The 56483-nt window shown below is 65.2% G+C and carries 54 protein-coding genes (2 of these 54 only partly in view); 34 read left to right on the top strand and 20 right to left on the bottom strand.

The window, feature by feature from the left end:
• Positions 1-429, bottom strand: the start of a protein-coding gene (locus G3W89_RS22640; protein WP_162576275.1) for a LysR family transcriptional regulator. The gene continues 486 nt to the left of window position 1, outside the view; only the first 429 of its 915 coding nucleotides appear in the window; its start codon is at positions 427-429; its stop codon lies off the left edge, out of view.
• Between the two features lie 42 nt (positions 430-471).
• A complete protein-coding gene (ppc, locus tag G3W89_RS22635) occupies positions 472-3396 on the bottom strand; it encodes a phosphoenolpyruvate carboxylase (RefSeq protein WP_162576274.1) in 2925 nt (974 codons plus the stop codon).
• 96 nt (positions 3397-3492) lie between these two features.
• On the opposite strand from ppc, the gene hemC reads away from it, so the two are divergent.
• The 7 genes from hemC (at position 3493) to G3W89_RS22600 (ending at position 11618) form a co-directional block, all read left to right on the top strand.
• On the top strand, positions 3493-4398 hold the full coding sequence (gene hemC, locus G3W89_RS22630) for a hydroxymethylbilane synthase (protein WP_162576273.1): 906 nt from the start codon (positions 3493-3495) through the stop codon (positions 4396-4398).
• A gap of 5 nt (positions 4399-4403) precedes the next feature.
• Complete coding sequence (locus G3W89_RS22625) at positions 4404-5177, top strand: uroporphyrinogen-III synthase (RefSeq protein WP_162576272.1); 774 nt, start codon at positions 4404-4406, stop codon at positions 5175-5177.
• Positions 5174-6250, top strand: coding sequence for a uroporphyrinogen-III C-methyltransferase (locus G3W89_RS22620; protein ID WP_162576271.1), 1077 nt, complete (start codon positions 5174-5176; stop codon positions 6248-6250). Before G3W89_RS22625 ends, G3W89_RS22620 begins: the two co-directional genes overlap by 4 nt.
• A 9-nt stretch (positions 6251-6259) precedes the next feature.
• Positions 6260-7543 carry a heme biosynthesis HemY N-terminal domain-containing protein gene (locus tag G3W89_RS22615; RefSeq protein ID WP_162576270.1) on the top strand — a complete coding sequence of 428 codons (1284 nt, stop codon included), beginning with the start codon at positions 6260-6262 and terminating at the stop codon, positions 7541-7543.
• 336 nt (positions 7544-7879) lie between these two features.
• Positions 7880-8926, top strand: coding sequence for a polysaccharide biosynthesis/export family protein (locus G3W89_RS22610; protein ID WP_162576269.1), 1047 nt, complete (start codon positions 7880-7882; stop codon positions 8924-8926).
• Between the two features lie 5 nt (positions 8927-8931).
• Positions 8932-9369 (top strand): low molecular weight protein-tyrosine-phosphatase, encoded by a 438-nt coding sequence (locus G3W89_RS22605; protein WP_162577609.1) that lies wholly within the window; start codon positions 8932-8934, stop codon positions 9367-9369.
• Positions 9369-11618, top strand: a complete 2250-nt coding sequence (locus tag G3W89_RS22600; protein WP_162576268.1) for a polysaccharide biosynthesis tyrosine autokinase — start codon at positions 9369-9371, stop codon at positions 11616-11618. Before G3W89_RS22605 ends, G3W89_RS22600 begins: the two co-directional genes overlap by 1 nt.
• 72 nt (positions 11619-11690) lie before the next feature.
• Here G3W89_RS22600 and G3W89_RS22595 read toward each other — a convergent pair whose 3' ends face one another.
• The 8 genes from G3W89_RS22595 to G3W89_RS22560 form a co-directional block, all read right to left on the bottom strand.
• Positions 11691-12917, bottom strand: coding sequence for a glycosyltransferase WbuB (locus G3W89_RS22595; protein ID WP_162576267.1), 1227 nt, complete (start codon positions 12915-12917; stop codon positions 11691-11693).
• Between the two features lie 40 nt (positions 12918-12957).
• Positions 12958-14121, bottom strand: coding sequence for a glycosyltransferase (locus tag G3W89_RS22590; protein ID WP_162576266.1), 1164 nt, complete (start codon positions 14119-14121; stop codon positions 12958-12960).
• Positions 14118-15467: a hypothetical protein gene (locus tag G3W89_RS22585; protein ID WP_162576265.1), complete on the bottom strand. Its 1350-nt coding sequence runs from the start codon at positions 15465-15467 to the stop codon at positions 14118-14120. Before G3W89_RS22585 ends, G3W89_RS22590 begins: the two co-directional genes overlap by 4 nt.
• Positions 15468-15525: 58 nt before the next feature.
• The gene (locus G3W89_RS22580; RefSeq protein ID WP_162576264.1) at positions 15526-16497 is read right to left on the bottom strand and encodes a hypothetical protein; all 972 of its coding nucleotides are present in this window, start codon (positions 16495-16497) and stop codon (positions 15526-15528) included.
• A gap of 21 nt (positions 16498-16518) precedes the next feature.
• Entirely contained in the window at positions 16519-17487 is a 969-nt protein-coding gene (fcl, locus tag G3W89_RS22575) for a GDP-L-fucose synthase (RefSeq protein ID WP_162576263.1), read from the bottom strand.
• 56 nt (positions 17488-17543) lie between these two features.
• Entirely contained in the window at positions 17544-18974 is a 1431-nt protein-coding gene (locus tag G3W89_RS22570) for a mannose-1-phosphate guanylyltransferase/mannose-6-phosphate isomerase (RefSeq protein ID WP_162576262.1), read from the bottom strand.
• A 2-nt stretch (positions 18975-18976) separates the two neighbouring features.
• The gene (locus G3W89_RS22565; RefSeq protein ID WP_232076693.1) at positions 18977-19612 is read right to left on the bottom strand and encodes a sugar transferase; all 636 of its coding nucleotides are present in this window, start codon (positions 19610-19612) and stop codon (positions 18977-18979) included.
• 612 nt (positions 19613-20224) lie between these two features.
• Positions 20225-23191 carry a ribonuclease E/G gene (locus G3W89_RS22560; protein WP_162576260.1) on the bottom strand — a complete coding sequence of 989 codons (2967 nt, stop codon included), beginning with the start codon at positions 23189-23191 and terminating at the stop codon, positions 20225-20227.
• A gap of 540 nt (positions 23192-23731) precedes the next feature.
• Here G3W89_RS22560 and G3W89_RS22555 point away from each other — a divergent pair.
• Genes G3W89_RS22555 through G3W89_RS22540 form a run of 4 tightly spaced genes read left to right on the top strand, consistent with a single transcriptional unit; the run spans position 23732 to position 26848 of the window.
• Positions 23732-24787 (top strand): RluA family pseudouridine synthase, encoded by a 1056-nt coding sequence (locus G3W89_RS22555; protein ID WP_162576259.1) that lies wholly within the window; start codon positions 23732-23734, stop codon positions 24785-24787.
• Positions 24780-25448, top strand: coding sequence for an HAD-IIIA family hydrolase (locus G3W89_RS22550; RefSeq protein ID WP_162576258.1), 669 nt, complete (start codon positions 24780-24782; stop codon positions 25446-25448). Before G3W89_RS22555 ends, G3W89_RS22550 begins: the two co-directional genes overlap by 8 nt.
• A gap of 10 nt (positions 25449-25458) precedes the next feature.
• On the top strand, positions 25459-25824 hold the full coding sequence (locus G3W89_RS22545) for a Rieske (2Fe-2S) protein (RefSeq protein ID WP_162576257.1): 366 nt from the start codon (positions 25459-25461) through the stop codon (positions 25822-25824).
• A gap of 1 nt (position 25825) precedes the next feature.
• Positions 25826-26848, top strand: a complete 1023-nt coding sequence (locus G3W89_RS22540; protein WP_162576256.1) for a S49 family peptidase — start codon at positions 25826-25828, stop codon at positions 26846-26848.
• Here G3W89_RS22540 and G3W89_RS22535 read toward each other — a convergent pair whose 3' ends face one another.
• From G3W89_RS22535 to G3W89_RS22525, 3 genes are read right to left on the bottom strand one after another with little or no spacing between them, the layout of a single operon-like run.
• Complete coding sequence (locus G3W89_RS22535) at positions 26849-27985, bottom strand: MFS transporter (protein WP_162577608.1); 1137 nt, start codon at positions 27983-27985, stop codon at positions 26849-26851.
• A gap of 17 nt (positions 27986-28002) precedes the next feature.
• Positions 28003-28764 (bottom strand): SAM-dependent methyltransferase, encoded by a 762-nt coding sequence (locus tag G3W89_RS22530; protein ID WP_162576255.1) that lies wholly within the window; start codon positions 28762-28764, stop codon positions 28003-28005.
• Positions 28761-29342 (bottom strand): Maf family nucleotide pyrophosphatase, encoded by a 582-nt coding sequence (locus G3W89_RS22525; protein WP_162576254.1) that lies wholly within the window; start codon positions 29340-29342, stop codon positions 28761-28763. The genes G3W89_RS22530 and G3W89_RS22525 overlap by 4 nt, the downstream gene beginning before the upstream one ends.
• A 38-nt stretch (positions 29343-29380) precedes the next feature.
• Between G3W89_RS22525 and G3W89_RS22520 the strand changes: the two genes are divergently transcribed.
• The 22 genes from G3W89_RS22520 to nagZ all read left to right on the top strand — a co-directional run bounded on the left by G3W89_RS22520 (position 29381) and on the right by nagZ (position 48748).
• The gene (locus tag G3W89_RS22520; RefSeq protein ID WP_162576253.1) at positions 29381-29929 is read left to right on the top strand and encodes a YceD family protein; all 549 of its coding nucleotides are present in this window, start codon (positions 29381-29383) and stop codon (positions 29927-29929) included.
• A 158-nt stretch (positions 29930-30087) separates the two neighbouring features.
• Positions 30088-30270 (top strand): 50S ribosomal protein L32, encoded by a 183-nt coding sequence (gene rpmF / locus G3W89_RS22515; RefSeq protein ID WP_006297202.1) that lies wholly within the window; start codon positions 30088-30090, stop codon positions 30268-30270.
• Between the two features lie 62 nt (positions 30271-30332).
• Positions 30333-31424, top strand: a complete 1092-nt coding sequence (gene plsX, locus G3W89_RS22510) for a phosphate acyltransferase PlsX (protein ID WP_162576252.1) — start codon at positions 30333-30335, stop codon at positions 31422-31424.
• Complete coding sequence (locus tag G3W89_RS22505; protein WP_162576251.1) at positions 31424-32401, top strand: beta-ketoacyl-ACP synthase III; 978 nt, start codon at positions 31424-31426, stop codon at positions 32399-32401. Before plsX ends, G3W89_RS22505 begins: the two co-directional genes overlap by 1 nt.
• Before the next feature lie 49 nt (positions 32402-32450).
• A complete protein-coding gene (gene fabD / locus G3W89_RS22500) occupies positions 32451-33404 on the top strand; it encodes an ACP S-malonyltransferase (RefSeq protein ID WP_162576250.1) in 954 nt (317 codons plus the stop codon).
• A gap of 26 nt (positions 33405-33430) precedes the next feature.
• Positions 33431-34174 (top strand): 3-oxoacyl-ACP reductase FabG, encoded by a 744-nt coding sequence (gene fabG / locus G3W89_RS22495; protein ID WP_162576249.1) that lies wholly within the window; start codon positions 33431-33433, stop codon positions 34172-34174.
• A gap of 98 nt (positions 34175-34272) precedes the next feature.
• Positions 34273-34512 (top strand): acyl carrier protein, encoded by a 240-nt coding sequence (gene acpP / locus G3W89_RS22490; RefSeq protein WP_007830471.1) that lies wholly within the window; start codon positions 34273-34275, stop codon positions 34510-34512.
• 93 nt (positions 34513-34605) lie between these two features.
• Positions 34606-35850 carry a beta-ketoacyl-ACP synthase II gene (gene fabF, locus G3W89_RS22485; protein WP_162576248.1) on the top strand — a complete coding sequence of 415 codons (1245 nt, stop codon included), beginning with the start codon at positions 34606-34608 and terminating at the stop codon, positions 35848-35850.
• A gap of 136 nt (positions 35851-35986) precedes the next feature.
• Entirely contained in the window at positions 35987-36349 is a 363-nt protein-coding gene (locus tag G3W89_RS22480) for a hypothetical protein (RefSeq protein WP_232076689.1), read from the top strand.
• On the top strand, positions 36346-37020 hold the full coding sequence (gene rpoE, locus G3W89_RS22475; RefSeq protein ID WP_162576246.1) for an RNA polymerase sigma factor RpoE: 675 nt from the start codon (positions 36346-36348) through the stop codon (positions 37018-37020). Before G3W89_RS22480 ends, rpoE begins: the two co-directional genes overlap by 4 nt.
• A 13-nt stretch (positions 37021-37033) precedes the next feature.
• A complete protein-coding gene (locus G3W89_RS22470; RefSeq protein WP_162576245.1) occupies positions 37034-37678 on the top strand; it encodes a sigma-E factor negative regulatory protein in 645 nt (214 codons plus the stop codon).
• 25 nt (positions 37679-37703) lie between these two features.
• On the top strand, positions 37704-38771 hold the full coding sequence (locus G3W89_RS22465; protein ID WP_162576244.1) for a MucB/RseB C-terminal domain-containing protein: 1068 nt from the start codon (positions 37704-37706) through the stop codon (positions 38769-38771).
• A 43-nt stretch (positions 38772-38814) separates the two neighbouring features.
• A complete protein-coding gene (locus G3W89_RS22460) occupies positions 38815-40302 on the top strand; it encodes a DegQ family serine endoprotease (protein ID WP_162576243.1) in 1488 nt (495 codons plus the stop codon).
• A gap of 521 nt (positions 40303-40823) precedes the next feature.
• Positions 40824-42635 carry a translation elongation factor 4 gene (gene lepA, locus G3W89_RS22455; protein WP_162576242.1) on the top strand — a complete coding sequence of 604 codons (1812 nt, stop codon included), beginning with the start codon at positions 40824-40826 and terminating at the stop codon, positions 42633-42635.
• 12 nt (positions 42636-42647) lie between these two features.
• Positions 42648-43619, top strand: a complete 972-nt coding sequence (lepB, locus tag G3W89_RS22450; protein WP_162576241.1) for a signal peptidase I — start codon at positions 42648-42650, stop codon at positions 43617-43619.
• 25 nt (positions 43620-43644) lie between these two features.
• Entirely contained in the window at positions 43645-44001 is a 357-nt protein-coding gene (locus tag G3W89_RS22445; protein ID WP_162576240.1) for a DUF4845 domain-containing protein, read from the top strand.
• A gap of 89 nt (positions 44002-44090) precedes the next feature.
• Entirely contained in the window at positions 44091-44795 is a 705-nt protein-coding gene (rnc, locus tag G3W89_RS22440; RefSeq protein ID WP_162576239.1) for a ribonuclease III, read from the top strand.
• Positions 44796-44818: 23 nt separating this feature from the next.
• Entirely contained in the window at positions 44819-45757 is a 939-nt protein-coding gene (era, locus tag G3W89_RS22435) for a GTPase Era (protein WP_162577607.1), read from the top strand.
• Between the two features lie 12 nt (positions 45758-45769).
• Positions 45770-46543, top strand: a complete 774-nt coding sequence (gene recO, locus G3W89_RS22430) for a DNA repair protein RecO (RefSeq protein ID WP_232076687.1) — start codon at positions 45770-45772, stop codon at positions 46541-46543.
• A complete protein-coding gene (locus G3W89_RS22425) occupies positions 46540-47283 on the top strand; it encodes a pyridoxine 5'-phosphate synthase (RefSeq protein WP_162576237.1) in 744 nt (247 codons plus the stop codon). Before recO ends, G3W89_RS22425 begins: the two co-directional genes overlap by 4 nt.
• Positions 47280-47675, top strand: a complete 396-nt coding sequence (gene acpS / locus G3W89_RS22420) for a holo-ACP synthase (RefSeq protein ID WP_162576236.1) — start codon at positions 47280-47282, stop codon at positions 47673-47675. The genes G3W89_RS22425 and acpS overlap by 4 nt, the downstream gene beginning before the upstream one ends.
• Positions 47672-48748: a beta-N-acetylhexosaminidase gene (gene nagZ / locus G3W89_RS22415; RefSeq protein ID WP_162576235.1), complete on the top strand. Its 1077-nt coding sequence runs from the start codon at positions 47672-47674 to the stop codon at positions 48746-48748. Before acpS ends, nagZ begins: the two co-directional genes overlap by 4 nt.
• A 6-nt stretch (positions 48749-48754) precedes the next feature.
• Here the strand turns inward: nagZ and G3W89_RS22410 are convergent, their stop codons facing one another.
• From G3W89_RS22410 to G3W89_RS22395, 4 genes are all read right to left on the bottom strand, one after another.
• Positions 48755-49264 (bottom strand): YgjP-like metallopeptidase domain-containing protein, encoded by a 510-nt coding sequence (locus G3W89_RS22410; RefSeq protein WP_162576234.1) that lies wholly within the window; start codon positions 49262-49264, stop codon positions 48755-48757.
• Positions 49261-50541, bottom strand: coding sequence for an Hsp70 family protein (locus tag G3W89_RS22405; RefSeq protein WP_443083215.1), 1281 nt, complete (start codon positions 50539-50541; stop codon positions 49261-49263). Before G3W89_RS22405 ends, G3W89_RS22410 begins: the two co-directional genes overlap by 4 nt.
• Complete coding sequence (gene lysS, locus G3W89_RS22400) at positions 50535-52067, bottom strand: lysine--tRNA ligase (RefSeq protein ID WP_162576232.1); 1533 nt, start codon at positions 52065-52067, stop codon at positions 50535-50537. The genes G3W89_RS22405 and lysS overlap by 7 nt, the downstream gene beginning before the upstream one ends.
• Before the next feature lie 78 nt (positions 52068-52145).
• Positions 52146-52793: an LON peptidase substrate-binding domain-containing protein gene (locus tag G3W89_RS22395; RefSeq protein WP_232076684.1), complete on the bottom strand. Its 648-nt coding sequence runs from the start codon at positions 52791-52793 to the stop codon at positions 52146-52148.
• 49 nt (positions 52794-52842) lie between these two features.
• On the opposite strand from G3W89_RS22395, the gene G3W89_RS22390 reads away from it, so the two are divergent.
• Complete coding sequence (locus tag G3W89_RS22390) at positions 52843-53403, top strand: YggT family protein (protein WP_162577606.1); 561 nt, start codon at positions 52843-52845, stop codon at positions 53401-53403.
• Positions 53404-53417: 14 nt separating this feature from the next.
• Here the strand turns inward: G3W89_RS22390 and accD are convergent, their stop codons facing one another.
• The 3 genes from accD to trpB form a co-directional block, all read right to left on the bottom strand.
• The gene (accD, locus tag G3W89_RS22385) at positions 53418-54290 is read right to left on the bottom strand and encodes an acetyl-CoA carboxylase, carboxyltransferase subunit beta (protein ID WP_162576230.1); all 873 of its coding nucleotides are present in this window, start codon (positions 54288-54290) and stop codon (positions 53418-53420) included.
• Between the two features lie 101 nt (positions 54291-54391).
• Positions 54392-55297, bottom strand: coding sequence for a tryptophan synthase subunit alpha (gene trpA / locus G3W89_RS22380; protein WP_162576229.1), 906 nt, complete (start codon positions 55295-55297; stop codon positions 54392-54394).
• A protein-coding gene (gene trpB / locus G3W89_RS22375) for a tryptophan synthase subunit beta (protein WP_162576228.1) crosses the window boundary here: on the bottom strand, positions 55294-56483 show its 3' portion. 88 nt of this gene lie beyond the right edge of the window; 1190 of the gene's 1278 nt are visible here — the last part of the coding sequence; the start codon falls outside the window, past its right edge; it ends in the stop codon at positions 55294-55296. Before trpB ends, trpA begins: the two co-directional genes overlap by 4 nt.

Raw genomic sequence — 56483 nt, 5'->3', positions numbered from 1 at the left:
CAGAGCCAGGTCGGTTGCTTCCTCGGCCATGTCGACCTGGCGGTTGCTCAGGTGCAGACTCAGTCTGACCTCGGGGTAGTAGCCCATGAACTGCGCCAGGAGCTTGGGCAGGTCCCCCTGTCCCATGCCGTGCGGCGCCGAGATGCGCAGGCGGCCCCGCGGCTGGCTCGCATGCTCCTGCAGTTCGGCCTGGGTGAGTTCCACCATTTCCATCACCGGCTTGCTGCGCTCGAGCAGCAGCGCGCCGGCGTCCGTGAGGCTGACGGAACGCGTCGAGCGATTGAGCAGGCGCACGCCGAAGCGGCTTTCAAGCTCCGCCACGTACTTGCTCACCGTGGCCTTGGACATGTCGAGGCGGGTTGCCGCACGGGAGAAGCTGCCGTAGGCGGCGACTTCGCGGAAGGTCTTGAGGAGGTCTAGGCTGTCCATGTCAGTCGCGCATTGTGCGGCGACCCGATGATTTCAGCTCGGTCAACCCGTGTTCCGCAGGCCCGCCGCCACGCCGTTGATCGACATGTGGATGCCTCGCTGCAGGCGCTCGTCGTCCTGTTGGCCGGCGCGCCAGCGGCGCATCAGTTCCACCTGGAGGTGATGCAGCGGGTCGATATAGGGAAAGCGGTGGCGAATTGAACGCTGCATCTCGACGTTGCCTTCGAGCCGCTGCTTCGCGCCGGTGATCAGCGCCAGCGCGTCGGAGGTGCGGTGCCATTCGGCCTCGATCATCGAGAACACCTTCTGGCGCAACTTGCGATCCTCCACCAGTTCGGCGTATCGCGTCGCTAGGGCGAGGTCGCTCTTGGCCAGCACCATGTCCATGTTCGAAAGCAAGGTGCTGAAGAAGGGCCACTGCGCCACCATGCGCTGCAGCAGAGCCTGCCGTTCCTTGCGCGCCGTCGCGCTGCCGGCGGCAGCAAGGAACTGCTCGATTGACGAGCCGAATCCGTACCAGCCGGGCAGCGTGAGCCGGCACTGTCCCCAGCTGAAGCTCCAGGGAACGGCGCGCAGATCCTCGATCCGCCGGCTCGGATTGCGCGAGGCCGGCCGGGAACCGATGTTGAGCTCGGCGATTTCCCGAATTGGCGTGGCGCTGAAGAAGTAGTCGGCGAAGCCGGGCGTCTCGTAGACCAGCGCGCGGTACGCCGCCATGCTGGCTGCCGAGAGCTCGTCGGCAGCGGCGAGGAAGGCAGCCGGTGCCGCCTTCGCTGCTGGCAGCAGCGTGGCCTCGAGTGTGGCGGCAACCAGCGTCTCGAGATTGCGCCGCCCGATCTCGCGATTGGCATATTTGGAGCCGATCACTTCGCCCTGTTCGGTCAGGCGGATCTGGCCGCGCACCGTGCCGGGCGGCTGCGCCAGGATAGCTTGGTAGCTCGGGCCGCCGCCGCGCCCGACCGTGCCGCCGCGGCCGTGGAACATGCGCAGGCGGATGGAGGTCCCGGACTTCTTGTTGAGTTCATCGAAAAGCGCGACGAGTGCAGTCCCGGCGCGATAGAGCTCCCAGTTGCTGGTGAAGATGCCGCCGTCCTTGTTGCTGTCGCTGTAGCCCAGCATGACATCCTGCTCGGCGCCAGAGCGTGCGACCAGGGCCTGGATGCCGGGCAGGGCGTAGAAGGCGCGCACGATGGGCGCGGCATTGCGCAGGTCCTCGATCGTCTCGAACAGCGGCACGACGATCAGGTCGCACGTGGCGTTGCCGAGCGCGGCGACGGGCCGCCCCAAGCCAGCGTGCGTCTCCTGGGCTGGCAGCGAAGACACATCGGTGCCAATCGTGGGCGTGCCAGTGCCCAGAGTGCCGCGCAGCAGGCCTACTTCCTTCTGCAGCAACAGCGCCTCGAGCAGGTCGCTCACCGTCTCGGTGTGGCTGATGATGTAGTGCCGGATCGCCGCCGCCCCGTAGCGGGTGCGGGCCTTGCGCGCGGCCGCGAAAATGGCAAGCTCGCTCTGCGCCAGCGGCGAGTAGCTGGCGTCCGGCACGCGCAAGGGACGCGCGTCGTCCAGGAGGCGCAAGAGCAACGTTTGCTTCGCTTCCTCGGCCAGCGCCGCATAGTCTGGTTCGAGGCGCGCCGTGGCCAGCAGTTCGGCAACCACGGCCTCGTGCTTGTCGGAGCTCTGGCGCAGATCCACTGTCGCGAGATGGAACCCGAACACTTCGACGGCGCGGATGAGCGGCCCGAGGCGCTGGCCGACCAGGGCTGCGCCGTGCTTCTCGAGCAGCGATTCCTCGATGGTGCGCAGGTCTGCCAGGAACTCCTCGGCACAGTGGTAAGGGTTCTGCGGCGCGACCGCGTGGCGCGCGGCCTCGCCGCCACTGAGCTCACGCAAAGTCGCTGCCAGGCGCGCGTAGATGCCCGTGAGCGCGCGGCGGTAGGGCTCGTCCTGGCGATGCTCGCTTTGGTCGGGCGAGCCCTCGGCCAGCGCCTGCATCTCCACCGACACATCCACCAGCGTGGCAGACAACGACAGCTCGCCGCCGAGGTAGTGGACTTCGGTCAGGTAGTAGCGCAGCGCCAGCTCGGCCTGGCGGCGCATGGCGTACTCGAGGCTCTCGGCAGTCACATTGGGATTGCCGTCGCGGTCGCCGCCAATCCATTGGCCCATGCGCAGGAAAGGCGCGATGTCGCTGCGGCCCAGGGCCTTTTCAAGGTCGGCGTAGACGCGAGGTATCTCGCGCAGGAAGGTGGCCTCGTAATAGCTCAGCGCGTTCTCGATCTCGTCGGCCACGGTGAGCTTGGAGAAGCGCAGGAGCCGCGTCTGCCAGAGCTGGAGCACGCGCGCGCGCATGCGGCGCTCGTTCTCTGCCAGCGCGACGGGCGTCAGCATGTCCCGGGTGCCGGCGAAGCACTGCTGTCGCAACTTGATGTCGTCGCGATCGGTCAGCAACTGCGCAATGGCACGCTCGGCATCGAGGATGCTCTTGCGCTGCACTTCGGTCGGATGGGCGGTGAGCACCGGTGACACATAGCTGTGCGCCAGCGACTCCACCACCGCTGCCGGCGTGATGCCCGCCTTGCGAATCCGCGCGAGCGCCATCTCCAGGCTGCCGGCGGCACTCTCGCCCGTGCGCTCGGTCTCGGTGCGGCGACGTATCTGGTGCCGGTCCTCGGCCAGATTCGCCAAGTGGCTGAAGTAGGTGAAGGCTCGGATCACGCGCACCGTCTCGGCCGCGCTCAGTGCCTTGAGGAGGCTCTTGAGCGCGCGGTCGGCCGCGTGATCGGCATCGCGCCGGAACGAGACCGACAGCGTGCGGATCTTCTCTACCAGATCGAAGGCCTCGTCGCCCTCCTGCTCGCGAATCACGTCGCCGAGAATGCGTCCGAGCAGGCGGATGTCGTCGATCAGCAGTTGTTCGTCGCCATCGCGGCGCCTGATGGTGGAAGAAGCGCTGGTCTTGCTTTTCATCGACATTTCTCCTCGTTCAACCGGGTCGGCCCTGCGTTGCTGCATTGCAACAATGCTAGCATTCCCACCCGTAACCACAGTAACGGAAGCGGCCCCTTGAGCAACATCGTGATCGCCACGCGCGAAAGTCGCCTGGCTCTCTGGCAGGCCGAGCACGTGCAATCGTTGCTCCAGCAACTAGGTCACACGGCCAGCCTGCTCGGAATGACCACCCGCGGCGACCAGATTCTCGATCGTTCGCTGGCCAAGGTTGGCGGCAAGGGCCTGTTCGTGAAGGAACTCGAGCTGGCGCTCGAAGAAGGCCATGCCGACATCGCAGTGCACTCGCTCAAGGACGTGCCCATGGACCTGCCCGAAGGCTTCGTGCTGGCCTGCGTTCTGGAGCGCGAAGACCCGCGCGATGCGCTCGTGTCGCCGAACTACCCCTCGCTCGAAGCTTTGCCGCAGCGTGCCGTGGTCGGCACTTCCAGCCTGCGTCGGGTCGTGTTGCTGCGCGCGTTGCGCCCCGACCTGCGCATCGAGCCCCTGCGCGGCAACCTCGACACCCGATTGCGCAAGCTCGACGAAGGGCAATACGACGCCATCGTGCTGGCGGCCGCCGGCCTCAAGCGACTGGGCCTCGAGCGTCGCATCCGCGCCGTCTTCGAACCCGAGGCCATGCTGCCGGCCGCGGGACAGGGCGCGCTGGGCATCGAGGTGCGGGCCGACCGCAGCGATCTGATCTCCCTGCTGGCGCCGCTCGCCAGCCTGCGCGACCAGCTCGCCACCGCGGCCGAGCGGGCAATCAGCCGTGCCATGGGCGGCAGTTGCTCGATGCCCCTTGCGGCCCACGCACGCTGGCAGGACGGCGACCGTCTGCGCATCGATGCCGCCTGGGGCGATCCCGAGGGCGCCGCGCAGCTTGTGCGGATCCACGCGCACGCCGAGGTCAACGATCCTGCTCATGCGGTTGCGCTCGGCGAGGGAGCCGCCCGCCTGCTGCGTGAGGCGGGCGCACACTGAATGACATGCCGGCGCCAAGAGTGATCGTCACGCGCCCGGCCCGCGAGGCGGCGCGCTCGGTCGAGGCGCTGCGCACTGCCGGGCTGGACGCGCGGGCCCTGCCCCTGATCGGGATCGCCCCGGTGGTCGACCGGAGAGATCTCGACGCGGCGCTGCAGCGCCTCGGTCACTACGCCGCCGTGATGTTCGTGAGCGCCGCAGCGGTCGAGCATTTCTTCGATGCTGCCGGCGTCATTGCTGGCGGCTTGCGTCCACGCTGTTGGGCCACCGGCCCTGGCACCGTGCGTGCGCTGCAGCAAGCCGGCGTTGCGGCCTCGGCGATCGATGCGCCGGGCGCCGACGCCGGGCAGTTCGATTCAGAAGCACTTTGGGCCAGGGTGCGTACGCAGGTAGGTCCCGGCTTGCGCGTGCTGATCGTACGGGGCGGCGATTCGGCGGGGCAGCCGGCCGGACGCGCCTGGCTGTCACGCGAGATCGTCGCAGCTGGCGGTGCCTGTGACATCGTCGTCGCCTACCGCCGCATTGCCGCGCCGTTCGGCGAGGCCGAGCAGGCACTGGCCGCCGAGGGGGCACGCGGCGAGGCGATCTGGCTCTTCAGCAGTGCGGAGGCCATAGCACGTCTGCGTGCCGCAATGCCTGGGACGGCATGGGCGTCCGCGCGCGCGGTCGCCACGCATCCGCGCATTGCGGAAGCCGCGCGGGCCGCCGGTTTCGGGGCGGTGCGCATCTCTTCCGCGACGCCGGGCGCGCTGGTCGCGTCGATAGAATCCTTCGCATGAGCGACGCCTCTGTCTTGAATGAAAGCCTGCAGGAACCGGCGGCGCGCCCTCCCGTACCGGCGCCTCTGCAGACGGCGCCGCTCCCCGCAGCCACGCTCTCGAAAATTTTGCTCGCACTCCTTGCCGGGGCCGCAGTGCTCGCGCTGGTGGCGGTACTGGTTCTTTGGCAAAAGGTCAATGGGATGCAGGAGCAACTGGCCCGGCAGAGTGCCGATGCCATGGCGCAGTCCATGGAGGCCCGCACCCTCGCGCGCCAAGCCCAGGAGACCGTGCGAGACACCGCGGCGCGGCTGGCACTGAACGAGACCCGGGTAGCGGAAGTGGCGCTGCAGCGTTCGCAACTCGAGGAGCTGATGCAGAGCCTCTCGCGCTCGCGCGACGAGAACCTGGTGGTCGATATCGAGTCCGCAGTCCGCCTCGCGCTTCAGCAGGCCGAGGTCACGGGCAATGTGCAGCCGCTGCTGGCCGCCCTCAAAGCCGGGGACCTGCGTATCGCACGCGCCGCCCAGCCGCGGTTGGCGCCGCTGCAGCGCGCCATGCAGCGCGACGTCGAGCGTCTGCAGGCGGGCGCCACGGCCGAGAGCGGCGAGACGCTGCGCAAGCTCGACGATCTTGTACGCATGGTGGACGAACTGCCGCCGCTCAACGCGGTAGCCACACGCGGCACGGGCCTCAACCCCTGGCAAGCCGAGCCAATGCCGGGTGATGCGCCCTGGTGGCACCGCGCGCTGCTGATGGTGCGCAACGAGGCGCGCTCGCTGCTGCGCGTGGGCCGCATCGACCGCCCCGAGGCCGTGCTGCTGTCGCCCGACCAGACCTTCTTCTTGCGCGAGAACCTGAAGCTGCAATTGCTCAACGCGCGGCTCGCCCTCCTTTCCCGGCAGTTCGACATGGCCCGCAATGAGCTGGCCACCGTTTCGGCCTCCCTCAACCGCTACTTCGACCCAGCCTCTCGCCGCGTCCAGGCGGCGGCCACGCTGTTGCAGCAGTTGCAGGCCCAGATCAAGACCAGCGAGCCGCCACGCATCAACGAAACGCTGGCCGCTCTTACCACGGCTGCGGCGGGACGGTAGGCTTCAGGCATGCGTGCAGCACTGTGGCTCCTGGCCTTGTTCGGCATTGCGGCGGCGGTGGCGCTGTTCGCCGGCAACAACCAGGGAACGGTGACTGTCTTCTGGCCGCCGTGGCGGGTCGACGTCTCGCTCAATCTCACGCTTCTGATTCTGCTGGTGGCCTTTGCGCTGCTGCATGTCGCCTTGCGCGCGCTGTCGGCGCTTTTCTCCCTGCCGCGGCAGGCGCGTCAATGGCGTCTGCAACAGAAGGAGCGCTCGCTGCACGCGGCACTGCTCGACGCCCTCGCGCAACAGCTGGCCGGCCGCTTTTCGCGCTCGCGCAAGGCAGCGCAGGCAGCGCTCGTGCAGGAGCGGGCATTGGCCGGGCTGGACGCAAGGCTGCCGCAGGCGCAGCAGATACGCGTGCTGTCGCACCTGCTCGCCGCGGAGAGCGCGCAGGCCCTGCAGGACCGGCCTGCGCGCGATGCGCACATGCAGCAGGCGCTCAGCGAGAGCGCCGACCGGGGCGTGCTCGCAAGCCCCGAGACGCGCGAAGGCGTGCAGTTGCGCGCAGCCCGCTGGGCGCTCGACGACCGCGATGCGCCTGCCGCATTGGCCCGGCTGGAGGAGCTTCCGCAGGGTGCCCAGCGCCGTACGCTCGCCCTGCGCCTGCGGCTCAAGGCGGCACGGCAGGCCGGACGCACGCAGGAGGCGCTCGAAACCGCACGCCTGCTGGCCAAGCATCGTGCCTTCTCCGACGCCGCCGCGCAGAGCATCGTGCGCGGTCTGGCGACGGAGCTCCTCTCAGGCGCGCATGATCCCACGCAACTGCTGCGGGCCTGGAGCGAGCTCGAGGGCGGGGAGCGCGAGATGCCCGAAGTCGCGATCCATGCGGCACAGCGCATGGTGGCGCTGCGCGGCGACCTCACCCTCGCGCGTGCCTGGCTGCTGCCGGTCTGGGAGTGCATGATCGAACAGCCTCGCAGCCTGCACGATTCCCTGCGGGTGAAGCTGGTGCTGGCGCTGGAGGCCGGCCTCGACTCGGTCGAGGCCGATTGGCTTGCGCGCATCGAAGCAGCGCAGCGGAACAACCCCCGTGACCCGAACCTGCAGTACCTTGCCGGTATGGCGTGCATGAGGCGCCAGCTCTGGGGCAAGGCGCAACAACTTCTCACGCATGCGGGATTGGCGTTACAAGATCCGGTTTTGCACCGACGTGCCTGGCAGGCGTTGGCGGAACTCGCCGAAGCTCGCAACGACGCCGATCAGGCGTCGGCTGCCTGGAAGCGCGCTGCACAGATCGAAACGCCTTGAGGGGCTGCACCGGCACGGCGTCAGCTATCTTTTTTATAGCTGAAGATCTAATATCGGCCTGAAATTGCCCGGTGTAGGAGCACGCTTACCCCATCCGGCGCCGCACCCGTTTAACCTGCCGAACGCTCTAGGCCAAGAAACATTTGAGCCTGGCGCGTTGCTGATGTACAGTCGTAACTGTTTGCAAAAGTATTCATTCAGGGTCATGACTCGGAGTTGGGTTTGAAACGTTTTCTACTACATGCCACTTTGCTCGCCTCGGCCGGGCTGCTGTTACAGGCTTGTGCGCCGCTAGCCCCGGGCTTTCGCTCGGCAAGCAACGACGGTGCCCAGGCCGTGTCGCCTTCGGGCTTTTCCACCTCGGAGATCGATCCGCCGCCTGCCGGTGCAATCACCGAGATCACGCCCCAGCTGATCCAGGCACATCGCGCCGCCGTCGGCAACAACGTTCCGCCTGAAGTACGGGCACTCGTGGGCGAGGCGCCGGTCTACAAGATCGGTCCTGGCGATGTGGTGAGCGTCGTGGTCTATGACCATCCCGAAATTGTGTTCAGCGGAATCCCTGCGACCACGGTGGCCGATCAGGCGAGCGTGTCGCCGGCCCCGGGCTTCATCGTCTCCAACACGGGCTACATGAGCTTCCCGTACGTAGGCCAGATCAAGGCCGAAGGCATGACGATCCAGGACCTGGAGCAGACGCTGATCAACAGGCTGTCGCGGGTGTTCAAGAGCCCGCAACTGAGCGTGCGTGTGAACGCCTTCCGCAGCAAGCGCGCCTACATCGAAGGTGAAGTCCGCACGCCGGGCCTGCAGATTTTCACGGACATCCCCATGACCCTGGCCGAGGCGATCAATCGCGCGGGCGGCCTCTCGGGGAACGGGGATCGCTCTGCCGTGACCCTCACCCGCGACGGCAAGACCGTCACGCTCGACCTGATGTCCATGGCCGAGGCCGGCATCGCGCCGACGAGCATCCCGCTCCGGTCGGGCGACCTGGTGATGGTGCGAAGCCGCGATGAACGCAAGGTCACCGTCATGGGCGAGGTGAATGTCCAAACGGGCGTGATGATGCGCAACGGGCGGCTCAGCCTGAACGACGCGCTGACCGAGGTCGGCGGCGTCAATCTCGGGACCGCGAATCCGCGCCAGATCTACGTGATCCGCAACGAGACGAATGGCTTGTCGATCTTTCACCTCGACGCCCGCACGCCGACGGCGATCGCCATGGCTGACGGCTTCGCCCTCAGGCCCAAGGACGTGGTCTATGTCGACCCGGTCCCGCTGGTCCAGTGGAACCGCGTGCTGAGCCTGATTCTTCCGACCGCCACGACCGCGACTTCCTATCGCGATCTGGGCACGCGCAGCAGCGGGAGCGGCAGATAGTGGCCATCCAGAACGTTCTCGTCGTGTGCACCGGCAACATCTGCCGCAGTCCGATGGCGGAGGCCGTCATGGCGGCCGACCTGCCGGGCGTGCAGGTCGATTCGGCCGGCCTGCATGCGCTGGTCGGCAAGCCTGCGGACCCCACCGCCCGCGAGTTGCTGGACGCGCGCGGCATCGATATCGGCGCGCATCGTGCGCAGCAGCTCAGTGGCGAGCTTTGCCAGCGCGCCGATCTGATCCTGGTGATGGACCGCGAGCAACGCCGCGCGGTCCAGGAGCGCTATCTCTTCGCTGCCGGCAAGGTGTTCCGTCTCTGCGAGTTCAGCGACGAGGACGTGCCTGATCCTTACCGTGAAGATCGCAGCATCTTCGAGCACTCGCTTCAGCTCATCGATTCCGGCGCCAGGCAGTGGGCCCAACGCATCTCAAGAGTATCCAGTTGATGACTTCCTCAATCATTACCAAAACGAATCCCTCCCCGGCGAGCGCGGCGGACGAGGAAGACCTCGACCTCGGGCGCTACATCGAGGTCCTGGTCTCGAACAAGTGGCTGATCGCGGCAATCACCGTCGTCGTGTTCGTGATCGGCGCAGCCTACGCCTACATGGAGCGTCCCGTCTACGAATCAAACCTGGTGATCCAGGTCGAGGATACGGAGGGCGGCGGCAAGGGTGCCCTGGCCGAAGCCAGCGGCCTTGTCGACGTGAAGACGCCCGCGAGTGCCGAAATCGAGATCATCCGCTCGCGCATGATCGCGGGCCAGGCCGTAGAGGCCACGAAGCTCTACATCTCCTCCGGACCGCGCTATGTGCCCTATATCGGCGGCTGGCTGGCGCGCCGCTCCAACGGCCTGTCGGACCCGGGCTTCCTCTGGCTCAATGGTTATGTGTCCGGGACCGAGCGCATCCTCGTCTCGCAGTTCGACGTGCCGACCATCATGGAAGGCGGCCTGTTCACCGTCACTGCCGCAGGGAGCAACCAGTACACCCTGGACTATCCAGGTATGCAGCAACTCAAGGGCACTGTGGGGACATTGCTGAGGGCCGAGACGCCCGAGGGCCCGATCACGCTCCAGATCGATCAACTGGCCGGCAAGCCGGGCGCGCTGTTCAACCTGTACCGCTACGCGAAGCTGCCGACCACGATCGGTTTGCAGACGAGCCTTGCCCTCCAGGAGCGCGGCAAGAACTCCGGCATCGTCAACGTGTCCCTGCAGGACACCGACCCGTTCAAGCTGACGCGTGTGCTCAATGCCGTGGGCGACCAATACGTCAAGCAGAACATCGAGCGCAAGGCCGCTGAGGCGCAAAAGACGCTGGCCTTCCTCGATGTCCAGTTGCCCTTGTTCAAGAAGCAGCTGGAAGCCTCGGAAGAGGTCTACAACCGTTATCGCAACCAGAAGGGCACGGTGGCCTTCAGCGAGGAAGCCGCGCTGATCCTCGGCCAGTCGGTCGACCGCCAGACCAAGCTGCTGGACGCCCAACAGCGCCGGCGCGAGCTGGAGTCCCGCTTCACTTCTGCGCACCCATCGGTGCAGACCCTGGACAACCAGATCGCCGCGCTGAAGGCCGACATGGGCAGCATCCAGGAACGCATCAAGGGCCTCCCTGCGATCCAGCAGGAGGCGGTGCGCATGGAGCGCGATGTCAAGGTGAACACCGAGCTCTACCAGTCGCTGCTCAACAATGCGCTGCAACTGCGCCTCGTGAAGGAGGGCAAGATCGGCAACGTGCGCGTGCTCGATGAGGCAGTCGTGCCCACGCAGCCGGTCAAGCCGAACCGCAAGGTGATCATGGCTGCCGCGCTGGCGCTCGGATTGTTCCTCGGCATCGTCGCGGCCTTCATCCGCAGCTCCTTCGTCGAGCAGCGGCTGCGTGATCCGCACGAGGTCGAAGCCGACACCGGACTGCCCGTGTTCTCGACCATTCCGCTGAGCCCCTCGCAAGCCGCTATTGCAAAGCGCCGTCTCAGCGGAGCCACTGGCGTGCGCCTGCTGGCGATCGAGAACCCCGACGACCCGGCAGTCGAGAGCCTGCGCAGCTTGCGCACCGCGATGCAGTTCGCGATGCTTGAGTCACCCAACAACCGGGTGCTGATCAGCGGCCCCACGCCAGGCGTTGGCAAGAGCTTCGTGACGGCCAACTTCGCCGCCCTCATGGCCGCTGCCGGCAAGCGCACGCTACTGATCGACGCCGACCTGCGCCGCGGCCACACGCACCAGTACTTCGGGCTGCAGCGTCACGGTGGCTTGTCCGAACTGATCGCCGGCAGCTTGACGGTCCAGCAGACCGTGCATCGCCAGGTCGTGCCCAACCTCGATTTCCTTGCCACTGGTCAACTGCCGCCGAACCCGGCGGAACTGCTGGTGTCCGACTCGTTCAAGACCATGTTGGAGCGCCTGTCCGAGCAGTACGACCTGGTTGTCATCGACACGCCGCCGGTGCTCGTGGCGGCCGACACGTCCACTGTGGCCGCTCACGCTGGCACGGTGCTTCTGGTGGCGCGCGCCGATCAATCGACAATGGGCGAGTTGAAGGAAAGCACGCGGCGGCTCGCCATGAGCGGCAAGTCTGCCACCGGCGTGCTGCTCAACGCGATGGACCTGGGCCGTCGCACCTTCGCGCCCTACAAGTACGGACGCTATCGCTACACCAGCTACAACTACGAGAGCATCCTGCCCGAAGAGCAGTGAGGCAAAAAGAAACCGGGCCGAGGCCCGGTTTTTTTTGGAGCCGGTGCGCTTCTCAGCGCTTCTCAGCGCTTCTCAGCGCTTCGCAACGCAGGCCAGCAGGTCGTGCTCGAACTGCGCCAGCACGGCATCACGGTCGAAACGCGCCTCGGCGACGGCACGCGCCTTCAGCCCCAGTTCGCGCCGGCGTTCGGGCTGCAACGCGAGCGACAGCACGGCGTCTGCGAAGGACCTGGCATCGTCCGGCGGCACGGCGATACCGCATTCGGCCGTCACCTTGCCGAGCTCGGTCTGGGGGTGTGCACCGGCGACCACCGGCCTGCCGCTGCTGAGCATGCCGGTCAGCTTGGAGGGCATCACCAGGTCCGCCGCATCGGCACGCTGGGGCAGCAGGTGAATGTCGGCCAGGCCGAGAAAGTCGCCGAGCCGCTCGACCGGCTGCAAGTCGAGGAAGCGCACGTTGGCGAGCGACTCGCAGCGTTTCATCAATGCGGCGCGACCGGCGCCGTTGCCGCAGAACACGAACTCCAGCCCGGGCTGGTCCTTGAGCATCAGTGCCATTTCCGACAGCAGCTCCAGGCCCTGCTTGGCGCCCATGTTGCCCGAGTAGAGGGCTACCACGGCGTCCGGGCGAATGCCGAGCTCGGCGCGATAGGAGCTCACGCCTTGCAGCGGCTGGATCGCGGAAACGTCGGCCCAGTTGGGCAACGAGACCAGCCGCGCGTCCTCGGTGCCCTTGTTGCGCGCACGTTCGAGCATGCGTAGCGAGATGGTCGAGATGCGGTCGAAGCGCCGCATCAGCCAGCGCTCGGCCGATGCCACAAAGGCGCGCGTGCGCGCACCCTTGAGCAGGCCGAGTTCGAAGGCGGCGTCCATCTCGTAGTCCTGGATGTGCAGCCAGGATTTTGCCGAGCGCAGGCGCGAAAAGGCCAGGGCTGCCGGCGTGCAGAACATCGGAGGCTCAGTGACCCACACCACGTCCGGCTTCCAGCGCCATTGGGCGAGCAGGGCCGGCACGCTGCTGAGCGCGAAGCTCGCCAGGTGCAGCAGGCGCTTCGCGCCGGTCACCTTGCGCGGCACCCACAGCGGTGTGCGAAAGACCTGGGCGCCCTGCCACTCGTGCCGGGTGTAGCGCCCCGAGTGGTACCCAGGGCGTACTTGCCAGTCGGGGTAATAGGGCGGTGCCGTCACCACCCTCACTTCGTGGCCGCGCGCCGCAAGCCAAGCCACCATCTCTCCGGTGTACTTGCCGATTCCGGTCAGCTCCGGTGCGAAATTGATGCCGTAGACGAGCAGCTTCATGAGGATTTGTTGGCGCTGTGCAAGGGACGCGCTGGGCCTTTCAGGCGATCTGCGGGGCGTGCGTGCGGATGATGTCCACCAGCGTCGATGCCACCTGCTCCATGCGGAAGCGCTGTTCGAAGGAGCGCAGTGCGGCGGCGCGTATCGTGTCCAGCTCTGCCGGCGTCGCGGCCAGCCAGCGACGCAGCAACGCAGCCGTGCCTTCCAGCGTGTCGGACTCGACGAAGCCGGCGTGGTCCGCGTCGATCTCCCGCCAGATATTGACCTTGTCGCTGATCAGCACCGGCCGGCTGCAGGCCATGGCCTCCACTACCGCGATGCCGAAATTTTCCTGGTGAGAGGGGAGGCAGAACACTTCGCACGCATGAAAGGCGCCCCACTTGAGATCGCCCGACAGCATGCCCGGCCAGCTCACGCGCGAGGCCAGGCCCAGGCCCCGAGCACGAGCTTGCAGCTGCCGAGTGAGGGCTTCGTCGCCGGGCCCTGCCATCACCAGATGGACATCGGGCGCCTTCGCGGCCACTTGCGCGAAGGCCTCGATCAGCAGGTCGCAGCCTTTCTTCTCGTGGATTCGGCCGAGGAAGAGCAGAAGGCGTTTGTTCCGCAGCTCGGGGAAGGACGAGAAGAAGACTTCCGACAAGCGCTCTGCATCCCGCGGCGGGGTGCTGGTGCCGTAAGAGCCCACCACCTCGCGGCAGCGATAAAGCCAGAACGACTGCCGTGCCAGCAGGCGCTCTTCCTCGCAGGTGAAGACCACCGCGGATGCATCGCGCAGCACGCGGTACTCGCCCCAAGGCCAGTAGAGCCACTTTTTCAGGTGCTTGAGCGGGTAGGTGCGCTTGAACCATGGGTCCAGCATGCCGTGGCTGTACACGAAGTAGGGCGTGCCTGAGCCATGCAGCGCACGCCGGGCCGCGAGGCCCACGTACTGCCACAGGCCGTTGACGATGACGGCGTCATAGCCGCAGGCATGTGCCTTCAGCCAAGGCAAGAGGCGCTCGTTGTAGCCGTAGCTCGAGACCGATGGACCGGTCGCGACCACCGTGCCGGGATAAGCGCGCACACACGCCGCATCGGGGCTGTCGAGGCTCACGACGTCGCCGCTGTGACCCAGGTCCGTCAGCGCATCGTGCAGGCGCCGCACTCCCTCGATGACGCCTCCGCCCTGGGGATCGACGGAGGGAACCAGATGCAGCAGTCTCACGATCGCGAGGCGCGCGGCGGGAAGATCTCGAGCCTCGGGAACCGAAACAGCAGGAGAGCGTAGGCGAGCATGAGCCCGAGCAGGGCGTTGGCAGTCAGCTGCCCGAGGGCAGGCCAACTGACCACCGCCAGCGCAGTCGTCAGCCATACGAGAAGCGGATAGGGGGAATTGGTGCTGATCGAGAGCTTGAGGCTGCGGATCACGCCCAGCGTCAACACCAGGTACTTGACCCCGATGTACGCGAACCCCAGCAGTCCGCCTTCCATCAGGATCCGGCCGCCTTCGGCCTCCGCCAGGGCGAAGACATCGGCAGCGCCGGTACGCACGTAGGTGGCGAGGTTGGAGCCGAAGCCCACGCCGTAGCCGAGCCATGTGACAAGATCGAGCACCCACGGCTCGCCGAACAGCACCGTGAGCACCCGTTCGGTAAAGTTTTCCACGGCCGACGCCTGCTCGAAACGCGTCTGCGTGACGGTGATGGCTTCGCGGAATACATAGGCGAAGATGGCAGTCAGCACACCAATCACCACGACCGTGGCCGCCGCACCTGCCTTGTTGCGCGCCTTTGAAAACAGCAGGCGACCGACCAGGAACGCTCCCAGCATTCCGGCCGAAGTGATCGCCGCTGTTCTGGATCCGCTCACGAGCGCGCCGGTGGCAAAGGCCCCGAACACTGCGAGGGCGAACAGGAACTGGAACTGGTTGCGCTTGCGTGCGGCCAGGATGCCGAACACCAGCGGCGCCACCATGGTGAGATAAGTGGCGTAGCCAGAGGTGAAGCTGAAGGTCCCGGTCGTGCGGACCACCCCGACCACCGCGACAAAGATGCCTTCCTCGTCGCTGTCGATCTGGGTGTTGATGCGCGCTCCCGGAGGCGAGTAGTGCTGCAGCACTGCCAGCGGCGCCAACAGCAGCATGACGTAGGCCGCCGCTTTGATGGAGACGCGGTAGTCCGCTTCGTTCATCGACGCCGACGCTGCCACGGCGAACCAGATGTAGAGCAGCCAGAAGCGCAATCCGATGATGAACACGATTGGCGTGCTCTCGCCGGCGACCAGCTGCAGCAGCCCCCAGCCCACCACCAGGCAGGTCCAGGCCATCATGGCGGTCGTGATCTTCTTATGCCGCCTCAGATGCCCGTGTCGCCAGGCGTAGACCACCAGCATCAGCGCCAGCATGTCGCGCAACAGGATCAAGGGCAGGGTGGACGCGGACGACACCCATTTGCGGATCGAGCCCTCGAACACGACGATGAGGAAGACTGCAAGGAAAAGCTTGCCCGCCCGGCTGAGCGACGTCGCCCGGCTGGGTGCCTGCATGGTGGTAGCAGGGGCAATTGCGCTCATAAGGCAACCTCAGCGCTGCGCACCGCGGTGCTATTCGACTTGGGAGCGGCCCGGCATCTCATCGTCGTACCTCGCTCGAGAGCATGCGCAATGCCGCCACATGGGCTTCGACGCTATGCGGCTTGTACCACTTGTGGGCCTCGCCGCCCACACTGCGTGCATCGATGGTGGCGTCGAGCGCGCTGAAGCCACGCACGTAATGGACGTTGGCTGTCAGGCCGTCATGCTCGCCGTAGTCCTTCGACAGCAGGATCGGGCAGACTGCATGCGCGCAATAGGCCGCGAAAATGCCGCTCTTGGACACATAGTCCGGGGGATAGGCCAGCGCGCCGTAGTCCGCGCCGGACAAGGCTGCGCTCACCGCCTGCGCCGGCAGCTTGCCGTGCACCACTACGCCTTCGCTGTCCAGGCATTGCGCGAGCGGCCCTTCCGGCATGGTCGGGCCGATGTCGTGGATCTCCAGGCCGTTGCGCTTCGCGCTGCGGAAGATCTCGCCGTCGGACCACTCATAGACTTGGGCGCGGATGCCGGCGCTGCCGAACACGACGAGCCTGCGCTGTCGCTCGGTGTCGATCGCGTCGAGCTCGCCGACGTTGGAAAATACGGGGAGCACCCGGTGCGGCACGGCTTTCGATTGCGCGAGGAGCCACCGCGCCGCATCCTCTCGGTTCGTGAGCCAGAAGTCGGACTGCAGCAGCAGCTCGCGCGCGATGCGCCGCTGAATGCCGCTGAGCCAGAAGGCAGAGCCCCACGGCGGTCCGGTCGCGAAGAGCTCGTGGAAGACGACGCCGACGGCCTTGAACTGCGCGCGCAGGCTGCGGATCCGACGGACCAGCCACAGGGGAATTCCGCGCTTCTCGAAGCCGTAGCCGCTGAAGTGCAGCAGCACGAAATCGCCAGAGAGCGAGGCGGTGTCCGTGTCGTGCTTCAACTCCATCAACGGCGCGTGGAGCGGGTGGCCGACCACGGATGCGTAGTCTCGCACGCCACCCGTGCCGGGCGGAATGAGGGAGAGCGAGGAAGCGTTCATGCAGGTCAGGAAAGGGACTCCTCAGGAAGGAACGAGCTCTTCGCTGCGGAAGTCTTCGTAGGCGCGTGCCACGCCGTGGCGCAAGGATACCTCGGGCGTCCAGCCGAGCTCGCGAATGCGAGAGATGTCGAGCAGCTTGCGCGGAGCACCGTCTGGCTTGCCGGTGTCGTAGTGGATCTCGCCCTGATAGCCCACCACTTCGCTCACCAGGCTGGCGAGTTCGGCGATCGACAGGTCTTCCCCGGTGCCGACGTTGATGTGGCTGGTCGTGACCTCGGTGCAGGCCGCATAGGTTTCACGCGGCAGGTCCATCACGTGCACGCAGGCGCTGGCCATGTCGTCGACATAGAGAAACTCCCGCTTCGGAGAGCCGGTGCCCCAGATGACCACCGCGGGTGCATCGGCGAGCTTGGCTTCATGGAAGCGCCTGATCATTGCCGGCAGGACGTGGCTGTTCTCGGGGTGGTAGTTGTCTCCGGGGCCGTAGAGGTTGGTCGGCATCACGCTGCGGAAATCGCAGCCGTACTGCCGGTTGTAGCTCTCGCACAGCTTGATGCCCGCGATCTTCGCAATCGCATAGGGTTCGTTGGTCGGCTCCAGCTTGCCGGTCAGCAACGCGTCCTCGGCCATCGGCTGGGCCGCCAGCCGCGGGTAGATGCAGCTCGAGCCGAGGAAAAGCAGCTTGCTCACGCCATTGCGCCACGCTTCGTGGATCACGTTCGCCTCGACCATCAGGTTCGAGTAGATGAACTCGGCCGGATAGCTGTTGTTGGCATGGATGCCGCCCACCTTGGCTGCGGCCACGTACACCTCCTGCGGCTTTTCCTCGGCGAAGAACGCGCGCACCTGCGCCTGATCGGTGAGGTCCAGCTCGGCACGGCTGCGGCTGATGATGTTGGTATAGCCCTGCTCGGCCAGGCAGCGCACGATGGCGCTGCCGACCATGCCGCGATGGCCCGCAACAAAAATCCGCTTCTGGAACTGGCTCATGGAATGTAGACCTTCCGCGCAGGATGGGAGGACCGGAACGCCCTGAGAAGGAACGCTCAGGCCAGTTTCTTGTCTTTGCCGAGGACGGCAGCGGGTGCGTCGTCGAAGCGGACGATGTCGTCCTCGCCGAGGTAGCCGCCGGTCTGGACTTCGATCACTTCGAGCACCGTCTTGCCTGCATTTTCGAGCCGGTACTTGGCCCCGACGGGGATGTAGATCGACTCGTCTTCCTTGACCAGGCAGACCTCGCCGTTGCACAGCACCCGCGCCGTGCCCTTCACGACCACCCAGTGCTCGGCGCGATGGTGGTGCATGCGCAGGGCCAGGCGCGCACCGGGCTTCACCGTGAGGCGCTTGACAGCAAATCGTTCGCCATTGTCGACACTGTCATAGGCGCCCCAGGGGCGCGGGATGCGGCGGTGGCGCGTGGCCTGGCTGTGGCCATGCGTGGTCAGCAGTGCAACCGCGTCCTTGACCTGTTCGGCGAATTCCGCGTGCGCGACCAGCAACGCATCCGGCGTGTCCACCACCAGCAGGTCCTTGGTGCCCAGGGCAACGACGGGACGGTTGGGTGCATAGATGAACGTATTGCTCGCGCCCATGGCGAAGCCCTGGCCGCTGACCCGGTTGCCGTTTTCGTCCGCCTCGTGCAGCTCGGCTACGGCGTTCCAGCTCCCGACGTCGCTCCAGCGGCCCTGGAATGGAAGGACGGCGACCTTCTCGCATTTCTCGAGCACCGCATAGTCGATGCTTTGGCTGCGGCAGCGGCCAAAGGCGGCGGCATCCATTCGCAGGAAATGGCCATCGACTTCGACGGTCGTGGTGGCCTCGCGACAACTCTGGAGAATATCGGGCGCATGCTGCTGCAGTGCTGCGATCAATACCCGGGCCTGGACCAGCAGGATCCCGGCATTCCAGAGATGGCCGCCCGTGAGCAGCAACTGCTCGGCGTGCGCGGCGGCTGGCTTTTCGACGAAGGCGGCTACCGCGTGGCCCGCCCCATCACCCAACGATGCCTCGAGAGGCTCGCCCTGGCGGATATAGCCGTAGGCCGTGCTCGGAAAGCTCGGTTCGACTCCGAAGGTCACGAGATGGCCGGCGAGGGCGGCAGGCACGCCCTTGCGGATCGTGGCCACGAAGCGCTCGGCATCGGGAATGTGATGGTCGGCCGGTGCGAACAGCAGCAACTGGTCGGGCTCGGACAGCAGCGCCACCGCGGCCATTGCTGCCGCGGTGTTGCGTGCCACCGGCTCGAGCAGCTGCTGGCCGCTCACGTCTGCGGCCTCGATGCTTTCCTGCACCAGGAAGCGGTGCTCTTCCGCCGCGACGCAGGTGACCTCGGGGCTCAGCAGCCGCAGGCGTTCCAGCGTGAGCACCAGCAGGTTCTTGTTGTCGATCAGGGGGACGAACTGCTTGGGCAGCGTCTTTCGCGAGAGCGGCCATAGCCGCGTGCCGCTGCCGCCGCAGAGAACGATGGGGCGGATCATGTTTACCTCGAACCGTCGCCGGTGATCACGGTACGGACCGTCTTCAGCAGGATCTTGATATCCAGCCAGAGCGACCAGTTGCTCACGTATTCCACGTCGAGCTCGACGCGCCGGGCATACGAAAGCCGGTTGCGGCCGCTGACCTGCCACAGGCCGGTGATGCCGGGGCGCATCGCACAGTAATGCTCCCAGCCTTTGCCATAGAGGCTGCGTTGCCGCTCCATGCAGGGACGTGGGCCGACCAGGCTCATATCTCCCTTGAGCACATTCCAGAACTGCGGCAACTCGTCGAGGCTCAACTTGCGGATGAACTGGCCAATCGGCGTAATGCGGGGGTCCTTCTCCAGCTTCTGGAAGGTGTCCCATTCGGTGCGCGCCATGTCGTTGCGGCTCAGGAACTCGTCAAGCACGTGTTCGGAGTCGCGAACCATCGAACGAAACTTGTAGAAGCGGAAGCGCTGCCCGTTCTCACCGAGGCGGTGCTGCCAGAAGTGCACAGGGCGCCCCATGCTGATGCCGACGCAGAGTGCTACCAGTAGATAGAGCGGGCCAAAAAGAATGAAGAAAGTCAGCGCACCCACGATGTCGATGCTGCGCTTTGCAGCGCGCTCCAGCAGGCCAAGCCTGCGTGGTTGCACGTAGATGGGAGACGCCGACGAACCCCCGCCTCCGGGGGTATAGCGTCGAACCACGTTGCCATGTGCGGTTGAGTCGGAACGAAACATCAAATATTCCCCCGGTGACGGGTGTGTGCTGCCTCAAGCTGAGAGCGCGGCAGCTGTAACGCTTTACTACTATTCGCAAGAATTTGAACACAAGATGAGCAGTTTGTCTTGTGAACAAAAGACGTACATCGCTTGCCAAAAGGCGTAAGCTTCGCCCTCTACCAAAGAGCTTTTCCGCAGCCTTGATGCGATGCAACATCAAGTCTGAAGTGTAGTTCTTTTGTATGACAACATGTTAACGCGCTTTGACGTTTGTCTGTTGTTTGCAAACGCCGATCGGGTTTTTGTGACGTAGTTAACTGGTTTCCTGCCGGGTTTGTGCTGTTGCACTGCAGCATGCATAGAGTATGCCGTTCTGAACAAGAAGGAATTACACCGGCGTACGTAGGACAACGCCTGCAAATGCGACTCGCGGCAGGTCCCCACATGGCGGCAGTCCCACGCACAAGACAAAGGCCGCGACATTTCTGGCGCGGCCTTCAAGCCCTTATCGACGGAGGGAAGGCCTTTCGCCTATTGCAGCTCTTACTGACGCGCTCCGGATTCGCGGACAGGCTCCTCGAACGGCAGCACCATGCCGCCAAGATCACGACGCGTTTCAACCAGGATCAGCGGCCCTTCGTCCGGCACGATGGTCGGCGGCCGTTCGCGCGGCACATGAACCAGCCGGGGCTCCGCCGCCATCGCAGCGCGAACCTGCGCCACGCGCTCGGCATTCGAATTCACCCACTGCAAGCCGGAGCCTTCGGCGATCTGGGCGAGTTCGTCCGTCGGTAGTTCGTAGGGCTGGACCTTTGGCAGCGCGTGCGTGCGCGCGGCCGGCGCATCGACGACGATGGCGGGTGCGGAGGGCGTCGCCGGTCTGTCGGCAAGTGCCTTGGGCAGGCCATCGAGCTCGGCTGCGCCGTTCGCGTCGGCTACCTCGAGCGGCAGCGCCGCCGAGTTGGCATCGGCTTCTTCGCGCGGGCCGCGTTCGCGACGATCGCGGCCATAGCGGTCACGCGATCGGCCGCGGCGTTCGTCACCCTCGCGGCGCGGTGCACTGTCGCCGGTCACTGCTTCAGGGGCGCTGTCGGTAGCGAGGGTAGTCTCCGCCGCAGGAGAGCCTTCCGTGGTGCGCGAAGCCCCATCGCTGCGGCGCTCGCGTCGGCCTTCGCCGCGCTCGCCACGAGGGGCACGTTCCTCGCGGCCGCTTCGTGCGCTGCGCTCGGTATCCGGCTGGGCGGCATCGTTGCCGGGATCCCTCACCGTGGCGTCTGTGGTGCGTTCACCGCGCTCACGGCGCTCGCCGCGACCGCGTGGCGCACGTTCTGCCGGGGGCGCCTCGTCGCCTGCCAAGCCGTTCGGAACAGTTGCTTCGGCGTCGAGCGGGATCTCGGTATCGGCCGGCATCTGGCGCGGCTCGTTGTCACGCCGCTCGCCACGGCCTCGCCGCTCGCCATCGCGCGGTGCGCGCGCCTCGCGCGACTCGCGGGGCTCACGGGGCTCACGGGGCTCGCGGATCGGTGCGTCGCTGCGCGCCTCCCCGCGCCCTTCGCGTCCTTCGCGCCCTTCGCGGCGCTCGCCCTCGCGGCGCTCGCCGGTGCGCCCGCCGCGGCGTTCACCGCCTCGTCCTTCGCCGCGTCCGCCGCGGCGCTGTTCGCCTTCTCGCGCGGTGCGGGGTTCACCGTCGCGGCCGCCGCGGCCCTCGCGACGCGGCTTGGGCGCTTCGACAGGAATGACCGCAGGAGCGGGTGGCGGTGCAGGAGGCGCGCCGAAGAGTCGCTTGATCCAGCCGAAGAAGCCGACTTCCGCCGGTTCGGGGATGGGCGCCGGCTGGGGCGCCGCGGGCGCGGACGCTGCCGCGGGCGGCTGCACCACTTCGGGCTTGGGCGCCACAACCGGCGCCGGGGCGTCAGGCAGCACGCCCTTGATCAGCGGGGTTTGACGGTTCGTGGGCTCTTGCGAGCGCCGCGTGACCGAGATCGGATCCTCGATCTCGTCAGCCATCCTGTAGCTTGCCTCGATGTGATCGAGACGGGGATCATCGTGCTTCAGCCGCTCCAGTTTGTAGTTGGGCGTCTCCAGCGTCTTGTTGGGCACCATCAGCACGGTGACGCGCTGCTTGAGTTCGATCTTGGCGATTTCGGGGCGCTTCTCGTTGAGCAGGAAGGAGGCAACCTCCACCGGCACCTGCACATGCACGGCAGCGGTGTTGTCCTTCATCGACTCTTCCTGAATGATGCGCAGGATCTGCAGCGCGCTCGATTCGGTATCGCGAATGTGGCCAGAGCCGCCGCAGCGCGGGCAGGGAATCGAGGAGCCTTCGGAGAGAGCGGGCTTGAGGCGCTGACGGCTCATCTCCATCAAGCCGAATTTGCTGATCGAGCCGAACTGGACGCGGGCGCGGTCCTGGCGCAGCGCGTCGCGCAGGCGGCTTTCCACCTCGCGGCGGTTCTTCGACTCGTCCATGTCAATGAAGTCGATGACGATAAGGCCACCGAGGTCGCGCAGACGCATCTGACGTGCCACCTCGTCGGCGGCCTCGAGGTTGGTGCGCGTGGCGGTTTCCTCGATATCGCCGCCCTTGATGGCGCGCGCCGAGTTCACGTCCACCGAGACCAGCGCCTCGGTGTGATCGATCACGATCGCACCGCCGCTGGGCAACTGCACCGTGCGAGCGTAGGCCGACTCGATCTGGTGCTCGATCTGGAAACGGCTGAACAGCGCAGCATCGTCGCGATAGCGCTTGACGCGCTGCGCGTGCTCAGGCATCACGTGCGCCATGAACTGCTGCGCCTGGTCGTAAATGTCGTCGGTGTCGATCAGGATGTCGCCGATGTCGTGGTTGAAGTAGTCGCGGATCGCCCGGATCACCAACGACGACTCCTGGTAGATCAAGAAGGCGCCTTTGCCGCCCTTGGCGGCGCCGTCGATCGCGGCCCACAGCTTCAGCAGGTAGTTCAGGTCCCACTGCAGTTCCGGCGCGGCGCGGCCGATGCCCGCGGTGCGCGCGATGATGCTCATGCCCTTGGGGTACTCGAGCTGGTCCATCGCCTCCTTGAGTTCGGCGCGGTCGTCACCCTCGATGCGCCGGCTGACGCCGCCGCCGCGGGGGTTGTTCGGCATCAGCACGACGTAGCGGCCTGCCAGCGAGATGAATGTAGTCAGGGCAGCGCCCTTGTTGCCGCGTTCTTCCTTCTCGACCTGGACCACCAGTTCCTGGCCTTCCCTGATCGCATCCTGGATGCGCGCCTGGCTGGCAGACACGCCCTCGGCAAAGTATTGCTTCGAGATCTCCTTGAACGGGAGGAAGCCATGCCGGTCCTCGCCGTAGTCCACGAAGCAGGCTTCCAGCGACGGCTCGACGCGCGTCACGACCGCCTTGTAGATGTTCCCCTTGCGCTGCTCGCGCCCTTCGATCTCGATTTCGTAGTCGAGGAGCTTCTGCCCGTCGACGATGGCCAGGCGGCGTTCTTCTGCCTGCGTGGCGTTGATCAGCATCCGCTTCATGATGCGTTTCCTTTTGTCGTTTCTGTCGTTCTCATCGGTCCATGACGGACCCACGATGCACGGACGACGCTTCGCGAAACGAAGGAGGAATTGCCGCTTGACCCTGGATGCAGGCGGCGTGCGAGCGCACGCCACTCGAATTGAGCTTCAGCTCAATCGCAGCAAGGGTGGGGGCGCGTGGATGGGCGCGAGCCCGATGTGATGTTGACTTGCCATGTTTTCGATGGCAACTGGCGCGGTGGAAACAGGCGCAACCGATGACTCAATGCCCGATGGCGCCGGCAGCAGCCAGCGTAGGCACAGTTGAATCAACAGCATCAACACAAAGGGACTCGCTTCGATCCGCCGACAGCCTGTTGCCTGCCGGCTGGTATTCCGTATCGGTGTTTCGTGGGCGTCGGCTTGGCTTGGATGGAGCGGCTGCCGCCTTGCACATTTGCGCGCGGCCTGCAGTTTCAACGCCCAAGCGGCATCGACCTCGCAGCGCTGCCGGTCGTGCTCTAAACTTCTGTTTAATCAAGCACTTACAAGACCGCGCTGGTGAAAAATATTATAGGTGCGAAGGCAAGCCCCGCGGCATCAGAAGTTCGCTTTCTGACAGTCGATGGTGAATTTGCGGGTCAAAGACTCGACAACTTCCTCTTCAGGGAGCTCAAGGGCGTCCCCAAGACCCATGTCTACCGGATCATCCGGTCCGGCGAGGTGCGCATCAACAAGGGGCGGGCGCAGGCCGAGACCCGGCTGGAAGCAGGCGACGTGCTGCGCTTGCCCCCGTTGCGAATGGCCACGGTGGGCCACCGCGCGGATAGCTCGCCGTCCCCGCCCGCGCGCGAGTTCCCGTTGCTGTACGAGGACGATGCCTTGCTTGCGATCGACAAGCCGGCGGGCGTGGCGGTTCACGGCGGCAGCGGAGTGAGCTCCGGCGTCATCGAGCAGCTCCGCGCGGCGCGGCCGACGGCACGATTCCTCGAACTCGTGCATCGGCTGGACCGCGAGACTTCGGGCATCCTGCTGGTCGCGAAGAAGCGCAGTGCCTTGACAGGCCTGCAGCAACAGTTTCGCGAGCGAGAGACCGGCAAGACCTACCTGGCGCTGGTCGAGGGACATTGGCCAGCGAACAAGAAGGTGCTCGACGCTCCGCTCGCACGGTATTTGCTGCCGAGCCGACCGGGATCTACCGAACCCGGCGAGCGGCGCGTGCGCATTGTCGCGAGGGACCATCCCGACGCGATGCGTGCCGTGACACTGGTCGAGGTGCTGGCCCGGGTTTCGCTGCCGATCGAGCCGGATGCCTTTTCCCTCGTCGCCGTCACCATCAAGACAGGCCGCACCCACCAGATTCGAGTCCATCTCGCCTCCGCTGGCCATGCGATCGCCGGCGACGACAAGTACGGCGACTTCGAGCGCAACCGCGTGCTCCAGAGGCTCGGCCTCAAGCGCATGTTTCTGCATGCCTGGCGCCTCCAGTTCACCCACCCCGCGCGCGGCGAGCGCATGGCGCTGCAGGCAGAGCTGCCGCCTGAGCTGCGCGCGCTCATGCCCGGCCCCGCGCTCGAGGCACTCGCCGTCTCCGCCATGCCCGTGACCCATGACTGACATCCGCCCACGCCGTTTCGACCTGATCGCCTTCGATTGGGACGGCACCCTCTACGACTCCACCCGGCTCATTGTGCGCTGCATCCAGGCCGCAGTGCTCGACGTCGGCGGCGCCAAGCCGAGCGAGAACGACGCCGCGTGGGTGATCGGCCTGGGCCTCGCCGAGGCGCTGGCCCGCGCGGCGCCCGATGTACCCCGCGAAAAATACGCGGAGCTTGGGGCTCGCTATCGGTACCACTATCTCAAGCACCAGGACGACCTCGTGCTGTTCGACGGCGTCCTGCCGATGCTCGACGCACTCCACGAGCGAGGACACAAGCTCGCGGTGGCCACGGGTAAGTCTCGGCGCGGACTGAACGAAGCCTTGGCCACCGTCGCGCTGCGCGAGCGCTTCGACGCGTCGCGCACGGCCGACGAGACTTTCGGCAAGCCGCATCCGCGCATGCTGCTCGAGCTGATGGAGGAACTGGAGGTGCCGGCCGAGCGCGCGCTGATGATCGGCGACACGACCCACGATCTGCAGCTCGCGATCAATGCCGGCTGTGCGAGTGTGGGCGTGAGCTACGGTGCGCACGAGCCGGATGCTTTCGACTCGCTGCAGCCGCTGTATGTGGCGCACTCGGTGCCCGGTCTGACGCAGTGGCTGCTCGACAACGCATGAAAATCATTGAATGAGCGAATGCATTCCGCTGTGCAATGCGGCCGATCTGCTGGAGGGCGGCCGTGCCGTGCCCTTCGACGTGGTTTACGGCGGCCAGACTTGCCGTGCTTTCGCGGTCCGCTACGAAGGCCGGGCACATGCCTACCTGAACCGCTGCAGTCACGTGGCGATGGAACTGGACTTTCAGCCCGATCGCTTCTTCGACGATAGCGGCCAGTGGCTCCTGTGCGCGACCCATGGCGCCGTCTACAAGCCGGACACGGGCGAATGCGCGGGCGGGCCCTGCCGCGGCGGCCTGGTGAAGATCGCATTGAGCGAACGGGACGGCGTGGTGCACTGGCATACTGCCTGGAACCTCCAACCCCTGGCTTTCTGACATGACTGATCCCCACCGCACGGAACCCGAGGGTTTCGAGCCTTTCGAACGCGCCAGCCCAGCGCACGGCAGCTCGAGGAACGATCCGACGCAGCAACCCGGCTGGGAGCGCGCCACGCTCGAGAAGCTCGCGTTCGCCAGCCTGCGCGAGCAGCAGGCCACACGCCGCTGGAAAACTTTCGTGCGGCTGAGCTGGCTGGCCTTTTTCATCTTCCTGGTGTGGCTCGCCATTTCGCGCGGCACGCCGGCCACCGCCAAGACCACGGCACACACCGCGGTGGTCGAAATCAAGGGTGAGATCGCCAACGGGGCCGATGCAAGCGCGGAATTCGTCGTGGCGGCTATGAAGACCGCCTTCGAGGACGAGGGCGCCAAGGCGGTCGTGCTCCTGATCAACTCGCCCGGCGGAAGCCCGGTGCAGGCCGGCATCATCAACGACGAGATCCGCCGCCTGCGGGCCAAGCACAACAAGCCGGTGTACGCTGTGGTCGAGGAGACCTGCGCCTCTGCGGCGTACTACATCGCCGCGGCGACCGACAAGGTTTTCGTCGACAAGGCCAGCATTGTCGGAAGCATCGGCGTGCTGATGGACGGCTTCGGATTTACAGGCCTGATGGAGAAGGTCGGGGTCGAGCGCAGGCTGCTGACTGCCGGCGAGAACAAGGGCTTCCTCGATCCCTTCAGCCCGATGAGCGACGCCCAGCGCGCACATGCGCAGCAGATGCTCGAGCAGATCCACGCGCAGTTCATCGACGTGGTCAAGAAGGGCCGGGGCGATCGGCTGAAGACCGGCACGCCAGGCCTGTTCAGTGGCTTGTTCTGGAGCGGCCAGCAGGCGGTGGATCTCGGCCTGGCCGATCAGCTCGGCAATGTCGACTTTGTCGCACGTGAGGTCGTCAAAGCCGAGGAAGTCATCGACTACACCCGCCGCGACAACGTGGCCGAGAAGCTCGCCAAGAAGTTCGGCGCGGCGCTCGGCGATGCTTCGGTCCGTGCAATGCACAGCGCACCGGCGCTGCGTTGATCAGGCCGGGTCGGCCCAACGCGCCGACGCTGCAAGCCCGATGGCGAAGACCACCACAACATAGAGCGCCGCAGTCAGCGAACTGGCCTCGGCCAGGAAGCCGATCACAGGCGGCCCCGCCATGAAGCCCAGATAGGCCGCCGCGGAAACCGCCGCAATGCCGCGCGCTGGTTCGATCCCTGGCACGCGTGCCGAGGCCGCGAACAGGATCGGCACGACGTTGGCGAATCCGACTCCCACGCCTGCAAATCCGACCAGCGCCAGACGGGGCGCTTCGGTCAGCAAAACCAATGTCATGGAGGCCGCAGCCAGCAGGGCGCTGCCGCGCAGCAGCACTGCTGGCGCCAAGCGTGCCCGCATAGCGTCGCCGCAGAAGCGTGTCGCGGCCATGGCGGCCGAGAAGCTGGCGTAGGCGAGGGCGGCCTGCTGTTGCGGACTGCCCAGCTCCTGCTTGAGGTAGAGCACGCTCCAGTCGTAGATCGCACCTTCGGCAATCAACCCCAGCGCGGCCAGCACGCCGAGGATGACGAGGGCGCCGCGAGGCAGGCGGAAGCCTTCGTTGTTGACCGCGAAAGCAGTGACTTCGCGGGGCAGCATCCGTTGGGCGGCGAACACGATCGCCGATGCCATTGCACTCGCCACGAGCGTCAGATGCAACTGCGGCGCCATGCCCGCGGCCAGCACAGCGCTGCCGGTCACCGCGCCGGCCATGCCGCCCAGGCTGAACATGCCGTGCATCCCGCTCATGAGCGGGCGCCCGTTGCGCAGTTCGAGTTCTGCAGCCTCGGTGTTGATCGCCACGTCGAATACGCTGGTGACGACGCCGAAGGCCGCCAACACGCCCAGCAACGCCGTATAGCCCGGCATGACCAGCAGGCCAGCGAGCAGCAGGGCGTAGATGGCGCCGCAGGAACGCGCTGTCGTCCGCGCGCCGTAGCGGCCGATCCACCGGCTCGCCTGCGTAAGGCCAAGCAGGGCGCCCACGCCAGCTGCGAGCATGGCCAGTCCGAGTTCAGCCTCACTGATGGCGTATTGGGCTTTTACTGTCGGGATATGCACTCCCCAAGTGGCGAAGATGAAGCCCGAGGCGAAGAACTGCGTGCGCGACGCCCAACGCGTGCGCGCGGACAGCTGCATGACGGTGGCAGACACGCCTAGCGCCCGATCGCGAACACGGCGGGTGAGCGTTCGTCGGTGGCGACGGGCTTGGCACGCCAGGCTTTCACCGTCTCGCTACGGATGTCGGCGCTCGCCAGGGTCAGCCCGCGGGCCACCGCGAGTCGTGTGTTGTGCTGAAGTGTCTGCATCAAGGCTTGCAGCAGTGCCGCATTGCGGTACGGCGTTTCGATGAAGAGCTGGGTCTGGCCCGTGCGCAGCGCGAGCGATTCGAGCTCGCGGATGCGTTGGGCGCGTGCCTCGGCTTCCTGCGGCAGGTAGCCCACGAAGGCGAAATTCTGGCCGTTCAGTCCGCTGGACACTAGCGCGAGCAGCAGCGACACCGGCCCGGTGAGAGGTACCAGTGCAATGCCGAGTTCATGGGCTGCGCGCACAACCGATGACCCAGGATCGGCAATCGCCGGCATGCCGGCCTCGCTGAGCAATCCGATGTCGGCGCCGGCCAGCGCTGCGGCGAGCAGCGGGCGTGCATCGAACTGGCCGGCTTGGTGATCGCCCTTTTTGTGGACTTCGCGCGGCAACTCCTGGATCTGCTGCGCCTGTAGCGGCGCGGCAAGCGGCACGATCGCATCGATGCGCTTGAGGTAAGCGCGTGCCGACTTTGCGTTTTCGCAGATCCAGTGGGTGATGCCGGCTGCCGCCTGCAACGTGCCTTGCGGCAGCACGTCCTGCAATGCTGTTTGCGAATCGCATCCGAAATCCAGCGGCGCCGGAACCAGGTAGAGCTTGCCTCGGCTCACAGCAGATCGATCCCTGCGGCGCGAAGCATGTTGGCGGTGCGGATCAAAGGCAGGCCGACCAGCGCCGTGGGGTCGTCGCTGTCGATGGCGTCCAGAAGCGCGATGCCCAAGCCTTCGCTTTTGGCACTGCCTGCGCAGTCGTACGGCTGCTCTGCCTGCAAATAGCGCTCGATCGCCGCGTCGCTGAAATTACGGAATACGACCCGCACGGGGACGAGCTCGCGCTGGCTGAAGCCGGTGGATTGGCAGACCACGGCGACGGCGGTCTGGAAAAGCAGGGTCTGACCGCGCATGCGGCGCAGCTGCTCGGTCGCGCGGGCGTGGTCGCCTGGCTTGCCCAGCGGCTCGCCCGCCAGATCGGCTACCTGATCGGAGCCGATCACCACTGCCTCCGGAAAGCGGCGCGCGACCGCCATGGCCTTTTCAAAGGCCAGCCGCTCGGCGAGAGCTCTTGGCTGCTCGTCAGGCAGCGGTGTTTCGTCAACCGCAGGGGGATGGACCTCGAAGGGTAGGAGCAAGCGGGCGAGCAACTCGCGGCGATATCGCGAGGTCGAGGCAAGAATCACGGTGGGGTGCATGACCCATGATTGTGCGTGAGCGGTTTAGACTGATGACGATGAGCAGAGAATTCACCCCCGACAAGCTCGACGTGAACCGCTTCGCGAAGTTGGCCGCGACGCTTTCGGGCGAAGAGCCCGTCCACACCTATCCTCGCTTGGCCGCGGAACTGGCCGGCCCAACGGCCGATTCGCGCGTGCGCTGGGACGCTGTCGGCATCGAGCGCGAGGGGCATTCGGAAGGCGCTGTTCCCTGGCTCCATCTATGCGCTTTCACAACGGTGCCGCTGGTCTGCCAACGATGCCTGACACCGGTGGACGTGGAATTGAAGGTTGATCGGTGGTTTCGATTCGTCCCTGACGAAAGTACAGCCGCTATTGAAGATGAGGAATCCGAAGAGGACGTGCTCGTCGCAAGCCGAGATTTTGATCTGCATGCGTTGATCGAGGATGAATTGCTAATGGAAATTCCTGTTACACCTCGACACGAGCACTGTCCGGAACCAGTGAAGCTAACCGCCGTGGATCCCGAGTTCGACGCCGCAGACGCGGCTCGCCCGAATCCTTTTGCCGTGCTCGGCGCCTTGCGGTCGGACAAGCAGAAATAGCCTCTAAATTGAAGGACTGGCATCACGTGCATCGATGAAGCTATAATCGAGGGCTTCGCGCGCGCTTCCCTTTGCATGTTGCGGATGGACGGCAGTGGCCGCCAGACCGACAGTGGGGCGCGTGTCCACCCACTCACCCGAACAATTCAGGAGCCAGCATGGCTGTCCAGCAAAACAAGAAGTCGCCCTCCAAGCGCGGCATGCATCGTTCCCACAACGCACTTGGAACGCCCGGCTTGGCTGTCGAGCCGACGACCGGCGAGACGCATCTGCGCCACCACATCAGCCCCAACGGCTTCTATCGTGGCCGCAAGGTCCTCAAGACTAAGTCAGAAGCCTGACCTGCGGTTTCAAGGCTGAAGGCCCGAAGCTACTTTTGCTGTAGCGTCGGGCCTTTGTTTTGATGGTTACGTCCTCCAACTCCGTAACGTCCCCACCCCGCGCGATCACGCTGGCCGTCGATTGCATGGGCGGAGATCATGGGCCGCGTGTCACGCTCGCGGCCTGTCGGACTTTTCTCGAGCGCCACAACGAGGCCTTCCTGCTTCTGGTCGGCGCGCCAGCTGCGCTAGCTGGCTTTTCGCACGCGCGCGCCCGGCTCATACCAGCCAGCGAAGTTGTTGGCATGGATGACCCCATCGAAGTCGCGCTCCGCAAGAAGAAGGACTCGTCCATGCGGGTCGCGATTCAGCAAGTGAAGGATGGCGTGGCGCAGGCCGCGGTTTCGGCCGGCAACACGGGCGCGTTGATGGCGATTGCGCGCTACCTCCTCAAGACACTTGAAGGAATCGATCGCCCAGCCATTGCGCCCCAACTGCCCAATGGCAAGGGTGGTGCGACCACGGTGCTCGATCTGGGCGCCAATGTGGATTGCGATGCCGGGGACCTTCTGCAATTTGCCGTGCTGGGATCGGCGCTGGTCTCCGCGCTTACCGGGAATGAGTCGCCTTCGGTCGGCCTGCTCAATGTGGGCGAAGAGGCGATCAAGGGCAGCGAAACGATCAAAAAAGCGAGCCAGCTGCTCCGAAAAGCTGCGAACTCCGGTGATCTGAACTTTTACGGCAACGTTGAGGGCAACGACATTTTCAAAGGTACGACGGACATCGTCGTCTGCGACGGTTTCGTTGGGAACGTCACGTTGAAGGCCACGGAAGGCGTCGCGTCGATGATCGTTGACTTTCTTCGAATCGAATATTCGAGCAGTATTTTCAGCAAATTTGCTGCAATCGTGTCCTATCCGGTACTTAAAGCGCTCAAGCGTCGCCTGGACCATCGCCGGTACAACGGCGCGGCCCTGCTCGGGCTGCGCGGGCTGGTATTCAAGAGCCATGGCTCTGCGGACGAAGTGGCTTTCGGTCATGCGCTCGATCGCGCTTATGATGCCGCTCGCAACAACCTGCTCGATCGCGTGCGGGCCCGCATCGCCCACGCCGCGCCATTGCTCGCCCGGCAAGAGCCGGCGACGCCGGTCGACACCGCGGCGCTCCACGTTTGATGACTTTTTTTTCCCGCATCACCGGCACCGGCAGCTACCTGCCGCCCCGTCGAGTGACCAACGACGACCTCGCCCGCGAACTCGCGGCGCGCGGCATCGAAACCTCTGATCAGTGGATCGTCGAGCGGACCGGCATCCGTGCGCGCCACTTTGCTGCACCGGAGGTGACCAGCAGCGATCTGGGAGTTCAGGCCGCGAGGCATGCGCTCGAGGCTGCGGGCCGCAGCGCTGCCGAGGTCGACTTGATCATCGTCGCGACTTCGACGCCCGACATGGTGTTTCCTTCCTCAGCGGCCATTCTTCAGAATAAGCTGGGTATCGCCGGCTGCGCTGCATTTGACGTACAGGCCGTGTGCAGCGGCTTCGTTTACGCCTTGACAGTGGCGGACGCGATGATCCGCACGGGAAGCGCCAAGTGCGCGCTTGTCATCGGTGCGGAAGTGTTCTCACGCATCCTCAATTTCAACGACCGCACCACTTGCGTGCTGTTCGGCGATGGCGCCGGCGCGGTGGTGCTAGAAGCCAGCACCGAGCCCGGCATTCTTGCCAGCGATCTGCATGCCGACGGCAAGCACGTCGGCATTCTGTGCGTGCCCGGCCATGTCTCGGGTGGCAATGTGCTCGGCACCCCGCTGCTTCATATGGACGGTCAGGCCGTGTTCAAGCTCGCGGTCCGCGTGCTGGAGGAGGCCGCGCGCGCCTGCCTGCAGAAGGCCGGCAAGGACAACACGGAGATCGACTGGCTGATTCCCCATCAGGCCAACATCCGCATCATGGAAGGCACCGCGCGAAAGCTCAAGCTGCCGCTCGAAAAGCTGATCGTGACGGTCAACGAGCATGGCAACACCTCTGCGGCCTCCATTCCACTGGCATTGGACGAGGCAGTCCGTGCGGGCAAGGTGAAGAAGGGCGACACGGTCATGCTCGAAGGCGTAGGCGGGGGCTTCACCTGGGGCGCGGTGCTATTGAATATGTAGTGCGATGCGCCGCCCTGGTCGGACGGCGGGGCGTGCAACGGAGACCACAATGAAATCCTTCGCTTTCGTATTCCCGGGCCAGGGCTCGCAGGCGGTCGGCATGCTTGATGCCTGGGGGGATCACCATGCCGTGCTTGAGACCCTGCGTGAAGCCTCTGACGCGCTGGACGAGGATGTCGCGCGCCTGATCCGCGAGGGCCCGAAGGAGGCGCTGGGGCTCACCACGAATACCCAGCCAGTCATGCTGGTGGCGGGCGTTGCGGCCTGGCGGGCCTGGCTGGCCGAAGGCGGTGCCAAGCCGGCGTTCGTCGCCGGCCATTCGCTTGGCGAGTATTCCGCGCTCGTCGCTGCCGGCGTGCTCACGCTGGCACAGGCGGTGCCGCTGGTGCGTTTTCGTGCAGAGGCAATGCAGCAGGCCGTGCCGGTGGGCGCGGGCGCGATGGCAGCGGTCCTCGGCATGGACGCGGAAAAGGTGAAGGCGGGCTGCGCAGAGGTGACCGCCGCGTTCGGGCTCGCCAGCGACGAAGTTGTCGAGGCCGTGAACTTCAACGACCCGATGCAGACGGTGATCGCCGGCAGCAAGGCCGCGGTCGACAAGGCCTGCGAGGTGCTCAAGGCCCAGGGTGCCAAGCGCGCGCTCCCGTTGCCGGTATCGGCGCCCTTCCATTCCAGCCTGATGCGGCCGGCTGCAGAAGCCTTGCGCCAACGGCTGGCATCTGTGAGCCTGGCAGTACCGCAGATCCCGATCCTCAACAACATCGACGTGGCGGTGGAAACCGACGCCGACCGGATCCGCGACGCCCTGGTTCGCCAGGCAGCGGGCCCCGTGCGCTGGGTCGAAAGCGTGCTGGCTTTGAAAGCACGCGGCATGGAGGTCATCGTCGAGTGCGGGCCTGGCAAGGTGCTCGCCGGAATGGCCAAGCGCATTTCGCCTGAACTCGTCGCCGCCTCCGTCTACGACCCGGCGACCCGGGCGGAAACCCAGCAACTGCTCGGCGCCTGAGCGCCGAGCCTCAACATCCCTCTCCAATGAGCATTCCCAAATTCGAAGGCCAGGTGGCTCTGGTCACTGGCGCCTCGCGCGGTATCGGGGCGGCAATCGCGCTCGAACTCGCGCATCGTGGGCTGCAGGTCATCGGCACCGGCACTACCGAGGAGGGCGCCAACCGGATCACCGCCGCGCTTGGCGCTCATGGCGGACGCGGCTTGACGCTCGACGTGAATGACGGCCCGGCGGTCGAGGCGTTGATCGACCAGATCGTCAAAGCCTATGGAGCTATTCACGTGCTGGTCAACAACGCCGGGATCACGCGCGACATGCTGGCCATGCGCCTGAAGGATGAGGACTGGAATGCGGTGCTCGACACCAATCTCAACGCCGTTTTCCGCCTCTCGCGTGCGGCGATCCGTCCTATGATGAAGCAGAGGTACGGCCGCATCATCAGCATCACCAGCGTGGTCGGGGCGTCGGGGAATGCCGGCCAGGCCAACTACGCCGCCGCCAAGGCCGGCGTCGCCGGCATGACGCGCGCGCTGGCACGCGAGCTTGGCAGCCGCAATATCACCGTCAACTGTGTCGCGCCCGGCTTCATCGAAACCGACATGACGGCCAACCTGCCGCAAGCCCAGCAGCAGGCGCTGCTGGCGCAAATCCCGCTTGGCCATCTCGGCAAGCCGGCAGATATCGCCCATGCCGTCGCCTACCTGGCTTCGCCTCAGGCCGCTTATGTGACAGGGCAGGAGCTGCATGTCAATGGCGGCATGCATATGTGAACGCAAGACGCAATTCCTTTGTCGGCTGGGTCAGGTCTGAATGCCGTGATCTGGCCGGCTAAAATCATCGATTACCTACAACCCTCAGAGGGAAGCAAATGAGCGATATCGAAGCACGTGTCAAGAAAATCATTGCCGAGCAACTCGGCGTTGAAGAGTCCCAGGTCACCAACGAGAAGGCTTTCGTCGCGGACCTCGGTGCGGACTCGCTCGACACGGTCGAACTGGTGATGGCACTCGAAGACGAGTTCGGCATCGAGATCCCCGATGAAGACGCCGAGAAGATCACGACCGTCCAGAATGCGGTCGATTACGCCACCAAGAATCAAAAGGCCTGATATCGGCCACGCTGGGTTCCCGCATCGGTCCGCGGCTGCCATGATCGTGAAGGCCGTCCGAGGGTCTCAGTGCCTCCAGAAAGGTTTGCCGGCATGACCAAACGCCGCGTCGTTGTGACCGGACTCGGTTGCATTGCCCCTGTCGGAAATACCGTCTCCGAGTCCTGGGCCAATCTGCTCGCCGGAAAGTCGGGTATCGACACCATTGCCAGTTTCGATGCGAGCGCTTTTGCTTGCAAGTTCGCAGGCGAGGTGAAGGGCTTCGACATTACTCAGTACATCGCCGAGAAGGAAGCGCGCCATATGGATCGCTTCATCCATCTCGGCTTGGCCGCTGCCATGCAAGCGGTGCAGGACAGTGGTCTACCGACCGGCGATGCACTTTCCCACGAAGACGCCGTGCGCATCGGCTGCAACATCGGCTCGGGCATCGGTGGCCTTCCCATGATCGAGGCGACGCATGCCGAGCTGACCAATCGCGGTCCGCGCCGCGTGTCGCCCTTCTTCGTGCCCGCGTCGATCATCAACATGATCTCCGGCCATGTGTCGATCCAGTACGGATTCAAGGGGCCGAACATTGCGATCGTTACGGCCTGTACTACCGGTCTGCATTCGATTGGCACCTCCGCTCGGATGATCGAGTATGGCGACGCCGATGTGATGATTGCTGGCGGTGCCGAGTCCACGGTCTCGCCACTCGGCATCGGTGGGTTCGCCGCGGCGCGCGCGTTGTCGACGCGCAATGACGACCCGGCCACGGCCTCCCGTCCCTGGGATCGCGACCGTGACGGCTTCGTGCTCGGCGAAGGCGCTGGAGTGGTGGTGCTCGAGGAATATGAGCGAGCCAAAGCCCGCGGAGCCAAGATCTACGCCGAGGTCGCCGGTTTTGGCATGAGCGCCGACGCCTTCCACATGACCGCTCCAGACGTCGATGGGCCGCGTCGCTCGATGGTGGCGGCGCTGAGCAACGCCGGCGTCAACCCCGACCAGGTCCAGTATCTCAACGCACACGGTACCTCGACGCCACTCGGCGACCTCAACGAGACCAACGCGATCAAGAAGGCCTTTGGCGAGCATGCCGGGAGGATGGTGGTGAATTCGACCAAGTCCATGACCGGCCACCTGCTCGGGGGGGCCGGGGGCATCGAGTCGGTGTTCACCGTGCTGGCAATCCATCATCAGAAGAGTCCGCCGACGATCAACATCTTCAATCAGGATCCAGAGTGCGACCTCGACTACTGCGCCAATGAGGCGCGCGATGTCAAGATCGATGTCGCCGTGAAGAACAACTTCGGGTTCGGCGGCACCAACGGCACGCTGGTGTTCAAGCGCGCTTGAAATCCCAGTACCCATGCACGGCGCCCCGTCGGTGAGCTACCCGGTGGGACGTTCGCGTATTGCGGGCCGGCTCTTGCTCGTCCTTTGGATCAGCGGCGCGTGCTGCGCGGTGGCGGCATGCGCTCGGTCGGGCAAGATGGACTGGCGCACCGGGCTGCTGGCGCTTTGCGTCCTCGGAACGAGCATGGCTGCATGGAAAGGCTCGCTTCACCGCGTTTCGTCCGATGTACTGGATTTCGACGGCTCGCGTTGGTCGATCCGGGGCGCGACGGGCTCGCAAGCGGCCCGCGCCCGGATCGCCCTCGATGGCCAGTCGTGGCTTCTCGTGCGCATGACCGGGATGGGGGACGCCTGCAGGTGGATGTGGCTGGAGCAACGCACCATGCCGGACCGCTGGCAGAACTTGCGCCGTGCGGTATATTCGCGCCCCATTCCGGCGAGCCGTGCCCAAGGCGACGCCCGATCCGCGCCCACTGGCGCGCAACATCCTCTTTCATGACCGCAGCTCCGCCGCCCGTGCCGCCCGATGCAGGTCTGACTGATGTGCCGATCGCCGCACCGAGAGCAGGAGAGGTCGATTTCCAGCTGGTCCAGCGCACCGTCGCGGGCGATCAGAAGGCATTCGAATTGCTTGTCCTCAAATACCAGCGGCGCATAGAGCGGCTCATCGGCCGCATGGTGCGCGACGTGAACCTGGTCGAGGATATTGCGCAGGAGACCTTCATCCGGGCGTATCGCGCCCTTCACCAGTTCAGGGGCGAGGCGCAGTTCTACACGTGGCTCTACCGCATCGCTGTCAACACAGCCAAGAAGGCCCTGGTGGACATGAAGCGCGATCCGACCGTCACCGAGAGCACGCTGCGTTCCTCTTCCGACGAGGATGATGAAACTTACCGGTCCGGAAACGAACCAACCACCGACGAGACGCCCGAATCCGTGCTGGCCGCCAATGAAATCGCGGCCGCCGTCGAAGCAGCGATGGAGGCCTTGCCCGCAGAGCTGAGGCAGGCGGTCACGTTGCGCGAGATCGAAGGCATGAGTTATGAAGAGATCGCCGAGGTCATGAATTGCCCGATCGGTACGGTGCGGTCGCGGATTTTCCGGGCGCGCGAAGCCATTTCGGCCAGGGTCAAGCCGTTGCTGGACAACCAGTCTGGCAAACGTTGGTAAGCAGGTGGACAAGATGAAGCACACAACGACTGTCAATGAGCAGGTTTCCGCACTCGCCGATGGGCATTTGCGGGATGACGAGTTTGCCCACGTGATGGACGAGGTTTGCGGCAGGGACGATTTGCGTGCAACCTGGCATGCCTACCATGTCGTGGGGGATGTGCTGCGGTCCGGCGCCCAGACTGCTTGCAGCGACAGCTCGCAGTTCCTCTCTCGACTCCAGCAACGCCTTGCAGCGGAGCCGTCCATTCCGGTGCTTCCGCCGGATCTCGCGACAATGCCCGTGCTGCGTCGCGCTGAAGCGGCCAACGAACCGGTGTTCCGATGGAAACTCGTGGCCGGTGCGGCATCGCTCGCAGCTGCGGCCGCCATCAGCTGGAACTGGATCGGCGGCGCCGGTCCTCAGCCAGCGGCACAATTGGCCCAGCAGCAACTGCAACAGCAGCAGGCTTCGGTGCTAGCCGCCAATGGGTCCGCGCCGCTGGGCGCATCCGTGCTGACGCCGATGCGGGTCGTGGTGGGAAATGGCCATCCGCAAGTGATGCTGCGCGATCCGCGCCTGGACCAGTTACTTGAAGCGCACCGACAAGTGGGCGGCGCTTCTCAGATGCCCTCGGGTTTCCTGCGCAATGCGACCTTTGATGGGCCGTCACGTTGATGATCGTGTGTCTGCAACTGCTGTAATGACTGTTCCGATGCCGATGTCCGCGCGAGGCGCGGTGGTCCTGGTTGCGGTGCTGTGCGTAGCGCCGTTCGCCGCAGCCCAGAGCAAGGTGCCCTCGCCCTCGGCGAAAGGAACGATCAGTGCGGCGGGCAGCGAGACGCCGGCCCTGAGCGTGGTCGAATGGCTGCAGCGCATGCATACGGCATCTCGCCAGCGCTCCTATGCGGGGACCTTCGTCGTTTCGGCCGCTGGCGGAAATTTGTCGAGTGCTCGCATCTGGCACGTCTGCGAAGGCGACTTCCAGTTCGAGCGCGTCGAGGTGCTGTCAGGTCCCCCGCGCTCCACCTTCAGGCGCAACGACCACGTGATGACCTTCCTGCCCGAGACAAAAATCGTCAAGAGCGAGAAGCGCGAGAACCTGGAACTCTTCCCGAATCTCCTCGGTGCGCCCGACTCCGCGCTCGGCAACTACTATGGTGCGCGCGTGGTGGGCAAGGATCGTGTCGCGGGCTTCGATACCGATGTTGTGCAGCTGGAACCGCGCGATGGCCTGCGTTTCGGCTATCGCATCTGGAGCGAGCGGCGCTCGGGCCTGGTCGTGAAGTTGCAGACCCTCGATGGTGAGAACCGAGTGATCGAACAGTCTGCTTTCTCCGAACTACAGCTCGACGCACCGGTCAAAGCGCAGGCATTGGCGCACATGATGGCCAGCACCGCAGGCTACAAGATAGAAAAATCCGAGCTCGAGCGCAGCACGCCTCTCAAGGAGGGTTGGGCCTTGCGGACCCCCATCGCCGGGTTCAAGCCTGTCAGTTGCTATAGGCGCGCGATGGGTGCGGCCACGGGTGGCGAGCAGGGGCACACGATGCAGTGGATATTCTCCGATGGCTTGGCCACGGTCTCGCTCTTCGTGGAGCCTTACGACCCCACACGCCAGGCTCGGGAAGTCCTGCTCGCACTGGGCGCGACCTACACGTTGACGCGCAAGCTAACCAACAAGGATGGCGATTGGTGGCTGACGGTGGTGGGCGAGGTGCCGCCGCAAACACTTGATGGGTTCGCCCAGAGTCTTGTGCGCGCGCGTTGAGCCGCCATATCGTTTTTTTCTAGTTTTCTTACCAAGGAAGCCGATGATGTTCAGAACCGAGAGGAACAGGATCCGCTCATTCCTGCTGGCCGGCGCATTCATGCTCGCCTCAGGCGCTGCGCTGCTGCCGGTCACGCCTGCCAGTGCGCAGGCCCAGGCGCGCGCACTGCCCGACTTCACGGATCTGGTCGATCAGGTCGGCCCAGCGGTGGTGAATATCCGGACTGTCGAGAAGGTAACGCAGCGCGGTGGCAGCGGCGAAATGGACGAGGAGATGCAGGAGTTCTTCCGCCGCTTTTTCGGCCAGCCCATGCCCAACATTCCGCGGCAGGGACCGCGCCCGAATCGCCCGCAAGCGCCGCAGGAAGAGGAGCGTCCGCGGGGTGTCGGGTCCGGTTTCATCCTGACGCCCGACGGCTTCGTGATGACCAACGCCCATGTGGTCGACGGCGCATCCGAGGTCGTGGTGACACTTGTCGACAAGCGCGAATTCAAGGCCAAGATCATCGGGGCCGACAAGCGCACCGATGTTGCCGTCGTAAAGATCGATGCCACCGGGCTCCCGGCCGTCAAGGTCGGCGACATCTCCAAGCTGCGCGTGGGCGAATGGGTGATGGCCATCGGGTCGCCATTTGGCCTCGAGAACACCGTCACCGCTGGCATCGTGAGTGCAAAGCAGCGTGACACCGGCGACTACCTGCCGTTCATCCAGACCGACGTCGCAATCAACCCGGGCAATTCTGGAGGCCCTTTGATCAACATGCGCGGCGAGGTGGTCGGAATCAACAGCCAGATCTATTCGCGCTCAGGCGGCTTCATGGGCATCTCTTTCTCGATTCCGATTGACGAGGCGATTCGCGTGAGCGACCAATTGCGCGCGAACGGCCGGGTTTCGCGCGGGCGCATTGGTGTCCAGATCGACCAGGTCACGAAGGACGTGGCCGAATCCATCGGCCTGGGCAAGGCGCAGGGTGCGTTGGTGCGCGGGGTCGAGTCAGGCTCGCCGGGCGAGAAGGCCGGCATCGAGCCCGGAGACATCATCACCCGCTTTGATGGCAAGGCGATCGAGAAGCCCAGCGATTTGCCGCGCCTGGTCGGCAATACCAAGCCCGGCACCAAGAGCACGGTGACGGTATTCCGCCGCGGCGATTCGCGCGACCTGAGCGTGAGCATTGCCGAGATCGAGCCAGACAAGCCGGCGCAGACGTCCGAGCGCGAGGAGCAGCCGGCCAGCAAGCCCTCAGCCTCGGCCGCCGCCAAATCGCTGGGTCTTGCGGTGAGCGACCTTACCGGGGCGCAAAAGAAAGAGCTCAAAATCAAGGGTGGCGTGAAGGTCGAGTCGGCTACCGAGGCAGCGACCCGCGCCGGCCTGCGCGAGGGGGACATCGTCTTGGCCGTCAACAACATCGAGGTCGCCAACACGAAGGAGTTCGAGTCCGCGCTGGTAAAGGCTGACAAGAGCAAGCCAGTGAGCGTACTTTTCCGCCGCGGGGACTGGGCGCAGTTCGCCCTGATCCGTCCTTCACGCTGAACGGTGACCGCCGTCAAGTGGCCCCATCCCGCAGTCGGGTTTTGGGGCCTTTTTCCTTCCGTTTAGGTGTTCCTGCAACCCGCAGGGAAAAAATTTTTAGGGTTGCCCATCAGCGCGAAAAGTTTGTAAGCGCTAACTTTGCGTCGACCTAACGACGATTTTCAGTAGAATACTGCGCCGAGGGCACCCGTTGAGGGCATAAGCATACGGCTCGGCTCCACGATGCGGGATTCCCGCATGTCGCCCACCGTTGCTCCACAGATCACCCACAAGTTGTTAAGGAACTGGTCCACCGATCCTGTTGATAAGTTGTTCATAAGTCCCATGTTGCTGACCTGCAACGACCCATTCGAGGCCCAGGCCCGGCTGTACGCGCCCCCCTTTTTGCCTACAATGAAGTTCCAACTACTGCAGTTGCCATTGCTTGTTGGTTCAGGGCGCGTCTCTTGGGGACGCGCCCTTTTTTCTTGCCTGCAGCCCGCTGCGCACGAGCCAATTCAAGTACTTAAGCGTTCCCGTTGATGAATCACATCAGAAATTTTTCGATCATTGCGCACATCGACCATGGCAAGTCGACGCTCGCGGACCGCTTGATCCAACGCTGCGGAGGCCTTGCCGAGCGTGAGATGGAAGCGCAGGTTCTCGACTCGATGGACATCGAGAAAGAGCGTGGGATAACCATCAAGGCGCAGACTGCGGCACTGCACTACAAGGCACGCGATGGACAGGTCTATAACCTCAATCTCATCGACACACCGGGTCACGTTGACTTCTCTTATGAAGTGAGTCGCTCGCTGTCCGCATGCGAAGGTGCGCTGCTCGTGGTCGATGCGAGCCAGGGTGTCGAAGCGCAGACGGTGGCGAACTGCTACACCGCACTCGATCTCGGCGTTGAGGTGGTGCCGGTGCTCAACAAGATGGACCTGCCACAAGCCGACCCCGATAACGCGAAGGCGGAGATCGAGGACGTGATCGGTATCGACGCGGGCGATGCGATTCCCTGCTCGGCGAAGACCGGCTTGGGTATTGACGAAATTCTCGAGGCCATCGTGGCCAAGGTGCCGGCGCCGCGCGGCAACCCCGGCGCCGCACTGCGCGCCATGATCATCGACAGCTGGTTCGACGCCTACGTGGGCGTGGTGATGCTGGTGCGGGTGGTCGACGGCCGCCTGGCAAAGGGCGACCGCATCAAGATGATGGCCTCGGGTGCGAGCTACAACGCCGACAGCCTCGGCGTCTTCACTCCCGCAACCGAGCCGCGCCAGTCGCTCGAGGCAGGCGAGGTCGGCTTCATCATCGCCGGCATCAAGGAACTGCAGGCCGCGAAAGTGGGCGACACGGTCACGCAGATCAAGACCGGCAGCGGCGGTGCGGCCGCCACCGCCACCGAGGCTTTGCCGGGCTTCAAGGAAATCCAGCCGCAGGTGTTCGCCGGCTTGTACCCTACCGAGGCGAGCGAGTACGACTCGCTGCGCGACGCGCTGGAGAAGCTCAAGCTGAACGACTCCTCGCTGCACTACGAGCCGGAGGTATCCCAGGCGCTCGGCTTCGGGTTCCGCTGCGGTTTCCTGGGCCTGCTGCACATGGAAATCGTGCAGGAGCGCCTGGAGCGCGAGTTCGACCAGGACCTGATCACGACGGCCCCGAGCGTGGTCTACCAGGTGGCGAAGAACGACGGCGAAGTGATCATGGTCGAGAACCCCTCGAAGATGCCCGACGTCGGTCGCATGGCAGAGATCCGCGAGCCGATCGTGACGGTCCATCTCTACATGCCGCAGGAATACGTCGGTTCGGTGATGACGCTCGCTAACCAGAAGCGCGGCGTGCAGATGAACATGGCCTACCACGGCCGCCAAGTCATGCTGACCTACGAGATGCCATTGGGCGAGATCGTGTTGGACTTCTTCGACAAGCTGAAGTCGGTCAGCCGGGGCTACGCGTCGATGGACTACGAGTTCAAGGAGTACCGTGCGTCGGACGTCGTCAAGGTCGACATCCTGCTCAACGGCGACAAGGTCGATGCGCTGTCGATCATCGTGCACCGCAGCCAGAGCCAGTACCGCGGCCGGGCGGTGGTTGCCAAGATGCGCGAGATCATCAGTCGTCAGATGTACGACGTTGCGATCCAGGCGGCCATCGGCGCCAACATCATCGCGCGTGAGACAATCAAGGCCCTGCGCAAGAACGTGCTCGCCAAGTGCTACGGCGGCGATATCACCCGTAAGCGCAAGCTGCTCGAGAAGCAGAAAGCGGGCAAGAAAAGAATGAAGCAGATCGGCTCGGTCGAGGTCCCGCAAGAGGCCTTTCTCGCCATCCTGCAGGTCGAAGACTAGAACACGGCATCGATGGCATTTCTCACCTCCCTGATCCTTGCGGCTTTCGTTGGTTATATCGGTGCTTGGTACTTCGGTGCCGTCGAAGGCAATTTCGCACTGCTGCTCTTCCTCGCCACCGTGGTCACGGGCTTGTACTGGCTTGCAGAGCGCTTCTATTTCCTGCCGCGGCGCCGAAAAACGGCCGAGGCGCTGGAGATCTCGGTGGCTCGACGGCGCGACGAGCTGACCCGCCAGGGAATCACCCAGGTCGACACCACCGACCCAAAGGCGCGCGAGCGCCTGCTCATGCAGCCGTGGTGGCTGGATTGGACCGCAGGCCTCTTCCCTGTGATCCTCGCGGTGTTCCTGCTGCGCTCCTTCCTGGTCGAACCCTTCAAGATTCCTTCGGGATCGATGATGCCTACGCTGCTGACGGGTGACCTGATCCTGGTCAACAAGTTCACCTATGGGTTGCGCCTGCCCGTCATCAATACCAAGGTGACCGAAGGCACCCCGCCTGCGCGCGGCGACGTGATGGTGTTCCGCTACCCGCCCAAGCCGAGCATGGACTACATCAAGCGCGTGGTCGGCGTGCCAGGCGACGAAGTGGCCTACCTCAACAAGAAGCTCACCATCAACGGCCAGCCGATCAGCAAGCAGCCGGAGCCCGACTACTTCGACGAGGAGGCGATGCGCTACCTCAAGCAGTATTCCGAGGACCTGGGCGGCAAGAGGCACATGTTGCTCAACGATGAGGGCCGCCGGGCCGGTCTTTCGGAGGCCGAAATCATGGCGTTCCCGAACCAGGAAAATTGCCGCTACAGTGTCGAGGGCGTGGTGTGCAAGGTGCCGCAGGGCCACTATTTCATGATGGGCGACAACCGCGACAACTCGCTCGATTCGCGCTACTGGGGCTTTGTGCCTGACAAGAACATCGTGGGCAGGGCCTTCTTCGTCTGGATGAATTTCGGCAACCTCAAGCGCATCGGCGGATTCCAATAATCGAGGGTTTGGAGGGAAAGAGGGTATGAGAGCAAGTCAATCCAGGTGGCGCCAGCGTGGCATCTCCTTCATCGGGCTGCTGTTCGTCGCCATCGTCCTGGCCTGCGTCGGCGTTGTGGTGGCTCAGGTCATTCCGACGCTGATCGAGTACCAGGCGATCAACAAGGCGGCGAACAAGGCCAAGGAGGGAACGACCGTTCCCGAAGTGCGAGCGATCTTCGACCGCGCTCAGGCCATCGACGACTTCCAGTCGGTGGCAGGCAAGGACCTCGACGTCAAAAAGGTGGGCGACAAGGTCGTGGTGTCCTTTGCCTATGAGCGCGAGATCCACTTGTTCGGGCCTGCATTCCTGACGCTCAAGTACGCAGGTCAATCCCGCTGAAATGAACGCTCACGGGTCGCGGCCAAGCCCTTGCGCTTTCCTGTCGAGGGGCTGCGCAGGCCCTGGCGCAATGCCTCGACAGGCCGGCCGTGTCGGGCGGTGACCTTGACGCGCTGCAGGCGCGCATCCAGTATTCCTTTTCCGACCCGCGGCTGTTGCAGCGTGCGTTGACGCACCGCAGCTTCTCGGCCGATCACAACGAACGGCTCGAATTTCTGGGGGATTCGGTGCTCAACCTCGCGGTCGCCCACCTGCTTTACGAGCAGCTGTCGCAATTGCCCGAGGGCGATCTGTCCCGCGTGCGGGCCAATCTGGTCAAGCAGGACACCCTGCATCAATTGGCGCTCAAGCTGGCGCTCTCTCCGCTATTGCGGCTGGGTGAAGGGGAGGCGCGCTCCGGGGGGCCGAATCGCCCCTCGATCCTGGCCGATGCGCTGGAGGCGCTGATCGGTGCCGTCTACCTCGATGCCGGCTATGGGCCGGCACAGTCTCTGGTGCAACGGCTCTACGAGTCGGTTGCCATTACGCCGCGCATGGACGCCGCGGCCAAGGACCCCAAGACAGAATTGCAGGAATGGCTGCAGGGCCACAAAATGAAGCTGCCGGTCTACCGCGTGGTCGGCACGCTGGGTGCGGCACACAAGCAGACTTTCGATGTCGAATGCGAGGTGCCCCAGTTGGACTTGCGAGAACGCGGCATCGGCGGCTCGCGCCGCGCCGGCGAGCAGGCGGCAGCCGCCGCCATGTTGATCCGGCTCAAGGCGCGCGGAGGCGCTGCAAAGGCATCCCCATGAACCATCCCACCGAATCCGATCCGATGTCTTCCACAGAGGGCACCCAGCCGGTCCCATCACCCGGTCAGCGATGCGGCCTGGTGGCCATCGTCGGAAAGCCCAATGTGGGCAAGTCGACGCTGCTGAACGCGCTGGTCGGCCAGAAGATCAGCATCACCTCGCGCAAGGCGCAGACGACGCGGCATCGCATCACCGGCATGCGAACGCGTGGTTCGACGCAGTTCGTTTTCGTCGATACGCCGGGCTTCCAGACGCTGCATGCCAACGCGCTCAACCGCTCGCTCAACAAGACCGTCGTGGGCGCTGTCGCTGACGTGGACTTGATCCTCTTCGTGGTCGAGGCCGGCAGCTTCACCCCAGCCGACGAGCGGGTGCTGAAGCTGCTCGGTACCGGCATCCCGACCGTGCTGATCGCCAACAAGCTCGACAACGTGCATCGCCGCAGCGAGCTGGCGCCGTGGCTGCAGGAGATGCAGGGCCGACACGCTTTCGCCGATTTCGTCCCGATGTCCGCCAAGAACCCGAAGGACATCGAACGCCTGTTCGGCATTTGCGAAAAGTACCTGCCTGAGCAGCCCTGGTGGTATTCCGAGGAAGAGCTCACCGACCGCAGCGAGCAGTTTCTCGCCAGTGAGCTGGTGCGGGAAAAGCTGTTTCGGCTGACCGGCGACGAGCTCCCCTACACCTCGACCGTGGTGATCGACAAGTTCGAGGAGGAGCCGCCTGCCCGCAAGGGCCAGAAGCGCCTGCTGCGCATTGCCGCCACCATCGTCGTGGAGCGCGACAGCCACAAGGCGATGGTGATCGGCGACAAGGGCGAGCGCATCAAGCGCATCGGCATGGAGACGCGGCAGGAACTCGAGAAGCTCGCGGACGCCAAGGTCTTCATCGAGCTGTGGGTCAAGGTGCGTTCGGGCTGGGCCGACGATGAGGCACGGGTGCGTTCATTCGGATATGAATGAGCGTGTCCGAGGGTGATGGCAACCCACCGCGTTTCGCATGAACCGGCCTATGTGCTGCACCACTACGACTGGAGCGAGTCGAGCCTGATCCTGGAGGTCTTCACCCGCCATCATGGGCGGATCGCGCTGGTGGCCAAGGGGGCCAAGCGGCCGAGCTCCAACTTCCGGCCGGTGCTGCTGCCCCTGCAGCCGCTGCAGGTCAGCTACGGCGGCGACGCCGAAATCCGCACGCTCAAGGGGGCCGAGTGGATGGGCGGCCATGTGATGCCCACGGGCGAGGCGCTGTTGTCGGGCTACTACCTCAACGAACTGCTGCTGCGCCTGTTGGCACGCGATGACGCGCACGAGGCGCTGTTCGATGGTTACGCCGTCATGGTGCAGGTGCTGGCCGGTGACCATGGGGGCGCCCAGGCTGCCGCCCAGGCTGCCGCGCTGCGGGCCTTCGAACTGCTGCTGCTGCGAGAGGTCGGGCTGTTGCCAGTGCTCGATATCGAAACGTTGACGCTGTCGCCCCTCGAGGCACAGGCTCGATACGCCCTCGTGCCCGAGGCCGGCCTGCGCCTCGCTGCCGACGACGAAACCGCGCTCGATGGCGCCGACTGGCAGGCCCTGCAGCGCACACTCGAAGAGCGCGCGCCGCTGGCCGCCACACTGCGCCAGGTCGCAACCATGAACGCCGGCGCCAATAGCGCCCTGCGCAACCAACTGCGCGTGCTGCTCAACTACCATTGCGGTGTGAGCACGCTGCGAACGCGCCAGATGATGAGAGACTTGCAAGCCTTATGAGCACTTCCCTGTCGATCAACCTCAACAAGGTGGCGCTGGTACGCAATACGCGGTCATTGGGCATCCCCAGCGTGCTCTTCGCCGCGGCGCTGTGCCTGGATGCCGGCGCGCACGGCATCACGGTGCACCCGCGGCCCGACCAGCGCCACATTCGCCCACAGGACGTGCAGGACTTGTCGGAGCTGCTGCGCAAGGACTGGCCCCAGGCCGAGTTCAACATCGAAGGCAACCCGTTCCACAACCTGATGGACTTCGTGCGCGAGCTGCGTCCGCATCAAGCCACCTTCGTTCCCGACGATGTGGCCCAGTCGACCAGCGACCACGGCTGGACCTTTCCCGACGACGCCAATCGGCTGCGGCCGCTGATCGCCGAGGCCAGGACCCTGGGCGTGCGGGTGAGCCTCTTCATGGACCCGGAGCCGGACATGATGGCGGCTGCCAAGGCCGTCGGAGCCGACCGCATCGAGCTCTACACCGAAGGCTATGCCGCCGCGCGCGGCACCTCCAGGGCGGACAGTGTGCTGGCGCTTTACGCCGAGACCGCCCGCGCGGCGCAGGCGGCAGGCCTCGAAGTCAACGCCGGCCACGACCTCAGCCGCGACAATCTCACCGACTTCCTTCGGGTGGTGCGCGGGGTGCGCGAGGTTTCCATCGGCCATGCCTTCGTCTCCGATGCACTGGAGCTCGGCTACGCCGCGGCGACGCGGGACTACCTGCGCTGTATCCGAGAGGCTGCGTGATCTACGGCATCGGCACCGACATCTGCGACATCCGCCGCATCGCCGCCACCTTCGAGCGCCAGGGTGAGCGCTTCGCCCAGCGCGTGCTGAGCGACGCCGAACTCGTGGTCTGGCGCGCGCGCGGCGCCCGGTGGCCAAAGCGCGGCCTGCGGTATCTGGCCACCCGTTTTTCCGCCAAGGAGGCCTTCAGCAAGGCCATCGGCATGGGCATGCGCATGCCGATGAGCTGGCGCCTCTGCGAGATCGCGAACCAGCGCACCGGCAAGCCCGTGATCGTGCTTCACGGTGTTCTGAAGGACTGGTTCGAGGCCGAAGGCCTCGTCGCGCACGTGACGGTGACCGACGAGACCGACTACGCGGCCAGCTTTGTCGTGGTCGAACGCAAGCCATGACCGATCAGAATTCCGTCCACGCCCCCTTGATCATCGACGTCGCGGGCACGGCTTTGAATGCCGCCGACCGCCGCCGCCTTGCCGATCCGTTGGTCGGCGGCGTGATCCATTTCGCCCGCAACTGGCAGGACCGGACGCAGATGAGCGCTCTCAACGCCGAGATCAAGGCGCTGCGACCAGACATCCTGATCTGCGTCGACCATGAGGGCGGACGGGTGCAGCGGTTCCGCTCCGATGGGTTCACCCGGCTGCCCTCCATGCGCTCGCTGGGCGAGCTCTGGATGCGCGATCCGATGCGCGCCACCCAGGCGGCCGTGGCCTGTGGGCATGTGCTGGCCGCCGAGCTGCGCGCCTGCGGTGTCGATTTCAGCTTCACGCCCGTCTTGGACCTGGACTACGGCGAAAGCAGCGTGATCGGCGATCGCAGCTTCCATCGCGATCCGCGCGTCGTCACGCTGCTGGCCCGCAGCCTCGCGCACGGCCTGCTGCAGGCGGGCATGGCGAACTGCGGCAAGCATTTTCCGGGGCATGGCTTCGTGCGTGCCGACTCGCACGTGGCGATCCCCGTGGACCGTCGCAGCCTCAAGGCGATCCTTGACGACGATGCAAAGCCCTACGACTGGCTCGGCGGAACGCTGGCGGCAGTCATGCCGGCACATGTGATCTATCCGAAGGTCGACGCCAGTCCGGCAGGCTTTTCGCCGAAGTGGCTGCAGCAGATCCTGCGCCGCCAACTGGGATTCGAGGGCGCAGTGTTCAGCGACGACCTCAGCATGGAGGCCGCGCGCAGTATCCAGGGCGAGCTGCTGAGCTACACCGATGCAGCGCTCGCCGCACTCGATGCTGGCTGCGATCTCGCGCTGTTGTGCAACCAGAGCATCGGCGAGAGCACGGTACTCGACGAGGTGCTCGAGGGTTTCGCGGCAGCGCGCCGCAACGGCCGCTGGAAGCCGGAGCCCATCAGCGAGGCGCGTCGGTGCAGTCTGCTGCCGCGAAGCGATGCGCTCGCCTGGGGCGACCTCATGCGCTCGCCGGCCTATCGTCAGGCGGCCGCGATGCTGTCCCCGCTCTGACCGCGGTCAGGTTGTCGCCGACCAGAGTGCGGGACCGCCACTCTCCAGGTGCGTCAAATAGAGGCGCAGGTCGAACTCGAACTGGTGGTAATCAGGCTCCATGTGCATGCAGAGCTGATAAAACGCCTTGTCGTGCTCGCGCTCCTTCGTGTGCGCCAGTTCGTGCACGACGATCATGCGCAGCCATTCGATCGGCACTTCCTTGAACAGGCTTGCGACACGGATCTCGCGCTTCGCCTTGAGCTTGCCGCCTTGCACGCGCGAAATCGTCGTATGCGTACCGAGTGCGTTGCGGATCACGTGCAGCTTGTTGTCGAAGGCAACCTTGGCCAGCGGCTCGGCCTTGCGCAGGAACTCGCTCTTGAGGCCGCTCGCGTACTCGTAGAGCGCGCCGTCGGTCCGGATGCCGTGCACGCCGCCATACCGCTTCAGCAGCCAGTCGCCCAGCCGGCCCTGCATGATGAGCTGTTCGACCTGGGCGCGCAGCGTCGAGGGGTAGGCGGCCAGGTACTTCATGCGGGTTGCCGCATTCCGGCGCCTGCGGCGGCATAAGCCAGGCCTGCGGCCACGCCGCCAAAGAGATCGCCTTCGATGACCTGCGTGCCCGGAAAGGCGTGCCGCAGCGCACTCTGGAAGGGGCGCAGGGCCGAGGAGCCGCCTGTCAGATAGAGGGCGCCGAGCTGGCTGCCACGCAGGCCTGCATGTGCGACGCAATCGCGGGCACACGCGATCACGTTGTCGAGCTGTGTTGCGAGCTGGCGGTCCATGTCCCCGGCCGTGAGCGTGGCTGTCAGCTTCGGCTCTGCGAACGACAGGTCGATGTCCACGTCGTCGCCAGTCATCGAACTGCGGATCTTGGCCTCTTCCACCTCGCTCGCAATGCGATGCCCCTGTCGGTCGGAAAGCACGTTCATCAGCCGGTCGTGCAGCCGCGTATCGAGATAGTTGACGCGCAGCTCCTGCGCCTGCCGGATCGCCTTCGGGGCATAGAGCCAATTGATCAGGTGCCACGAGGACAGATCGAAAAAGGTCCTGCTCGGCACCTCACGGCCCTGCGGGCCGATGTGACGGAAACCGAAATGAGGCATGACGCATTCGATGCTGAGCCGCTGGTCGAAGTCCGTGCCGCCAATGTGCACGCCCGTGGTGGCGAGCACGTCGCGGGCGCGATCTGCCTGCGCGCTGCGCCCGGGGCCCAGGCGCACCACCGTGAAGTCGGAGGTGCCGCCGCCGATGTCGACGATCAGGACAAGCGATTCGCGGGTGACGCGCCGCTCGTAGTCAAAGGCTGCGGCGATCGGCTCATACTGGAAGTCGACCTCGCCCAGGCCGGCACTCCGAGCGGCGCGGCGCAGCGTGGCTTCGGCCTCGCGGTCGCGCGCCGGATCGTCGTCCACGAAATGCACCGGACGCCCAACGACGACCCGCGCGGGCGGCACCCCGAGCTGCCGGTGGGCGCGTGCGGCAAGCTCCGACAGGAAGAGGGCGATGATGTCCTCGAAGCTGACACGCTGGTGGCCGATCTCGGTCTGGTCCTGCATCAGCGCACTGCCGAGCAGGCTCTTGAGTGATCGCATCAGCCGGCCTTCGGTGCCTGCCAGGTACAGCGCGATTGCCTCGCGGCCGAAATGCGTGCTGCGGTCCTCGGTATTGAAGAAGACGGCGGTCGGGATCGTCGTCGCCGGTCCTTCCAGCGGCAGCAGTCGTGCGAGCCCGCTTCCGGCCACGCACGCGACCGCCGAATTGGACGTGCCGAAGTCGATGCCGAGGACGGGCGCCGGTGTACTCAAGATTCCCGGCGCAGTGCAGGAAAGAGGATCACGTCACGGATGCTGGGCGAATCGGTCAGCAGCATCATGAGCCGATCGATGCCGATCCCGCATCCGCCGGTGGGCGGCATGCCGTATTCGAGCGCGCGCACGAAGTCGTGGTCGAAGAACATCGCCTCGTCGTCGCCGCTGTCCTTGGCCGAGACCTGGGCATTGAAGCGCGCAGCCTGATCCTCTGCATCGTTGAGCTCGCTGAAGCCGTTGCCGAACTCGCGCCCGGTGATGTAGAGCTCGAAGCGCTCCGTGACCTCCGGGCGCTCGTCGTTGGCGCGGGCCAGGGGCGAGATCTCGGTCGGGTGCTCCATGATGAAGGTCGGCTGCCAGAGCTTTTCTTCTACCGTCTCCTCGAAGTACATCACCTGCAGGCTCGCCAGGCTGCGATGGGAAAGCTTGTCCTTCTCCTCGCTCAAGCCGAGCTTGCGAAGGGCATCGCGCAGCCAGGCGGCATCGTCGGCGTTCGCGCCGGCCTCGGTGTGCCTGGCGATTGCCTCGCGGATGGTGAGCCGCTCGAAAGGCTGGCTCAGGTCCACCGGCTTGCCCTGGTAATCGAGCTGGAGATTGCCCACGCTCTTCTGCGCGATGGTGCGGATCAGCGTCTCGGTGAAGTCCATCAGGTCGCGGTAGTTCCAGTAGGCCGCGTAGAACTCCATCATCGTGAACTCGGGGTTGTGCCGCACCGAGATGCCCTCGTTGCGATAGCTCCGGTTGATCTCGAAGACGCGCTCGAAGCCGCCGACGATCAGGCGCTTCAGGTACAGCTCGGGCGCGATGCGCAGGAACATCTCCTGATCGAGCGCGTTGTGGTGTGTCTTGAATGGCTTGGCGTTGGCGCCACCCGGGATGGGGTGCAGCATCGGCGTCTCGACCTCGAGAAAGCCATTGGCCACCATGAATTCGCGCAGCGCGCTCACGGCCCGGCTGCGCGCGACGAAGCGCTCGCGCGCAGACTCGTCGGTGATCAGGTCGACGTAGCGCTGCCGGTACTTCTGTTCCTGGTCGGCCATGCCGTGGAACTTGTCGGGCAGGGGGCGCAGGCTCTTGGTCAGCAGGCGCAGCCGAGTCACCTTGACCGAGAGCTCGCCGGTCTTGGTCTTGAATGCGGTGCCTTCGGCGCCAACGATGTCGCCCAGGTCCCAGCGCTTGAATTCGGCGTAAAGGTCTTCGCCGACGGCATCGCGCGTGACGTAGAGCTGGATGCGTCCGGTGGCGTCCTGCACCGTGGCGAAGCTGGCCTTGCCCATCACCCGCTTGAGCATCATGCGGCCGGCCACGCTGACGGCGATCGGCGCGGCTTCCAGTGCTTCGGGCTCGGAATCGCCATGCGCGGCAATCAGCGCTGCCGCGCGGTCGGCGGGCTTGAAGTCGTTGGGAAAGGCGACGCCCTTGCCCTCGACCTGTGCGGCGCGCAGCGCCTTCAGCTTCTCGCGCCTTTCGGCGATGAGCTGGTTGTCGTCGTGGGCGGAGGCGGGAGAGGGGAGGGCGTCGGACATGAAGAGAAAAGTAGAGGCGCGCTAGTCGCACGCAACCGGCGATTTTAGCGGGCGGTGTCCTGCAGCCCGGCTGCCGGGCTACTTCGTGATGCCGGCGCGCACGAGCAGGTCGCCCACGAGTTCGAGCCGCATCAAGGGGCTGTCCAGCTCCATCAATCGCTGCTTGAGCTCAGCCGGCACAGGCAGCAACTCGCACCAACGGTTGGCCACCCAGCCGCAATCGTCGAAACGGAAGGGCGCCTGAACCGGCAACCGCACCTGCTCGCTGCCCTCGCTGCGGCGCCGCTCCTCCAGCGTGTCCACCAGGCGGCGCAGGGCGTCGGAGACGGCTCGAAGATCATCGGGCACGGCGAGTGGCACGTCGTCGGCGACAGTCTCGACCTCCGCGGTCCAGAGCCCATGTGTCTGCAATGCGCTGCTGCGTATGCGGAAGCGCTGCGTGCCCACGCATGCGATCTGGATCAGCCCGGCCTGCGGGACATCGAACTCGCGGATCTCCGCGAGCGTGCCGACGCCGGCAAAGCGCTCGGCCTCGGCGCCTGCGCGCCGGACTTCCGTGCCCTGCGTCAGGCTGACCACGCCGAAGGGCGTGCCGGCCTTGTGGCATTTGCCGATCATGTCCAGGTAGCGCACCTCGAAGATGCGCAGGGGCAGGAAGCCGCCGGGAAAGAGCACGGTACCTAGCGGGAACAGGGGCAGCGGCTGCGGGAGGGGTTGTGTCGTCATCGAGGAACCTTGCGTGGCTATCATCGCATTCCGTTCACGACCACGCGCCATGTTCTACCAGATCCCTTCGTTCCTTCTCGACGTGATCGTCGGCCTGCTCGGCGGGGCGTGCCTGCTGCGCCTGTATATGCAGTACCACCGCGTGCCCTTCGGCAACCCGCTGGGGCGCTTCGTCTTCGCGGTCACCGACTGGATCGTGCTGCCGCTGCGGCGCGTCATCCCCGCGGCCAAGCGCTGGGATCTGGCGAGCGCCGTGGCCGCATGGTTGCTGGTGATGCTCAAGTTCCTGCTGCTCTGGGCCCTGATGGGCGCGCTGGGCCGTTGGGCGATCCTGCCCCTGGTATCGCTGATCGGGCTGATGCAGCTGGCGGTGTCGGGCCTGACTGCGCTGCTGATCGTCTACGCAGTTCTCTCGTGGGTTCCGAATGCGTCGTCGATGCTCCAGGACCTGATCGGGCGGCTGGCCGAGCCGTTGGTGCGGCCGCTGAGGCGCTTCATTCCACTGCTGGGCGGCGTGGACCTGTCGCCGCTCGCTGCCATCGTGCTGCTGCAGGTGGGCGCCATCGTGCTGGGAAGCCTGATGGCGACGGTCTTCGGGATGGGCCGCTAGGGCGAAGCCGTGGGTCAGGCCACTGCGTCTGCCGGCTGACGCAGCAGCATCGCCAGCGTGTTGGCAACCGTCTTGCGCAGTTCGCGCCTATCGCAGATGAAGTCGATCGCACCCTTGGTCTGAAGAAATTCGGCGCGCTGGAAGCCTTCGGGCAGGGTTACCCGCACGGTCGATTCGATCACGCGAGGGCCGGCAAAGCCGATCAGCGCCTTGGGCTCGGCGATCACCACGTCGCCCACGAAGGCGAAGCCGGCGCTCACGCCGCCCATGGTCGGGTCGGTCAGCACGCTGATGTAGGGCAGGCCCTTCTTGGCCAGGCGCGTGAGCGCCGCGTTGGTCTTGGCCATCTGCATCAACGACAGCAGCCCTTCCTGCATGCGCGCGCCGCCCGTGGCGGTGAAGCAGATGAAGGGCACCTTCTGCTCGATCGCGGTTTCGACACCGCGCACGAAGCGCTCGCCGACCACGCTGCCCATGCTGCCGCCCATGAAGTCGAACTCGAAACAGGCCACCATCACGTTGATGCTGTGGACCGAGCCGCCCACGACGACGAGCGCATCAGTCTCGCCGGTGTTTTCGAGTGCTTCCTTGAGCCGCTCGGGGTACTTGCGGCTGTCCTTGAACTTGAGGGCGTCGACGGGCAGGACTTCCTGGCCCACTTCGTAGCGGCCTTCCGAATCCAGGAAGGCGTCGATGCGCGCGCGCGCGCCGATGCGGTGGTGATGGCTGCAACTCGGGCACACGTTCTGGTTGTGCTCGAGGTCGGTCTTGTAGAGCACGGTGTCGCAGCTCGGGCACTTGATCCAGAGGCCTTCGGGCATCTGGCGCCGCTCGCTCGGGTCGGTGGGCGCAATCTTGGGCGGAAGCAGTTTTTCAAGCCAGCTCATGGGGGCTCCAGTTCGAAGTTCTCGCGAAGCAAGCCTTCGCGGCGAGTAGCTCCCCTCTCCCGCCCGCGGGAGAGGGGCTGCGGGTGAGGGTCAACTCCGCATTATCGGCCAGCCGCATTCTTGGCCGTCGCGGCCGGCAGCGCATCCAGCGCTTCCCGGATCTCGGTCAAAAATTTGCGCACCAGCGCTACCGCCTGCTCGCGCGGCTGCCCGTCGATCAGCTGGATGAGGCGGGTGCCGATCACCACTGCGTCGGCCGTCGAGCCCACCGCCTGCGCGCTGCGCGCATCGCGGATGCCGAAGCCCACGCCCACCGGCAGCTTCACGTGCTCGCGGATGCGCGGGATCATCCGACCGACCGCCTCGGTGTCGAGGTGCCCTGCGCCGGTCACGCCCTTGAGCGAGACATAGTAGACATAGCCTGTGGCGATGCGACCGACCTGCGCCATGCGCTCGGGCGTGCTGGTGGGGGCCAGCAGGAATATCAGGTCAATGCCGTGCGCTTGCAGCCCGGCGGCGAAGTCCTCGCATTCCTCGGGCGGGTAGTCGACGACCAGCAGGCCGTCGACGCCGGCGGCCGCGGCGTCGCGGATGAAGCTGCCCTTGCCGTGCACGCCGTCGTAGCGTTCGATCGGATTGGCATAACCCATCAATACGACAGGCGTTGCGTCGTCGGTTCGGCGAAAGGTGCTCACCATGGCCAGCACCTGTTTCATGCCGACGCCCATCGCCAACGCTGCTTCGCCAGCAGCCTGGATCACGGGGCCGTCGGCCATCGGGTCTGAGAACGGCACACCGAGCTCGATCACATCGGCGCCTGCTTCCACCATGCCGTGCATCAGCTCGGGAGTGATGTCGGCATAGGGGAAGCCGGCTGTGACGTAAGGAATCAGTGCCCTGCGGCCCTGTCCCTGCAGGCGCTCGAAGGTGGAGGCGATCCGGCCTGCTCGAGTACCTTCGCCTTCGGCGGCGGTGCTATTCGCCTTGGGAGCTTCCCGGCGGCTCATGCTTTGCCTCCCTTCACGCCGAGGCCGCGCATCGACGGCCGATCGTAGAAGTCGACGCCCGACAGGTCGGCCACGGTACCGATGTCCTTGTCGCCGCGGCCGGAGAGGTTGACCAGGATCGACTGGTCAGGACGCATGGTCTTCGCGAGCTTCATGGCGTAGGCCACCGCATGGCTGGATTCGAGCGCCGGGATGATGCCCTCGGTGCGGCATAGATAGTGGAAGGCCTCGAGGGCCTCGGTATCGGTGACCCCCACGTACTCGGCACGGCCGATGTCGGCCAGGTAGGCATGCTCGGGTCCTACGCCGGGATAGTCGAGGCCGGCGCTGATGCTGTGGGTCTCGGTCACCTGCCCGTCTTCGTTCTGAAGGAGGTACGTGCGATTGCCGTGCAGCACGCCGGGGCTGCCGCGCAGGATCGAGGCAGCGTGCTTGCCGCTGTCGAGGCCTTCGCCCGCCGCTTCGACGCCGATGAGGCGCGTGCCTGTGAAGGGGATGTAGGGATGGAAGATGCCCATCGCATTGCTGCCGCCACCCACGCACGCCACCACGACGTCCGGCTGCCGGCCTTCCGCCTCGCCGACGATTCCTTGTGCCGCCAGCATCGAGGGCATCTGGGCAATGCACTCGTCGCCGATCACGCGCTGGAAATCGCGCACCATCATCGGATATGGATGCGGGCCAGCCACGGTGCCGATGATGTAGAAGGTGTTTTCGACGTTGGTGACCCAGTCGCGCATCGCTTCGTTCAGCGCATCCTTCAGGGTCTTGCTGCCCGATTCGACCGGGACCACGGTCGCGCCCAGCAGGTTCATGCGATAGACGTTCGGGCTCTGGCGCTTGACGTCCTGGCTGCCCATGTAGACCACGCATTCGAGCCCGTAGCGTGCGCAGATGGTGGCCGTGGCCACGCCGTGCTGGCCGGCGCCGGTCTCGGCGATCACGCGCGGCTTGCCCATGCGCCGCGCGAGCATCGCCTGGCCGATGGTGTTGTTGACCTTGTGCGCGCCGGTATGGTTCAGGTCCTCGCGCTTCAGGTAGATCTGCGCGCCGCCCATCTCCCGACTGGTTCGTGCCGCGTGGTAGATCGGCGAGGGACGGCCTACGAAATGCGCGAGCTCGTGGCGGAATTCAGCCTGGAACTCAGGGTCGTCCTTGTATTTCGCGTAGGCCACGCGCAATTCGT

Source organism: Variovorax sp. PBL-H6, assembly GCF_901827155.1.
Lineage (GTDB): Bacteria > Pseudomonadota > Gammaproteobacteria > Burkholderiales > Burkholderiaceae_C > Variovorax.
This window is presented reverse-complemented; position numbering and strand designations above follow the sequence as displayed.

Excerpts from the sequence above, each read along its gene's own strand:
- ppc (WP_162576274.1), bottom strand. The coding sequence starts at position 3,396 with ATGAAAAGCAAGACCAGCGCTTCTTCCACCATCAGGCGCCGCGATGGC.
- G3W89_RS22625 (WP_162576272.1), top strand. The coding sequence starts at position 4,404 with ATGCCGGCGCCAAGAGTGATCGTCACGCGCCCGGCCCGCGAGGCGGCG.
- G3W89_RS22620 (WP_162576271.1), top strand. The coding sequence starts at position 5,174 with ATGAGCGACGCCTCTGTCTTGAATGAAAGCCTGCAGGAACCGGCGGCG.
- G3W89_RS22615 (WP_162576270.1), top strand. The coding sequence starts at position 6,260 with ATGCGTGCAGCACTGTGGCTCCTGGCCTTGTTCGGCATTGCGGCGGCG.
- G3W89_RS22600 (WP_162576268.1), top strand. The coding sequence starts at position 9,369 with ATGACTTCCTCAATCATTACCAAAACGAATCCCTCCCCGGCGAGCGCG.
- G3W89_RS22595 (WP_162576267.1), bottom strand. The coding sequence starts at position 12,917 with ATGAAGCTGCTCGTCTACGGCATCAATTTCGCACCGGAGCTGACCGGA.
- G3W89_RS22585 (WP_162576265.1), bottom strand. The coding sequence starts at position 15,467 with ATGAGCGCAATTGCCCCTGCTACCACCATGCAGGCACCCAGCCGGGCG.
- G3W89_RS22580 (WP_162576264.1), bottom strand. The coding sequence starts at position 16,497 with ATGAACGCTTCCTCGCTCTCCCTCATTCCGCCCGGCACGGGTGGCGTG.
- fcl (WP_162576263.1), bottom strand. The coding sequence starts at position 17,487 with ATGAGCCAGTTCCAGAAGCGGATTTTTGTTGCGGGCCATCGCGGCATG.
- G3W89_RS22570 (WP_162576262.1), bottom strand. The coding sequence starts at position 18,974 with ATGATCCGCCCCATCGTTCTCTGCGGCGGCAGCGGCACGCGGCTATGG.
- G3W89_RS22560 (WP_162576260.1), bottom strand. The coding sequence starts at position 23,191 with ATGAAGCGGATGCTGATCAACGCCACGCAGGCAGAAGAACGCCGCCTG.
- G3W89_RS22550 (WP_162576258.1), top strand. The coding sequence starts at position 24,780 with ATGACTGACATCCGCCCACGCCGTTTCGACCTGATCGCCTTCGATTGG.
- G3W89_RS22545 (WP_162576257.1), top strand. The coding sequence starts at position 25,459 with ATGAGCGAATGCATTCCGCTGTGCAATGCGGCCGATCTGCTGGAGGGC.
- G3W89_RS22540 (WP_162576256.1), top strand. The coding sequence starts at position 25,826 with ATGACTGATCCCCACCGCACGGAACCCGAGGGTTTCGAGCCTTTCGAA.
- G3W89_RS22535 (WP_162577608.1), bottom strand. The coding sequence starts at position 27,985 with ATGCAGCTGTCCGCGCGCACGCGTTGGGCGTCGCGCACGCAGTTCTTC.
- G3W89_RS22525 (WP_162576254.1), bottom strand. The coding sequence starts at position 29,342 with ATGCACCCCACCGTGATTCTTGCCTCGACCTCGCGATATCGCCGCGAG.
- G3W89_RS22520 (WP_162576253.1), top strand. The coding sequence starts at position 29,381 with ATGAGCAGAGAATTCACCCCCGACAAGCTCGACGTGAACCGCTTCGCG.
- rpmF (WP_006297202.1), top strand. The coding sequence starts at position 30,088 with ATGGCTGTCCAGCAAAACAAGAAGTCGCCCTCCAAGCGCGGCATGCAT.
- plsX (WP_162576252.1), top strand. The coding sequence starts at position 30,333 with ATGGTTACGTCCTCCAACTCCGTAACGTCCCCACCCCGCGCGATCACG.
- G3W89_RS22505 (WP_162576251.1), top strand. The coding sequence starts at position 31,424 with ATGACTTTTTTTTCCCGCATCACCGGCACCGGCAGCTACCTGCCGCCC.
- fabD (WP_162576250.1), top strand. The coding sequence starts at position 32,451 with ATGAAATCCTTCGCTTTCGTATTCCCGGGCCAGGGCTCGCAGGCGGTC.
- fabG (WP_162576249.1), top strand. The coding sequence starts at position 33,431 with ATGAGCATTCCCAAATTCGAAGGCCAGGTGGCTCTGGTCACTGGCGCC.
- acpP (WP_007830471.1), top strand. The coding sequence starts at position 34,273 with ATGAGCGATATCGAAGCACGTGTCAAGAAAATCATTGCCGAGCAACTC.
- fabF (WP_162576248.1), top strand. The coding sequence starts at position 34,606 with ATGACCAAACGCCGCGTCGTTGTGACCGGACTCGGTTGCATTGCCCCT.
- G3W89_RS22480 (WP_232076689.1), top strand. The coding sequence starts at position 35,987 with ATGGACTGGCGCACCGGGCTGCTGGCGCTTTGCGTCCTCGGAACGAGC.
- rpoE (WP_162576246.1), top strand. The coding sequence starts at position 36,346 with ATGACCGCAGCTCCGCCGCCCGTGCCGCCCGATGCAGGTCTGACTGAT.
- G3W89_RS22470 (WP_162576245.1), top strand. The coding sequence starts at position 37,034 with ATGAAGCACACAACGACTGTCAATGAGCAGGTTTCCGCACTCGCCGAT.
- G3W89_RS22465 (WP_162576244.1), top strand. The coding sequence starts at position 37,704 with ATGACTGTTCCGATGCCGATGTCCGCGCGAGGCGCGGTGGTCCTGGTT.
- G3W89_RS22460 (WP_162576243.1), top strand. The coding sequence starts at position 38,815 with ATGATGTTCAGAACCGAGAGGAACAGGATCCGCTCATTCCTGCTGGCC.
- lepA (WP_162576242.1), top strand. The coding sequence starts at position 40,824 with ATGAATCACATCAGAAATTTTTCGATCATTGCGCACATCGACCATGGC.
- lepB (WP_162576241.1), top strand. The coding sequence starts at position 42,648 with ATGGCATTTCTCACCTCCCTGATCCTTGCGGCTTTCGTTGGTTATATC.
- G3W89_RS22445 (WP_162576240.1), top strand. The coding sequence starts at position 43,645 with ATGAGAGCAAGTCAATCCAGGTGGCGCCAGCGTGGCATCTCCTTCATC.
- era (WP_162577607.1), top strand. The coding sequence starts at position 44,819 with ATGTCTTCCACAGAGGGCACCCAGCCGGTCCCATCACCCGGTCAGCGA.
- G3W89_RS22425 (WP_162576237.1), top strand. The coding sequence starts at position 46,540 with ATGAGCACTTCCCTGTCGATCAACCTCAACAAGGTGGCGCTGGTACGC.
- nagZ (WP_162576235.1), top strand. The coding sequence starts at position 47,672 with ATGACCGATCAGAATTCCGTCCACGCCCCCTTGATCATCGACGTCGCG.
- G3W89_RS22410 (WP_162576234.1), bottom strand. The coding sequence starts at position 49,264 with ATGAAGTACCTGGCCGCCTACCCCTCGACGCTGCGCGCCCAGGTCGAA.
- lysS (WP_162576232.1), bottom strand. The coding sequence starts at position 52,067 with ATGTCCGACGCCCTCCCCTCTCCCGCCTCCGCCCACGACGACAACCAG.
- G3W89_RS22395 (WP_232076684.1), bottom strand. The coding sequence starts at position 52,793 with ATGACGACACAACCCCTCCCGCAGCCGCTGCCCCTGTTCCCGCTAGGT.
- G3W89_RS22390 (WP_162577606.1), top strand. The coding sequence starts at position 52,843 with ATGTTCTACCAGATCCCTTCGTTCCTTCTCGACGTGATCGTCGGCCTG.
- accD (WP_162576230.1), bottom strand. The coding sequence starts at position 54,290 with ATGAGCTGGCTTGAAAAACTGCTTCCGCCCAAGATTGCGCCCACCGAC.
- trpA (WP_162576229.1), bottom strand. The coding sequence starts at position 55,297 with ATGAGCCGCCGGGAAGCTCCCAAGGCGAATAGCACCGCCGCCGAAGGC.